A 46,171-nucleotide genomic window follows, 5' to 3' on the forward strand; every position below is an offset into this window, starting at 1 on the left:
CTACTTGACAGGGAATGTATCATTTGGGATGCTTTTTCTATTGGAAAAATATTAACTATTTAGATTTAATGTAGTTAACACCATCTGCAGCTGGAGCGACCGATTTACCAAGGAAGAGCACAAGTACAAGAATGGTAATAACATATGGCGCAATTTGCATATAAACCGTTGGAATTTTAGCAATTCCTGGTAATTGGTTACCAATGATACTTAAACTTTGGGCAAAACCAAAGAAAAGGGAAGAAAGCATTGCGCCAACGGGATTCCATTTACCAAAGATAACAGCAGCTAAAGCCATAAACCCTTGACCAACAATGGTGGAAATTGAAAAATTGCCAGAAATAGATTGAGCGAAGACCGCACCACCTAAACCAGCCATCAAGCCGGAGGTTAGAACACCAATGTAGCGCATTTTGTAAACATTGATGCCAAGAGTATCTGCAGCTTGAGGATTTTCACCAGTTGAACGTAAGCGTAAACCTAATTTAGTCTTGTAAAGGACGAACCAAAGAATGACAGTTAAGATGATGGCTAACCAAGCTGGTGCAGAAGTATTAGTGAAGAAAATCTTACCAATAACTGGAATTTGAGCAAGGACTGGAATATCCGCATAACCAAAATTAGCAGTAATGTTAGGGGTTTGACCTTTTTCGTAAATTGCTTTGATTAAAAAGACGCCTAAAGGAGGAGCTAATAGATTTAGTACGGTACCACTAATGATGTGATCGGCATGAAGATTAATCGTGGCAAAAGCATGCAGAATAGAAAAGATTAAGCCAAAGATTGCTCCAACTAAGGCACCCAGCCATGGAGTTGCAGAGCCAAATGTTTTGGCAAAGGCCAGATTAAAGATGATTGAGGTAAAAGCTCCAACAGTCATAATACCTTCAAGTCCGATGTTGACGATACCAGAGTTTTCACTGTAGACACCACCTAAGGATGCCAAAATTAGAGGAGCTGAATAGACTAAAGTTGAAGAAACGATTAATGCTAGAAGTGAGGTGAGGTTCATAGAGTACTTCCTTCTTTTGATAATTTGATATTTGGTCCGTCAACGCCATTATTAGGACCAATTTCTTGCCCTCTCTTGAGAGGGTGCTTATATGTAGCAGATTTTTTAACTTTGAAGAGCAGGTCAAAGACGTATTTGATGGCGATAAAGAAGATGATGGCGGCGATAACGATGGAGACAATTTCGTAAGGAACGCCTGCAACAGTCTGCATCCCTAAACCACCAATTTTAAGAATGGAGAATAAAAAGGCAGCAATTAAAATTCCGAAAGCTGTACTGTTGCCTAATAATGCGACTGATAATCCATCCCAACCGATATCAATACTGCTAGTTTGAGTAAAGTAGTTTTGGTAGGTTCCTAGGCCTTGAACTACGCCACCAATTCCCGCAAAAGCACCGGAAAGCAACATTGAAAGAATGATATTCTTTTTAGCAGACATTCCTGCGTAACGACTAGCAAACGGATTGAGACCTACAGCTTTGATTTCAAAACCAACAGTTGTCTTTTTCATCAAGAACCAGTAAACAATAATGGCAATAATCCCTAGAAAGATTCCTGCATTTATTCGAGAATCACCGAACATTTTACTTAGCCATTCTAAATGAAGACTGCCGTTGCTAGGAATATTCTTCGTTGTATCTGTTCCATTGCGTAAGTTTTCCGGCATGATTTGCTGCATCAGATATTGACAAACATAAAGCACGATGTAATTTAGCATGATAGTCGTGATAACTTCATTGGTTCCGAAGTATGCGCGTAAAAATCCGGCAATACCAGCAACGATTGCTCCGGCAAGTGCACCGGTAATGATTGCTAATGGTAAGAGGATGTACTTGGGCATATTAGGATTGGCTAAAACAACCCAAACGGAAGTTAACCAACCAGCTTGAGCTTGTCCAGGTAAACCAATATTAAAGAAACCTGCTTTTGAAGCAATAGCAAATCCAACTGCGGTAAAAAGAAGGGGAGTGGCTTCACGAATTGTTTCTCCCAAGCCATTCATATTACCTAAAGCACTAGAAAACATAGATGCATAAGCAGTTATTGGATTATAGCTCCAAATAAGCATAATTATTGCACCGACTAAGAAACCGGCAATTACAGAGATGAGCGGTACCAGATACCGTTTTTCTTTAGCTGAAACTTTGATCAAGATCTTTTCCTTCTTTCTTCACGCCAGTCATTAAAAGACCTAATTCGGTTTTGGTGGTTTGTTCTGGTTGAACGATCCCAGATTTTTGACCATGATGTAAAACCAGAATTCTGTCAGATAACTGCATGATTTCGTTTAATTCATAAGAAACAAGTAAAATAGCTTTACCCACGTCTCGTTCTTTTAATAATTGTTTGTGAATATATTCAATTGCACCTACATCTAGGCCACGGGTGGGCTGGAAAGCGATGATTAAGTCGCTGTTTCTTTCAAGTTCCCGGGCAATAATTACTTTTTGCTGATTACCACCGGAAAGTTCACCAGCTGGAAGATCACTGCTGGTGGTTCTAATATCAAACTTTTTAATAGCTTTTTGAGCATGTTCTTTGATTGCTGCAAAGTTGATAATGCCATGTCTAGAAAATGGTTGCTGATAGTAGCTTTGCAAAGCGAGATTATCCGCAATGGATATTTGTAAAATCAGACCATATTTTTGTCGATCGGCGGGGATGTTAGCTACGCCTTGTTCTGTAATCTTTCTAGTAGATTTATTGGTCATATCTTGATCTTTAATAATTATGTGACCGTTGTCTACTCGGCGCAGTCCTGTAATCGCCTCAACCAATTCGTCTTGTCCATTGCCGTCGATACCAGCAATTCCTAGGATTTCACCTGCACGAATAGAGAAGGAAAGATCTTTAACTGCTAAACTGCCACGACTTTCTTTAACTTGGAGATTTTTAACTTTAAGAATTTCCTTACCAAGCTTTTCTGCTTTTTTAGTCAGTTTCATTTCTACAGAGTGACCAACCATTAACTCTGCCATTTGTTGGTCGCTAATCTCCTTAACTGAATAAGTTCCAACGTCTTGTCCTGTTCGAATGATAGTTACTTGATCAGCAACCTGTTTGATTTCCTCTAGTTTATGAGTGATCAAAATAATCGATTTGCCTTCATGAGCTAGTCCTTTAAGAATAGTCATAAATTCAGTAATTTCTTGAGGCGTTAAAACTGCGGTAGGTTCATCAAAGATAAGAATATTAGCACCACGGTAGAGAACTTTAAGAATTTCTACTCTTTGTTGTTGGGCAACGGTGATATTAGCTACTTTTTCATCAGGATCAATGGCTAGGTGATAACGTTCTGAAAGGGCTAAGACTTTTTCGCGTGCTTTTTTAATGTCTAAGAAAGGACCATTAGTCGTTTCGTGACCTAAAATGATGTTTTCTAAAACGGTAAAAGAATGAGCGAGCATAAAGTGTTGATGCACCATTCCAATACCTAGTTTTTTAGCAGCTGTTGGGTTATCAATAGTAACTTTTTTACCGTTGACTATAATTTCACCAGAAGTTGGTTCAAGTAGGCCGGAGAGGATACTCATTAAAGTTGATTTACCCGCACCGTTTTCTCCAAGTAGCGCTAGAATTTCACCTTGATGTAATTTTAGATTAATATCGTTATTGGCTTTAAATCCGTTAAAGTCTTTAACAATATGCTTCATTTCAATAACTGTATTTTGTTTTTCCATAATTTTTCGTTTTCTATTAAAAAACTCTCCGCCAAGACGAAGAGTTTTTGACTGTTAAGATTTATTTACTTGGCTTGGTTGCAACCTTAATCTTGCCATCGAGAATTTGAGTACGAGCCTTTTGAACAGCTTGCCATGCTTTGTCGCTTAATTGACCTTTAGTGATAGAAACACCGTTGTCCTTTAAGCCGTAAACCAAATGCTTGCCACCTGGAAAATTGTCGTTGTAAGCATCATCGGCAATACTCTTAGTGGCAACGTTCAAGCCCTTTAAGACAGAAGTTAAAGTAAAGTTGGCTTTCTTACCGTTCTTAGCAGTGTAGTTACCTAATCCGGATTGATCAACATCAACCCCAATTACCCAAACTTTCTTGTCGGCTGGTAATGTTTGGTTGTAATCCTTAGCTTCTTGGAAGACACCATTACCAGCGTTACCTGCTGCTTGGTAAATAATGTCGGCCTTGTTTGCGTACATTGATTGAGCAATTGACTTAGCTTTATCAGTAGCAGTGAAGTTACCGATGTATTGAGTTTGAACGGTGATCTTCTTGTGAAGGGCCTTAGCACCATCGGCTACACCTTGCTTAAAGCCAGCTTCGAACAAGTCAATAATGGCTGATTTAGCACCACCGATAAAGCCAATTTTGTTGGTCTTAGTTGTGTAAGCTGCAGCTAAACCGCCGAGATAGGAAGCCTCATTACTCTTGAAGGTGACAGAAGCAACATTCTTTTGACCATTAACTACACTGTCGACGATTACGAAGTTCTTCTTAGGATTCTTCTTGGCAGCTTGGCTAACTGCTTGTTGTAGTTCGAAGCCGACACCGAAGATGGTTTGATAACCAGCCTTAGAAGCTTGGTCGAAGTTGGGAACGAAATCGGAAGGACCACTTGATTGGAAGTATTGATAACCGCCCTTGCCTTGCTTTAAGCCATGTTCTTTCCCGTAAGCTTTAAATCCAGCCCACGCAGCTTGGTTAAAGGAATGGTCATCAACACCGTTTTGGTCGGTGATTAAGGCAATACCGTGTTTGGTATCCTTGTTAGTTGAAGCGCCTTGCTTCTTGCCGGAACAAGCGGTTAAGGCTAAACCTGCCGCAAATACAATCGCACCAACTGATAAAATCTTTTTGAACTTTGAGTTCATTTCTACCTCCAGAATTGATATTATTTTGAGAATGATTTGCTTAAGATGTTAAATTATTGTTCATGTTTTGTCAATATAAATGCAAAATATAGATAAAAATATTTTTATATAGTTATAATCACGAACAGTATGTGATATACTTCTTTTAAAATTAATATTCTGAGAGGAAAACTAAATGCAAAAGAAAGTCGCAACCGGTAAGATTTATTTAGGTGGATCATTTAATCGAGAAGCAGATCATCAGCGAGTGGGGAGAGCAAAGGAGATATTAGCCAAGAATCCCACTATTGCTAAAGTGCATTTTCCATTCGATTATGATTTTGTCGATCCTGAAGAAAAGAATCCGGAAATTGGTGGTCAGAGAAGCATGACTTGGCGAGTTGGTACTTTTCAAAATGATCTTAATGGGATAAACAGTGCCACTTGTGGCGTATTTTTATATGACATGGATATTCTAGATGATGGCTGTGCGTTTGAAATAGGTTTTATGCGTGCCAATCATAAGCCGGTTGTGCTGGTACCGTTTACTGAACATCCAGAAAAGCCGAAGAGGATGAACTTGATGATTGCGCAAGGCGTTACTGCGATTATTGATGGTAATACGGAGTTAGAAAAACTAGCTGAGTATGACTTCAATTGGACGCCTTATATTCCTGTGACAGGTTATGGCATTTATTAGAGAAAGTTAAAAGCATCCCGATGGGGATGCTTTTTTGTATTAGATAAAAATTAAATTCATGATTTACTCCTGCAATATTGCAGATATGCCTGTTTTTGAGTCTTGAGATATTAAAATATAAAAGAAAAAATCTTTTAGTAATAAGGAGTTAGAAAATGAATTTAAAAAAGACTTTGTTTACTAGCATGGCCGCAATTACCTTGCTATCAGTTGGTACAACTGCAATTGCTGCTAATAGAAATGCAGAGGTGGTTGAAGCAAAAACTGTTTCTAGAAAGTTGAAGCGTAATGCCGCTATTTACACTAGCCATGGTAAACGTACTCACAAGAAGCATTTGAAGAAGGGTAAGAAAATCAAGATTTACGGTTATAAGACCATCAAGGGTAAGAAATATGCGCGTATTGGCAAGAACAAGTACATTTTAGTTTCTAACCTGGCTTCGGCAAAGAAAAAGGCTGTGAAGAAGACTAATCAAAGTACTTCTAACAATTCTTCAGATACTACTGATGACGATATTACACCAGTAGATCCAGCTAAACTTGCTGTATACAAGGGCTGGTTGAAGAATAGAAAGAATGGTAACTTGGTGGCTTTGAGAGAAACTAAAGCAGAATATAATGGCTCTGACGATGATGATGCACCTGAAATAATTCGCAAAGGTCAAGCTATCAAAATCCCTGATGATGACGATAATTGGGGAACTGACATTATTAATACCAAAACTGGTTTTAACCTTGAAATCAGTGGTACCATTGGTGGTTATGTTTATAATTTAGCTGACTTTGATTTTAAGACTTATGATGGTAGTTACAAGAGTAAGCTCAAGAATATTGAGAAATACACTAATGATGATGGTGATGCTGCCAAAATCTCATTTGTACCAACAGCAAGTGTTGTTTCTCTTCCAGCTGAAGAAGGAACCCAAACTTTAACTGCAGGTAAGAGAGTAACACTTTATAATCCAGACTTATTGATTAACGGTGACAGCGAATACGTGGTTGAAGCTAATAATAGTAAGGGTTATACATTCCAAGTTCCATATAACCAAATTACTGGTTGGAAGAGACCTTAATTTAGAATAGATATGGAAAAGGCTCCGCGTAAAGCGGAGCTTTTTTATGTTATAGATTAATTTCTAGGACTCTATGTCAAAATCCAAAAGGAAAAGACTTGGCTTGGATTTTTTGTTTAGGCTGCGTTTAAATATGCGCTAAAATTAATATGTTAAATAATGAATAATAAGATTTAGGAGAATTAGATGATTAACGGAGAAATTAAAAACAAGGTTGATTCTTTGTGGGATGATTTTGCTGCAGGTGGTTTAACTAATCCGCTGGAAGTTATTGAACAGATTACTTATTTGATGTTCATTCATGATCTAGATAGTGCAGATAATGTGCATCGTCAAGAAAGTGAAATGCTCGGTCTACCTTATAAGAGTATTTTTGATGGTGAAAAAAATATTGGTGGTCAAACAATTGATGGAAATGATTTAAAATGGTCGGTCTTTCATGATTTCCCTCCACAGAAGATGTTTGATCTAATGAATCATTTTGTCTTTCCTTTTATTAAGAATCTGCATGGTGATGAAAATAGCGCATATTCCAGATATATGGGGGATGCGATCTTTAAATTGCCAACTCCAGAATTTCTAGCCAAAGTTGTTGATGAACTTGATGACATTTATGCGACTATGGATAAAATTCGTAAGAATGAAATTCAATCCACTGGTAAAAATGAAAGATTTGATAAATCAGATGTGCAGGGAGATCTTTATGAATATCTTTTAAGTAAATTATCAACTGCAGGAAGAAATGGTCAATTCCGTACACCACGTCATATTATTAAAATGATGGTTGAGTTAATGAATCCTACTCCAGATGATAAAATTGCTGATCCAGCTTGTGGTACTTCTGGCTTTTTGGTAACTGCTGCTGAATATTTAAAAAATGATCGTGAAAAAGAAAAAGCTATTTTCTACAGCAAGGAAAAGAAAGCATATTACAAGAGCTCAATGTTCACCGGTTATGACATGGACAGGACCATGCTTAGAATTGGTGCTATGAACATGATGACGCATGGTATCACTGATCCTAATATTCAATATAAGGACAGTCTATCTGATCAAAACATTGATGCAGATGAATATTCTTTAGTTCTTGCAAACCCTCCATTTAAGGGCAGTCTTGATTATGATACGGTTTCAGATAGTTTGTTGAAAGTCTGCAAAACTAAGAAGACCGAGCTTCTATTTCTGACTCTATTCTTAAGAATGCTAAAAATTGGTGGACGTTGTGCTTGTATCGTTCCAGATGGTGTTCTTTTTGGTTCATCCAGAGCTCATAAGACTATCAGAAAACAATTGGTTGAGGGAAACAGACTAGAAGCAGTAATTTCAATGCCTTCAGGTGTATTTAAACCTTATGCTGGTGTTTCAACAGCCGTTTTAATCTTCACAAAAACAAATCATGGTGGTACCGATAAAGTTTGGTTCTATGACATGACTGCTGATGGCTATTCTTTGGATGATAAACGTACCAAAGTTGATGAGGATGATATTCCAGACATTATTAATCGTTTTAAGAATCTTGACAAAGAAAAAGATCGAAAGAGAACAGATAAGTCATTCTTTGTTGATAAGAAAGAAATTGTAGATAATAACTACGATTTATCTATTAATCGTTATAAAGAAATTAAATATGTTCCAGTAAAATATCCACCAACAAAGGATATACTTGCTGAAATTATGAAATTGGACGAGGAAGCTAATAAAGATCTTCAAGAATTGAAAAATATGCTTGAAAAGTAAGGAAAGGAAAAACAAATTCAGATTTGTAGTGATGATATGCAATATTTAACTCTTGATACAGTATGTGATGTTTTAAACGGATATGCTTTCAAAAGCAAAAAGTATGTCTCGACAGGAATACGTATCATAAGAATTAATAACGTTCAAGATGGTTATATTGAAGATAAAACTCCCGTTTTTTATCCAAAAGAGGATGAACATGTTTCAAAGTATAGATTGCTAGCTGACGACGTGTTAGTTTCTTTAACTGGAAATGTTGGCAGAGTAGCAATTATTAACGATGAATATTTGCCAGCGGCATTAAACCAGAGAGTGGCATGTCTTCGAGTAAAAAATTCTAAAGTTTTAAAAAAATATCTTTTTTATTTTTTGAACAGTAAGAAATTTAGATCAGATTGTATTTCTTCTGCAAATGGAATCGCCCAAAAGAATATTAGTACTAAATGGTTAAAGAAATACAAAATATCAATCCCTAGTATTGAAGAACAACGGAAAAAAGTAGCAATTTTGTCTAAACTAGAGAGTGCAATAAAAAAGAAAAATGAACAGATTAATAAGATAAATCTCCTAGCCAAAGCCCGATTTGTCGAGATGTTTGCGCAGGAACAACATGTTTCTAAGATGTCGCAGGCTTGTTTTATTATTACGGATGGAACACATCAGTCACCTGAATTTGTTACAAAAGGAATACCGTTTGTTTTTGTTTCAAATCTAATTAATAATCAATTGATATACGATACTCAAAAATTTATTGACGAAAATACTTATAATAAATTAATTAAACGAACCCCGATTGAAAAGGGTGATCTTCTTTTATCAATTGTTGGTTCCTATGGACATGTAGCTGTGGTAAAAAGTAATAAGAAGTTCTTATTTCAAAGGCACATTGCTTACATTAAAGTAAATCCTAATCTAGTTGATAGTGAATACTTGCAAAGCGAGCTTTTGGATTCATATGTACAAAATCAAATAAGAATGGAAGTTCATGGTGTTGCCCAAAAGACTCTTAATTTATCAGCAGTAAAAAATTTAACTATTAAGCTTCCACCATTAGCAAGTCAAAAAAAGTTTGCTTTTTTTAAACGACATGTCGACAAATCAAAAGTTGTTAACGCATCTATAATGAAATATATTATTAGTATAAGGTTTTATCAGTATTTTGATAAAAATGAAGGAGGTGCCAGGTGAATGACCAACTTTGATTATCTGAAAAAGGAGAAAAAGTTCAGCGACTTTGTAGATATAGCTATTACTGCTGAAAAATTAATTAATGTAGATGCTGCTAGTTGTATTCTTGATTGTCGTCGAGCTATGGAGAATTGCAATTAAATGGATGTATTCAGTTGATACAGCTTTAAGACGACCGTATCAAGATAAGTTAATTAGTTTAATGAGTTCTGATGATTTTCATGGAATTGTTGATTATGACCTATGGAGACAATTAGACTTAATTAGAAGATTGGGTAATATTGCTGCCCATTCAGCTAGAAGAATTGAACGTGATCAAGCTGTCTTGTGTTTAAAGAATCTTCATGCTTTCTTTGACTTTATTAATTATTGTTATGGTGATCATTACGAGCAAGTTCCGTTTGATGAGAAATTATTAGGTCAAACGCTACCTGCTATTGTTACTCCTGAGCCAGCTAAAATTCAAATTAGCTTAGATAGTTTAGTTAAGAAAAATAAAGATATTCAAAAGAAACTTTCACATCGTAGTGAAAAGAATCGTCAAGAAAAAGAGGAAAAATTTACTCCAGAAAATCCTCTTGATTTATCTGAATTCAAGACGAGAAAGATCTATATTGATACTCTCTTAATGGATGCAGGATGGACAGAAGACAAGGACTGGATTGATGAATTTGAACTAGAAGGAATGCCTAATAGTTCGAAAAGTGGACGGGCGGACTATGTGCTTTTAGATAATACTGGCATTCCTCAAGCAGTAATCGAAGCAAAAAAAACATGTGTGGATGTTTCTAGAGGTCGGCAACAGGCCAAACTTTATGCGGATTTAATTGAAAAGAAATATCATAGGAGACCATATGTCTTCCTGACTAATGGCTTTGAAACAAGATTTATCGATAATGAACATCCCGAACGTAAAGTATCTGGCTTTTACTCTAAACGTGATTTAGAGAAACTGCGTAATCTACAAAATATGAAGCAGAAGCATCTTGATAATATTCAAGTGGATGAAAATATTGCTGGAAGATATTATCAAAAGGCTGCTATTAAAGCTGTTTGTGAAAGTTTCGATAAAAAGAAAAAACGCAAAGCATTGTTAGTTATGGCTACAGGTTCAGGTAAAACCAGAGTTGCTATTGGTCTTAGTAAAGTTTTAATTAATGCTGGTTGGGTTAAAAATATTCTTTTCTTGGCAGATAGAACTGCGTTGGTCACTCAAGCTAAGAGAAGTTTTGTTAATTTGTTGCCTGACTTAACTTGTACTGATTTAACCAAGAAAAAACGTAATTTAAATGCTAGATGTGTTTTTTCAACGTATCAAACTATGATGGGATGCATTGATTCTCTTAAGGATGATCAAGGTAAATTATTTACTGTAGGTCATTTTGATCTAATTATCATAGATGAAGCTCACCGTTCAATTTATAACAAATATCGTGATATCTTTAATTACTTTGATGCTCCAATGGTGGGATTAACAGCTACTCCTAAGGATGAGATTGATAAAAATACTTATTCTGTATTTGAATTAGAAGATGGTGTCCCAACTTATGGATATGAATTAGCTAATGCTGTTAAAGATGGCTATTTGGTAGACTATGTTTCTATTGAAACTAAAATGAAGTTTATGGCTCAGGGGATTAAATATGATGAACTATCTGAAGCGGATAAGGAATCGTATGAAGATACTTTTGAAGATGAAAATGGTGAACTTCCGGCATCAATTAATCCCTCTGCTCTTAATAATTGGATTTTCAATGAAGATACAATAAAGAAAGTTTTGAACATTGTAATGACTCAGGCTTTAAGAGTCAATTATGGTGAAGAACTAGGTAAAACAATAATTTTTGCTCAAAACCATAAACATGCTGAAGAAATTTTGCGTATTTTTAACAAAGAATATCCAGATTTGGCTAAGGGAAAAGATGGAAGACCTTATGCACAAGTAATTGATAATTATATTAATTATGCTCAATCTGCCATTGATGAATTCTCAGAAGGCGATAAGATGCCCCGAATAGCTATTTCTGTTGATATGCTTGATACAGGAATAGATGTGCCAGAATGCTTGAATTTAGTCTTTTTTAAGAAAGTTTATAGTAAATCAAAGTTCTGGCAAATGATTGGTCGAGGTACTCGACTTTGCCCTAATTTAATTGATGGAAAAGATAAGTCCAAGTTTTATATATTTGATTTTTGTAGTAACTTCGAATTCTTCAGAATGGGCAAAGGTCGTGAACCTAAGGCTACTTTACCATTACAAGGAGCACTGTTTAATCTAAAGTTTCAATTGGTTTACAAGCTGCAAGATATTAACTATCAAACAAATCCGATGATTAGTTATCGAAATGCACTAATTGACAACTTAATTAAAAAGGTAAAACAATTAAATCGTGACAACTTTGCTGTAAGGCAGCATATTAAAGATGTTGATGAATATGCGAATAAGGTAAACTATGAAGAACTTACGTACAGTGATTGCTTAGAAGTAAGAGAAGAAGTATCACCTTTGATTTTGCCAGATGAAGGGGATGCAGCTGCTTTTCGATTTGATGCATTAATTTTTGAATTAGAACTTGCCAATATTTCAGATAAACCGGCTGGTAGATATAAGACGGATATCATAAAGAAAATAACTGCAGTTTCTAAAGTTGCTAACATTCCTGAAATTGCTAATCAGAAGGATTTAATTAAAAAAGTTATTGAAACAGATTATCTTAATAGAGCAGGTATTGAAGATCTAGAACATATTAGAAAAACTTTACGTAATTTAATTAAATATATTCCTAAGAATTCGATGACCTTTGATACAGATTTTAATGACAAAATATTGGATACTTCTGTTAATGAAGCTGAGTATAATACAGATACTTTAAAGAACTACAGGGCTAAAGTGGAATATTACATTAATCAGCATCAGAAAGATAATCAGGTTATTGCTAAGTTGAAGAGCAATCAGCCGTTAACAGATGCTGACCTAAAGAATTTAGAGAAAATATTCTGGAAAGATATTGGTACTAAAGAAGATTACACTAAAGAATATGGTGATCAGCCATTAGGTGAATTTATTCGTAGTATTGTGGGATTGGATATGAATTCAGCTAAAGAAGCATTTGCTGAGTATCTGAATGATAAGTCTCTAAATTCAAGGCAGATTTATTTCTTAAATCAAGTAATTGAATACATTGTTAAGAATGGTATGATGAAAGACTTATCAGTATTGCAAGATTCACCATTTATTGATCAAGGTAATATAATTGAGTTATTTGGCGACAATAAGACATTATGGTTAGGAATAAAAGAAGTTATTAATAATATCAATCATAACGCGGATGTTGTAGCTTAATGGGATTTAAATAATGCTAAATTACAAAAATTTAAAACATAGTGAGAATGAAATGCCAACTTGGGATGGGTTCTTAGGTCCAACTTTACAAGTAGCTTCAATGAAGGAACATTGGCAAATCCGTGAACTAGAACATGCAGTTATTAAAGCAGTAAATTTACCGGAAAACTTAGTTAACTTACGATATGCTTCTAAATATCATGATCTGATTGCACAAAATAGAGTCAACTTTGCAATAAGCGATCTAAAAATTTCTGGATTATTAAATTGTCCCAAGCGCGGTCATTATGAGATCAGTGATTTAGGTAAGCAGACACTGGATAAGTTGGGTACTGATATTACAGCTAAATATGTTCACTCTTTACCAATGTACATTGACTATCAGAATATGCGTAGGCAGAATAAATCTGATGATAAAGCGGATAATGATATTCAGTCTCTTGAGTTGACGAAGATACAAATTCATAACTGGTTTGATAAACAAAAGGAGAATTTATCTGATGCACTTTTAACTAAGTTAAGAGAAACAGATCCTTTTGTTTTTGAATATATGATGATTGAACTTATGACTAAAATGGACTATAAAGGTGCTGATGGTAAAGCTTTTGTTACTCAAAAATCTAATGATGGTGGAATTGACGGAATCCTAAATCAAGATGCGCTAGGACTGAGAAAGATTTATGTTCAAGTGAAACGATATGCAGAAGATAATACTGTCGGTCGACAAACAATTAGTCAATTTCATGGTGATTTGGATTTACAAGGTGCTGGCTCTGGTGTATTTATTACAACATCTTCATTTACTAGAAGTGCAGAAGAAGCTGGTAAGAAATTTAATATTAAATTGATCGACGGTGAGACTTTAACTAAGTTGATGATTGAATATAAAGTGGGCGTTCAAGTTCAAGATACTTTTGAATTACTTGAAATTGACGATGACTTCTTTAAGTAAGAAAATTAAGCTAAAAAATGGTATCCCGTAATTTAATGTGGATACCATTTTTTAGTCTTATTTCTTATCTTTAAAGTCAATTACCTTAGAAGGATCAATTTTAGTTCTGCGTTTGTCCTTTTTTGCTATCTCAGAATCAATTTTAGGAAAGAGAGCATTCCAGAATTCCGTAACAGCATCATTTTCGTATTTTTCTTTGAGATCTTCCTTCGTATGACCGTTCTCATCAACAGCTTGTGGACCTTTGTACTTATCTTGTTCAGCTTTAGCCAACATTGCCGTCGCAAAACTATTAACCTTAATCTGTTTTCTCGGTTTATTCTTGGGTCGTTTATTTTTATCAGGTAAGTCTGTTACTTTTTTCATGAGTTCTCCTTAAAATATAATATAATCTTGCATCATTTGATGGATGGTGTCAACCTGTCATTTTAGTAAAAATATGTATAATAAGAGGCACCGCATTTAAGTGGTGCCTTTTTGTTTAAGCAAATTGTCTAGGGTTTACATCATGAGCATATTCTTTTAATTCCACCATGCTGTATTTCCTTCCGAAGATAGTATGTTTATCAGGAACCAAACGAGAGGAATTCTTTAATCTTTTCATAAATTTGTTGGTAAATAATTTTTTCTTTTGCCCATAAAGCGTATGTTGATTCAGCCATTGTTCTGCTTGATTTCTTGATAGATATTTCATGAAATCTTCCTTTCTGTTATTCAGAGTGCGAGTGCTTTGGCTGTACCTCTATACACCACTATTGTAGTTCTTTGAGTATTGAATGTATAAAAATTTGTAGAGGGCATAAAGATAGACTATATTCATAAGAAAAACTAAAATAAAAATTAAAGGTATATATTTTACGAGGTAAAATTATGAAACTCAATAAAAAAATCGTCTTAGTTTCAGCTGTAGCTCTAATGGCATTAAGTCCAGCTGTCGCTTTGACTCAAAATAATGAACCTGTTTTTGCAGCTAGCAAGAAAGCTGTAAAAAATACAATTAAAACTAGTGCAAATGGCATCACACTTTATAACAGTAAGGGTAATTTTTATACTGGCAAGCTAAAAGTTAAGAGTGATAGCACTGTTAAGACCTATGGCAACCCAGTTTGGATTACTAGTCGTATTTCACTTTTATCAACCGATAGTTTTCCAGTAATCAGAATTAACAATGGTCAAAATTATGTTTGGCTTGGTGACAAAGGTTATATTAAGTCTAATTGCTTAGGCAGTATAAATAAAAAGGGCGTAATTAACATTGCTCGTAATGGATATGTTTATGATAAAAATGGCAAGCGTTTGAAATCATACCGTGGTGGTAAGGCAACTGTAACTCGTAATCAAAAGATTAAATATGCTGGCAAATTGACGGAAACTTCACGTGAACTTTACTATTACGTTGGCAGCGGTGCTTATGTTAAGGCAAAAGATATAAGCCAAGTTGCCGGTAAAAATGTAATGTTCTTGAAAACCAACACTTATGTCTACAATAAGAAGGGTCAACGTATCAAGAAACAAGGTACTTTAAGAAAAGGTACTTTAGTGACATACAGTGGTAGTGCCAAAGCTGCTAGTTCATCAGATGATTTCTTCTTCTACCCAAGCGAATCTTCTAATAAAGATCCACAAGCTTTGAAGCAATACAAGATTAAAGGGGAAGTTTACTACGCTTTAGGTGGCGGTCGCTACGTTAAGGCTGTGAATGTAAGTAAAATTAATGGTCAATATGTCTTCACGAAGCAACCAACTTATGTAATTCCACGTGCTGATATGTACGTTTTGAATAAAGATTTAAAGGAAACTTCTAAAGTTGTTCGTGCTGGTAGCAAAGTTAAGATTGATCAGGTTTTGATCGATACTGACTACACTGACCCACAATTGTATGTCAGAATAGCTGGCACCAAGGACCAATTCTTGTACTGGACTGATGCAGGTGATTATCCAGATGAAGATGAGGGTAATTTTAGCTTTAGATTCTTCATGGATGATAATCATAATTTTGCGGAATCAACTCAATCGTTGGTTACTTTTAAACAAGGCCTAGAAAAGACTACACCACTTTACAATGCTCAAGGTCAGCTAGTTGATTTAGGTGGTAAATATTTGGAAAAGGCAGCTCGTGGCAACTTTTTACCTGAGAACAATTATCAGGTTGATTATGCTCGGTACATTTGGTTACCTAGTGAAAAGAAAGCAGAACTTTTCTATCACTTAATTGGTACTACTTTTTCAATGCGTGATCCACATAGTAAATATGAATACACTTGGGTTAAGCAAAATGTCGGTAGTGTCTATGTAAAGGCTAGTGATGTTACTTTCAAAGGCTTGAAAGTTAAGACTCAAAATACTGCAGAAGAGGCTACCAAGCTAGCTGAAAAGTAAAAGAATATTGAAGCGCTGTCGTTTGGCGGTGCTTTTTTATGTAAATAAAAAATTCTAAAATATTTATTGACAATAGCTAAAAGAAAGATTAATTTAACATTAAATTCATTTAAGAAAGGAGTCACATATCATGTTAGAATCACAAAGCGCATTAACAGTAGAATTACGACGCCGCCACCAAAATGATGGTTTATTTGTGATCCTAAATTATGGTGTGCGGCGATCCTAATCTCAGATAATTGATTTACTAATTATTCTATGAAGGTTCACATTCCTTAATTGGGATGTGGGCCTTTTTTTATTTTTTAGAAAAGAGAAATGACTATGAAAGCTATTAAATTTATCAGTACTACCGGTTTACTTATTGGTGCAGCTTTAAGTTTAGCTGCATGTGGTCAAAACACTAAGAATGCAGCCAAGACTGCGAAGAAGTTCCCTGAACAAACCCCACAAAAGACAGCAAAACAGGGTGGGACTTTAACCTATGCTATTGAAACTGATACTCCTTTTAAAGGAATTTTTGATAGTCAGTTATCAGTTGATCAAGTGGATTCAGACGTAATGCAATTTGGTAATGAGGCTTTGTTCGATACTGATAATCAATATAAGATCACTAATAAAGGTCCAGCTACTTTTAAATTAGACAAGAAAGCCAAGACAGTAACAATTACTGTTAAGAAAGGAGTTAAGTGGTCTGATGGCAAGCAAGTGGTTGCTAAGGATTTGGAATATCCATATGAAATGACTGCCAATAAAGCTACCAACAGTCTACGGTACTCAGATTCTCTAGCTAATATCGTGGGAATGAAAGCCTATCACGATGGTAAAGCGAAAACTATTTCAGGCATAACCTATCCTGATGGTGAAAATGGCAGAACTATCGTCATTCACTTTTTAGCAATGAAACCAGGGATGTTGCAATCTGGTAATGACTATTTCATTGAAACAGCAGCTCCATATCATCATTTAAAGGATGTACCTTTCAGTAAATTAGTTTCATCAGATCAAATCAGAAAAGATCCATTATTCTTTGGACCATATAAAGTTAGCAAAGTTGTCAGAGGTCAGTCAGTAACTTGGGTTCCCAATAAATATTATTGGAGAGGTAAACCAAAGTTGAATAAGATTGTGGCGCAAGTTGTTTCAACTAAGACAGCTAGTCAAGCGATTAAGAGTCATAAGTTTGATATTGCAGATGTAGTTAACTCTGATTGGCAAGCTGTAAAAAACGCTAAAAATACTAACTTTATTGCTAAGATCCCTCTTGCATATAGTTACTTAGGTTTCAAAGTTGGTAAATGGGAAAATGGCAAGAATGCCATGGATAAGAATTCCAAGATGAATAATAAATCTTTGCGGCAAGCAATCGCTTATGCGATGAATATTAATCAAGTTGAAAAGAGATATACGCAGGGATTAACTTTCAGAGTACCAACTTTGATTCCTGCTCAATTTGGCGATTACTTTGATAAAAATGCCAAAGGCTTTCCATATAATTTGAAGAAAGCAAATCAATTATTAGATCAAGCTGGCTATAAAAAGGAAGGTAAATGGCGGGTTCAACCAAATGGTAAGCCTTTAAACATTCATCTGGCTGCAATGAGTGGTTCTGCAGTACAAGAACCAATTATTCAAAACTATATTCAACAATGGCACAAGATTGGCTTACATGTTAGTTTAACTGGTGGTAGATTGATTGAATTTAATTCTTTCTATGACAAATTGGATCACGATGACAAGAATATTGATATGTTTATGGCTGCCTGGTCATTATCAACTGAACCTTCACCAAGAGGGATGTATAGTGAAACTAATCCGATGAATGATTCTAGATTTGCTACTAAGGAAAACAATAAATTATTAAATGAGATTGATTCAACTAAGGCATTCAATCATCAATACAGAGTTGAAGCTTTCCATAAGTGGCAACAATATATGAATGATGAGGCTTATATTGTACCAATGACTAATTCTTATGCGATTCAAGCTGTTAATAATAAGATTGTAAACTACTCATTAAAACCGGCAGCTGCAAATAGTGTTTGGTACAAGGTTGGCTATGCTAAATAAATTGTGAATAGAAAAAGATTGCTTTAATTACTAGATCTATACGTATGTTCGCATTATAATTTAACTTGTAATGACTTTTAAGGGTAGGTTTAGTGATTATGAAGAAAGAAACAATTGATGTTGAAAATAAAGATTTTAGAAAGAAATTACGTAGAAAGTATTTAGTGAGCCTTTTTGGGGATGCGTTGGGTTTAATTAGTGTTATCTTCTTAGCCCATGCACGAGCTCAAAATAATCTTTCACTCATGATTTGGACGTGTATTTTAAATACAGTAGCTTTAATTTTCATAATTACAGGCAACTTCTTCATAGCTTCAAAAGAGTATAAACAAATTAGACGTCTATCGGCACAAGAACTTAAAGAAATAAGTGAAGAATTAGATAAATTCCCTGATCCTTTTGATAGTCGGGGATTAACAATTGTTTCGACTTTATTTTTTATTAGCTTGGCTGGTGTGCTGTTGTTTGGTTTAGTTAAGTTATCGCAGTATGGCATGATTGAATTTGTTTGCTTTATTTATGCAATTTGTTTTGTGGTCGATCTAAGAAGCGTTGTTAAGTATTCAATTTAAATTATCTTAATCATTGGGCATTATCTCTGAGATAATGCCTTTTTTGTCGCTTCTATTAATATTGTTTAGGTGTAAACTAAAACTATAAATATATATTTTTTGTGTGAATGAGAGGCTATTTTATGAAAAAAGAAAGAAGATTACTAGTCCTAATTAGCGCAATTCTGATGGTGCTAGGTGAAGTGGCGGTTATTCCTTCCACTTTTAATAATTGCGATATTGTTTTAGCTACAGTTCATAGAGCTAAACGTCATTCTAGAAGACATGTCAAAAAGTATAAACATAGTAAAGCAAAGATTTGGACTGGTGACTATCGGATTGTAGGTAATAAAAAGAGTAAGATCTTTCATGTAATAAGAGGTCATAGTTACCGTATGAACCGTGAAAATGCAGTATTTTTTAAGAGTAAGGCTGCAGCGCGAGCAGCGGGTTATCGTGAATCGAAGAGATAAGTATGAATGCCTTAGAAAAAATCGGAAAAGTAATTCTCTGGATTTTGTTCTGGTATTACCTTATTCCGTATTATTTATTAAAAAAGTATGTTTTTAAACATAGTAAGCGAGATCGATTATGGTCGAGTCTGAGTTCAGTTGTCATTGTTTTCGTACTGTTTTGTTGCTGGGTAAATAGTTTGCCCGATGATGATTCTTCAACCAGTACTACAGAACCTAAAGTTCATTATATAGTTAAGAAAGTTGGACAAAAAGAATTAATTAAAGCACAGATTAAAGAAAAAGTTTTAGATAAAGAAGAGAAAAAAGAAGAAGCAGAATATGAAAAGTTAGTAGCTGCTTTGGCTGCTGCAAAAAATAAAGCTAAAAAAGAAAAATTAGCTGAAGAAAAAGCTGAGAAAGAAGCTAAAGAAGAAGCGGCTAAAGAGGTAAAGCGTGATAATTATTCAGCTAATTCATCTCAATCAACTAAAACTGAACATCATCATAATTCAGGAGCACCCGCTGGCAATCATGGGGATATGAATACTGCAGATTCAGGTAAAATTGTTGGTAATCGTAACTCTAAAATTTACCATGTTCCAGGGCAAGCGGGATATCGAATGAATTCCGCAAATGCAGTTTACTTTGATTCTGAAGCGGAAGCTAAAGCTGCTGGCTATAGAAAGGCATTGAGATAATGAATAAACGTAAATTTGTTACGATTTTTTCTAGCTTTTTGATGCTTTTGACACTTTCAGGTTGCTCGAATGCTCAAAGTAGTCAAGGAACTGTTTTAGCAAAAACACCTAAAACGGTAGTTAAATATAATCGAACTGCTAAAATAAAAGCTACTAAAATTGAAGCTAAGAATCGTAAAACTGAACAAAAAATTAAAACATTAGATAAAAAGATTGCTAAATTAAGAAGGCAACTTAAGAAATATTCGAGTGCACATGCAGTTGAATCAGTAAGTGCTGCTAAGCTTGCTACTCTCACTTATACAGGGAAAGATATTATTACCGTTAATAATAATGATCCTAGTTTCTCCAAAGCAGATTTGAGTACAGCAAACGGTGCATGGCAACGTTATGGCAATCTTGATGGCTTAAATCGAGTTACTACTGCTAATGCATTACTCAATAAGTCATTGATGCCTAGTAGTCCACGTGAACCGCTCCATGTTGATCCAACAGGTTGGCATAATAAGAGAATTGCTGGTGGCTGGCTTTATAATCGTTGTCATCTAATTGGGTTTCAATTAACTGGACAAAACAATAATTTAAAGAACCTGATGACAGGAACTAGACAGCTTAATGATCCGGATATGCTACGTTATGAAGATGAAGTAGCAGAATATCTCAAGGAATCGGGTAACAATTACGTTCGTTATCGAGTAACACCTGTTTTCCGTGGTGATGAATTATTAGCTCGAGGAGTAGAGATGGAAGGGCAGTCAGTTAGTTCAAATACGGTTCATTTCAACGTTTATATCTTTAATGTTGAAAATGGCGTTCGTTTGAATTACGCAACAGGTACTAGTCGAATAGGATAAAAAATAAAATGATCCATTACCAGTTAAGGTAATGGATCATTTTTTAACTTGCAATTAAAATCTTCCATAGTGTGTTGCTAGTATACCAATTCTGGGGTTGAATAGCTGCTAAACTAGCAACAATGATGAAAATTCCACCAAGAGAAATGGATAAGGCAAAAAGGTAATTAACTATAACGAACGGAGAACCTCCATTATTAGACTGACGCAAAATATGAATAGCAAATGCTACTAAAATCATCCCTACTAAAATGCCAATTTGATAATAAATATACATCCGTCTACTCCTTGCCTCTTTTTTAAATCTGTTAAATATTATATTCTTTTTTGAAATAATAAACAAAGATTAAAAAAATATTTGACTTGTATTAATAAGGCTATTATTATTCACATTACAGTAAGATGTTTTAATGAATGAGAGGTATGTAAATGGACTGGACCATTATACAGCAGGCATTGCCAGCATATGGGCATAGCTTCGTTCTTACCGTTTGGCTCTCATTGGTTGGGATTATTGGCTCAATCATTGTTGGAGTCATTGCAAGTTTGCTGCAATACTTTAAGACCCCGATCTTAAGTCAGATTGCAACGGCTTATGTCGAATTGGCACGCAATACACCGCTTTTAATTCAACTTTTCTTTTTGTATTATGCATTTCCAGTAATTGGTTGGCGAATGTCATCAATTACTGCTGGTATTATTGGTTTGATCTTCCTGGGTGGAGGCTACATGGCAGAAGGTTTTACCGGTGGTTTTCAAGGTGTAACGGATAGTCAAATCAATTCTGGTGAAGCTTTAGGGATGAATCGCTTTCAATTAGCAAGATACGTTGTATTTCCTCAAGGTTTTGCCTTAAGTATGCCGGCTTTGGCAGCCAATGTGATTTTTCTAATTAAGGAAACATCTATTTTTACAGTGATTGCGATTCCTGAATTGACCAATACGGCATTGGATTTGATCGGGATGTATTACCGGTCTAATGAATATTTATTAATGTTGGTTATCGGTTATGCAATTATTATGATTCCAGTAATTTTACTTTTAAACTGGCTAGAAAGGAAAGTTCGTTATGGCGCATTCGGGGATTAATGTCTTATTTAGCGGCAGCAACTTTGACCGGCTACTAGTTGGTTTATGGACATCTATTTGGATTGCTGCTTTGTCAATTGTTATTGGATTGCTTATTGGTACTGTCTTTGGCGTTCTTCGTACAATGCCAAATAAGATCATTCGTTGCATTTTAAGAGTCTACATGGAAATCTTTAGAATTTTGCCTAGTGTAGTTCTACTTTATTTGGTTTATTACATTTTGCCTCGGAGCTTGCATATTAATTGGCCAGGCACTTGGATGGCAGTTTTAGCATTTTCGCTTTGGGTAGCAGCGGAGTTCAGTGATATTGTTCGTGGGGCTTTGCAATCCGTACCATTAGCGCAAAAGGAAAGTGGTCTCGCTTTAGGATTGAACAAGACGCAACTTTTCTTATATGTTTTGTTACCGCAAGCATTCAAATTGGAATTGCCAGCTACAATTAACTTGGCAACAAGAGTAATTAAAACTACTTCTATTTTAATGTTGATCAGTGTAATGGATGTCATCAATGTTGGGCAACAGATTATCGAAGCAAATAATCAAAAATTCCCAACAGGTGTTTTCTGGGTTTATGGTTTGATTTTCTTCTTTTACTTTATCCTGGATTATCCTTTATCAGTATGGGCAAAGAGTTTAATGGCAAAGCAAAAATAGGTGAGAAAAATGACTGAAGAAATTTTAAAGGTAGAACATCTAAACAAGTTTTATGGTGACTGGCAAGCACTTCACGATATTAGTTTTAATTTAAAAAAAGGTGAAGTTTTAGCGATTCTGGGCCCTTCAGGCTCAGGTAAATCAACTCTTTTAAGAACTCTAAATGGTTTGGAAGATTATAAAAATGGTGAAATTGTTTTTCATGGGAAAAAGGTCCAGTCCTCTCCTAAAGAATGGCAAGCAATTCGCCAAAAAATCGGCATGGTTTTTCAATCATATGATCTTTTTCCAAACCTTACGGTAATACAAAATATCCTTTTAGCTCCCACGAAGGTCCAAAAGCGGGATCGAGCAGAAGTAGAAGAGGAAGCGCATCATTTGCTAAAACGAGTAAATATGGATCAATATGCTGACACGTATCCTAGAGAATTATCTGGTGGTCAACAACAAAGAGTGGCAATTGTCCGNGGCAATTGTCCGTACCTTAGCTATGAAACCAGAAATTATTCTGCTTGATGAAATTACTGCATCTCTTGACCCTGAAATGGTTCGTGGTATTGAAGATATTGTTAAAAAGCTTTCAGAAAATGATCATATGACGATGGTCTTAGTTACTCACCAAATGAACTTTGCTAAACGTGTCGCTGATCAAGTCCTCTTTTTGGAAAAAGGCAAGATTATTGAGAAAACTCCTTGTGAACAGTTCTTTACTGAACCACAATCTGAAAGAGCTCAGCAATTCCTCACTGATATGGACTTCTAGGGGGATGAAACTATGAGTGGACGAAAGATATTCAACACTATTATTAGTGTAATTGCCGCTGTCGTAGTGTTAGCTTCAGCTTATATGGGTTTAACTAAACCATATCTAGCTCGTTCTGCTGGTGGTGGCGGTTGGAGCAACAATAATAGTGTGACCCAAATTAAGCGTCGAGGTTATATTCGAATTGGTGTTTATGGCGACTTACCACCGTATGGTTGGGTTAACTCTCAGGGTAAACGAGTTGGTTTTGATTTGCGACTTGCACGAGAATTAGCTAAAGAATTAGGTGTGAAACCACGATTTACCCAACTTAACGGAAATAATCGGGTTGACGCATTGAATTCTAATAAAGTAGATATGGTCTTAGCCAACTTTACCAAGACTCCAGAAAGAGCAGAAGTAGTAGATTTTGCCCATCCTTACATGAAAGTATCAACTGGTGTCGTTTCACCTAAGAGTCACCCGATTACCAGTGAAAAGCAATTGCGAGGGAAACAATTGATTCTTTTGAAAGGATCAACGGGTGAAAACTACTTTGCCAACCGTCCTGGAATAAAGCTTTTACGTTTTGATTCAGAAACCCAGCAATTCAATGCAATGAAAAATAAGCGAGGAGCTGCATTAGCTGATGATAACTCCTACTTATATGCCTGGATTAAAAAGAATCCGCAATATGTAGTCGGAATTAGGTCAATTGGTCCTCACCAATTTATTGCACCTGCTGTTAAGAAGGGTAACAAATCTTTATTGAAGTGGACTAATAAACAAATCGATCGTTTGACTGCTGAAGGTTTCTTCAAGAAAGATTATCAAATTGAACTTAAACCATACTTTGGTAAAGGAATTGTGCCTAGTGACATTTTGCTAAAGTAAATCAAAAATGAAAAGAGAAGTAATTCAAACTTGGAATTACTTCTCTTTATTCTATGCCAAAATATTTTTTAGCTGCGTCGTTCATCTTATTTGGTGACCAAACAGGGTACCAGACGAATTCGACGTCTACATTTTTAACTTCCTCGACCTGTTCTACTTCTGCTTTGATTTTATCAATTAAAAACTGGGTAAGTGGACAAGCTGGGGTAGTTAAAGTCATATTGATCAGACAAATGCCATCTTCATCTAAATCGATACCATAAATTAAGCCTAAGTTGACTATATCGATATTTAATTCAGGATCGATTACCTTAGCTAGATGATTTATAATGTCATTTTTGATTGTTTCACTATCACGCATGTTTAAACATCCTTGCCAAAAATCTTAGCTTTAATTGCTTGACCAGTAGGTGTGCCGGCTAGGCCACCAATTCCGGTTTCACGAAGGGATGCTGGCATTTGATGGCCAACTTTTTTCATTGCATCAATGCATTCATCTGCAGGAATGACGCTGGTGCATCCCGCTAGTGCCATATCTGCTGCAATTAAAGCATTTCCAGCACCGATTGCATTTCTTTTTACGCAGGGAACTTCAACTAAGCCAGCGATTGGATCACAAACTAAACCTAGTAAATTAGACATAGCGATAGATAATGCCTGAGCGCTTTGCTCTGCAGTTCCACCAGCTGCTTCAACTGCTGCAGCAGCTCCCATAGCAGAAGCTGAACCAACTTCTGCTTGACAACCACCTGTGGCACCGGCAATTTCTGCATTATTGGCGATAACTAAACCAAAGCCACCAGCAGTAAAAAGAAAACGAATCATTTGCTCTTCGGTTAAGTTCAGTCTCTTTTTAAGCAGAAACAAAACTCCTGGTAAAGTACCTGAAGAACCAGCAGTGGGTGTAGCACAAATTACGCCCATGGCTGCGTTAACTTCGTTGGTAGCAATGGCATTTTGGACTGCGTACATCATAGTATCGCCTGAGAGAGTATGATGTTGTTCACGATATTTCTTAATTTTAACTGCCTCGCCACCGGTTAAACCAGTCTTAGAGAAAACGCCATTACCTTTTCGCCCTTTTTCGACTGCCTTTTGCATGGTTGTAAGATTGTATTTCATTTTATTCCAAATTTCTTCGCGAGGAAGGCCAGATAATTGGATTTCCTGTCTAATAATTAATTCAGAGATCGGTAAGTGAAGTTTTTCAGAATCTGCGACTATTTCTTTAATATGATTATACATTTTAGTCTCGCTTTATAGAATAATTATTGTTTTAAAAGTAGTTTTTAATTTACTGATTAGAGCTGGTTTTAAATAATTCTTGATGTCATATTCATAAATATTGCAATGTTCTGCTTTGAAAACCTGTTTTTTCCTGAAAGGTGCTTCTTTATTTAGCAACTCTGTCATCTTTTCCTCGTTTTGTAGGTTCTTAGTCCTATCAATAAATAGGATAATTGGTAAAGTTCCTGAAGGAATGATTTCTTCGCCATCCATGATAATTTGACGAATTTCAATTGCACCGCCACCGATTGAACACCCGGCTAACCTAATCTTTTTATGGTCATCAGACATGTCTAGGATCGCCGTATTAGGGTGGTTAATAGGACTTTCACTTTTTTCTTCTACGAATCTTAGATCCATACCTTGTTCTCGGGCAATTTCAACAGCTTGAGGCACCCGAAGATCATCAGTTTTCATTCCCAATAAACCAGCAGCGATGGCATAGTCGGTACCATGTCCTCTATGAGTTTGCGCAAAGGAATCATAATAGTGGACTGTAACTTTTGGAGGAACGCCACCAAAGATTTTATTTCCTGCTCGACCAATTGCCACTACACCGGCTGTATGAGAACTTGAGGGACCAACCATGACAGGTCCGATGATATCAAAAACACTCTTATAACGGTTAACCATTTTACCAACTCCTAAGGGTTACTTATTCTGTTTCTAATTATAACTATAATAGGAAAAGTTTACAGATGTTTTCGTGGTATACTTTTAAAATAATGAGGTGGAATAATGAATCAAGAAAAAGAACAATTTAAGAATAATTTGAAAAAAGTGGCGGCTGAACAGGGCTCACGCCAAGCGATTTCTTATGAAGACTTGTTTAATCCTCGCTTTATGCAAAAGAATACTTCGTTTGTAAGCATTGATGTTTTTGTGAAAGAATTAGGAGCTAAGAGTTTTCCAGATATTGATTATTTAGATAAAAAGATCGTTGATCAATTTGTTAAAAAAGAGACTAAGTTCAATAGCTGGGAAGAAATGCAACAGCGCGCAATAAACGAGTATATGACTAGTTTATTTTAGTTATACGGTTATATTTGTATATAAGAAGTTCTAATTTCCTGCTAGAATATGAGTAAAAATATGTAGATTATTTTGGGAGGAAAAAAGATGAATAAGAGATTTTTAATTTCAGCAATTGCATTATTATCGTTAGGTACAGTAACTAACCTTAGTAGTCAAAAAGTATCTGCTGCTAGTATCGTAGTTAGATCAAAAGCTTTTGTTTACAATAGTCGTGGTCATCGGACAAGCAAATATTATTTGAAAGGCTCATATATTGGTCATGCTTCATCTAAGCGTATCCATGGTAGAAACTATTATAAGGTTGGAGCTAACAAATATATCCGTAAAAGCAATGCTCGTTTGAAAAAATCTAGTGTTGCTTCAAAGGTAAACAATTCTAATAATTCATCTGTTTCAGCTACAGTTTCTAATCAAAAAAATGCTGCCAATTTTATGAGTTTTTTAGCTAGTCAAAAGTCATTGTCAGCTGCACAAAGAAGTGAAGCTCGAACTGCTGCTAAGTTGCTTAGAACGGGAAGTTTATCTAGTCAGAGTGCACCATCTTAGTTTAATAAGTATGTCAAATTGGGTGCAGTCAAGGATGCTACGAGTGCTGCTAATCTTAAAGCTTCAATTCAGGATTTGGAGAATGCTAATTCAGCTAGAGCTAAAGTTGGTTCAAGAAGACTAAAGGTATCACCAATCTTAACTGCTATTTCAATGATTGATGCCGATTATCAAAAGCAAGGTGGAGTACATCACCCACAATACTATAAGTATGAGGATAGTTTGGAAAATATCTCAGCTGGGAGTGAGCCAATTACTATTTGGATGACCGAGAAGAATAACTGGAAGGAAGATGTTAAAAAGAATTCTAGTTTGAAGTCACTTGAATTTCATCCAAACTGGGATGATCAAGCATACACTGATGCAGTAATGGGCGCTCATGGTTATAAAGTTGCAGGACACTACACTAATTTGGTTAACCGGAATCACCGTATTATGGGGATGGCTCATATGACTGATAATAATTATGGTTATGCCGACGTTTATAATGCTTCAAGTAAGAATGATAAAGGTTCTTTAACTTTAGGACAATACAAGAGTTTAGTTAATAAATGGTTGAATAGATAATTTCAATAGGTTTTAAAAGGTACTAAAAGTTATTTTCTTTTAGTACCTTTTCGTGTCTTTAGATCGAACTTATTTCTTAATAATGTTATGATTGAGCTAGAAAAAGATCAATAAAAATTAAAAATTTTAGAAAGGAAAAAGTTATGACGGACCAAGAAATTATTCAAGAAATTGAAAAGAGCGTTAAGAATTCAGATAGCTGGAGCGTATATCATCATTTAAAGGACAATTTGGGTTACCCAGCTTTAATGCTTCGTGAAACTAATACCAGTGTTGATACATTGGGTGTAAATCTTAACGTATTTAAGGGAAATGTTTATTTATTCTTAGATAACGGTACTCCTGCAGAACCTGGTAAACCATTTTCAATTCAAAACTTGGATAGTTTGAAGGCAATGGAAGAACTATTGGAAATCGTTAAGCCATACCTTAAAAAGAATTAATTTAAAAATAAAACTAGAAAATAAAGATGTCTCAAAAGTTAGAGGTATCTTTATTTTTTCGTACATAATTTTAACTTTTCTTAAAACACAAGTAATCAATTTTTCCTTATAATAAAAAAAGATAATTTTTAGAAAGTTGGAAAAGAAGTGACACAGAAGAAGACTTTATTTCCCTGGTGGATTTTTATTGTATGTTGTTTTATTTCAATGATTGGTTTTGGACTAATCGTGAATACGATCGGATTGTTCTTTGGACCGATTAGTAATGAATTTGGAGTAGGTCGAGCTCAAGTTGCGTTGATGACGACTTTTCAAAATGCGGCAGCCGCAATCGCTTTGCTTTTTGCAGGAAAAATTATGGCAAAAAGTAATCTACGTTGGTTATTAACGGCATGTTTTGCCTTAATTTCTATTAGTATGATGAGCTTGGCTGTTGCCAATAACTTGCTTCATTTTTATCTTGCTTGGATAATAATTGGTGTTTGTCAGCCAATTGCTATTACTTTATCAATTCCGGTTTTACTAAGTAAATGGTTCAACGAAAAATTGGGTACAGTAATGGGTATTTCTCTTGGACTATCGGCACTTGGTGGAACAATTTTTAATCCAATCATTGCGAAAATTATTAAGCAGTTTGGATGGCGAGGTGGCTTCGTTGGAGAAGCACTGCTTTTAGGATTAATCTTGGTACCACTAGCTATTTCAATTAAACCAGCACCTTCCAAAAGATTTCCAGCATATGGTAAGGAAACACAAATTAAGAGAAAGAACTTAAGTGGTCTTGATCTGAAACAAGCATTGAAAATGCCTGTGTTCTATGCATTAGCCTTTGCCATGTTAGCTCTGCAATTTGTATCTGGATCAGTTCAACACATATCTGGTCATATTACTAATATTGGTATTTCTCCAATTACTGCAGCAACTGTGGTATCAGGTGTGATGATTGGAGCAGCTATTGGGAAAATCTCCATTGGTTACTTTTTGGATCGCTTTAATGCAAAATTGGTTCTTTTGATTTACTCAATCTTTGGCGTAATTGGGTGGGCTGGTCAAGCGATGCTTAAAGAAAGTAATCTATTGATTCTTTCAGCTGTAATTTTAGGTTTAGGACAGGGTGTATGTCTTGTAGCTTTGCCTTACTTAATCAGACAAATTTTTGGTGAAAGAGATTACAGCAATATCCTTTCAATTATCAATATGATTGGTGCCTTTGCTATGTCAGCTTCAGTTTATTTGATTGGCTTATTCTTTGATCAGACTGGCTCTTATAGTCTAGGTTGGTTGGTCAATGTGATTGCTTTTGCTCTTAGTTTCGTAGTAATGATGGTCACTTTTAGAGTAAAAGAGAAGGTAAATGAAGAAGTAGAAATGAGTAATTAGTAATAGTAGTTTCACACTGGTGTGAAGCTGCTTTTTAAATATTAAAAATTTATAAATCTTATGGAAAATGAAGAAAAAGTTCTCTTTTTTTGCGTAAAAAATATTGGTAGGTAAAATAGAAAGGAGAAAACTATGTTAGATTTTTTCATAAGAAAAGGTAAAAAAATGCTTTATCCATATATTGAATTTCCAAATGAATTGATAGTCACTCATTCAGAGATAAAGAAAGATAACTCAGTTTGGATAAATTTTGAACAGCCGTGTAAAAATGGCTTTAGGGAAGCACGTATTGCTTTGCCGCAGTATAAGTGGCTTTTCAATGAAGGATTTAGTGATAAAAAGATCAAGGAATTTGAACAATTCTCACATCAAAATGCAGCAATGGTTTATAAATATGCACGTTTAGGTGGAATTAATAATGCCTAATTTGTTTTCAGTTTCTGGTTACTTGATTTACTTTTGGTCAAATGAAAACAATGAACCAATACATGTGCATGTTTCTAAAGGAAGACCTACTAAACATGCAACTAAATTCTGGTTAACAAGTGATCATGGTTGTATTCTGGCTACTAATGGAAGTAAAATTAGTAATCACGACATCAATAAGTTAAGTGATGTTATATCTGCTCAGTATGAGTATATTTGCGAAAAATGGAAGCTTTATTTTGATACTGAAAAAATAAAGTTTTATCTTTAGTATTAAAAAATGGTTGTCATTTTGACAACCATTTTTGTTATCTCTTGTGATAAATTCTTTTTACTGCTTCAATATCACATTTTTGAATAGTATAGGCATTTTCATCTGATACAGCTGGATTCATAACAGATGGTTCAGTGTCATTATGATTTAAGCCAATTGCATGACCTAATTCATGTTCAGCCACTGCTAGTTGAATATGAGAACTGAGTTGATTGAGATAGTAATCATTAAGGTAAATGATTGAACCATAAAGATATCCACGAGGAACATTTGCCATTTGAGTCATTCATGCCCAAGTTGTCTCACCATAATTGCCGCTAGTGATTAAAATATTAGTTTTTTTAAGATTCTTAACTTGTCTAAAGCGAAAAGCTTTGGTTTTATTCCATGCTTTCATTGCTTTTTGAACTAATTCATAATCGGGATTGTGAGAGTTTAAGTAGATTAAAACATTCGCAGTTGGAATACGATTTTTCTTAGATTTGCTCTTTTTCTGCTTGATTTTCCTGGTTTTCCTGCCAGAATAAATTTTAATCTTAGTAACTTTTCTTCTGTTTCTTATTTTTTTATGTGCGGTTGCTTGTACGTTGGTAGGCGGACAGAATATTTCCACTGAACCAACTGCGCCTAATAACATAGTTAAAACAATTATTTTCTTTAAAAATTTAAAGTGTCGCATAATCACATCTACTTTCTATATAAGTTCAATGTTAGAGCAAAAGAAAATGCGCGACAAGAGTCGTGCATAGCTTCTTTAATTCAATTTATGATAATTCATTTGTAAGCGTAGAGCTTCATAGATTGGTTTACCGCCCAATAGATCGAGGACGTAGTAAGCAAAGAAAACTGTGATAATCATTGGTAGAACTTGTTGGATCGTACCTACCATTTCTGTTAGTAGCATAATTGCAGTGAATGGGGCTTTTTCGATTGCTCCGAAGTAGGCAGCCATAGAAATAACCAAAATGTGTGGGTAGTACATTGGTGTGATGATTTCTGCTTTAATCAATAAGTTAGCGCAAATAATGCCTAAAAGAGCACCAAGTACCAGGATTGGCATAAAAATACATCCGGGAACTGATGAACCATATGAGAGCATTGAGAAAATAAAGCGAATCATAAAGAGCAAAATAGGAATTGTGATAAAGCTCCAAGAATTGATTTGGTGTAAGCCAAGATTATTATTGAATAAATCATCAATTAGTACATGGGAACCACCTAATAAACGAGCGTTCCAAAGTCCAACGGGGATAATTAAGACAAATGGAATAATGCTGTGGTATGCGGCTGGCAGTTTCTTTATTTTGCTAAACCACGGTTTTAAACTTAACAAGACATATTGGTAGAGATAAGCTAGTAAGCCTAATGCAATACCAATTAATGGTAATGACCAGTATATTTTTACTGGTAAATATCCGTTTACTGGCAAGTATAGGCAGGGTTTGTTACCGAAGAAAAGGATAGTCATGAAATCAGCGGAAAAAGTGGCCGCCAAAATAGAAATAACTTTTCTAGGTTTGAAACTGAAAGAAATCTCTTCGACTAAGAAAAGTGCTCCAGCAATGGGTGCACTAAAAGCAGCAGCTAATCCTGCAGCCACACCGCATTCTTGCATTTCTTTAAGTCCTTCTGCGTCGGTTTTGAAAGTTTTTTCTGCTAGTCCTTGGCCAACCATAGCTCCCATTTCAATACAGGGACCCTCCCGACCTAACATTAAACCTGGGCAAATTGCTAAAAGTCCGCCAATAAATTTACGCCAGAGAATTGACCACCATGGCATTTGGTTTTCATTAAGAAAAATAGCCTCAATTTGTGGAACGCCAGAGCCAATAACTTGATCAAGGTAAGGTGCGGTGATTTTCCCTAGTATAAAACTAATAACTATCATTAATAGAATATAGGGAAGAATCAAAACTTGATGAGCTGCCATTTGTGGGTAAAGCTGATAAAGCAGTTGCATTGTTTGATCAATAATCCAACGGAAGATACTAACGATCAGCCCAGTAACTAGACCAACTGCAATTGCACGTATGAGACGAGCGGTTATATTAGTAGTAAATGGTCTTCGCAATATTTGTTTCGCATTTTTTATCATTGTTTGTTATATCCTCATTACATTTAAATACATCTCTATCCTAACAAAAAAATACCCAAGAAAAAAACGGTTCTGCGAAAAAACAGAACCGTTTCTAATTATCTTCTTTGTTCACTGATTACTTTCATAATTTGAATCAAAATGGTTGGAGCTAAGGCTGAGCCGATGATCCAAAGTAGTTGGTTGTCAGTTAATGGTGTAACTGCAAATAGGCTGTGCAAAGCTGGAATAAAAAGAATTAATGCTAAAAGCAAAGTTCCTACAGCAAAGGCGGCTAAACTGTACCAGTTGTTCTTAAAGCCAAGTTTAAAAATACTGTGCTGTGAACGGCAATTGAAACCGTGGAGCAATCTGGCAAAAGTCAAAGTAGAGAAAGCCATGGTGCAGGCAACAGCAGGGCTAGTTTGTCGACCAATCATAAAGGCACAAATGACGCCAACAGAAATCAGTGCTCCTTGGGCAGCAACTTGGGTAACCAAGCTTTTGTCTAAAATGCCAACCTTAGGATCACGTGGTTTTCTGCTCAACACATCTGGTGCACCTGGTTCCATTCCAATTGCTAAAGCTGGCAAAGAGTCAGTCACCAGGTTGATGAAAAGCAGTTGAACTGCAATGAACGGTACAGAGAAGCCACCAATTGAGGCAAAAAGAACAGTGATAATTGCGGACAAGTTACCAGAAAGGAGATACATGATTGCGTTTTTAATATTTTCAAAAACTGTCCGTCCGTTGGCTACAGCCTTAATGATCGTAGCAAAGTTGTCATCAGCTAAGATCATGCTGGCGGCATCTTTAGAGACTTCGGTACCAGTAATTCCCATGGCTACGCCGATATCCGCTTTCTTCAAAGCAGGTGCATCGTTAACTCCATCGCCAGTCATAGAAACAATGTGATCTTTCTTTTGCCAGGCATTGACGATACGGATCTTGTTTTCTGGTGAAACCCGAGCATAAACAGCGATCTTTTCAATCTTTTGTTCCAATTCCTCATCGTTCATTTTGTCTAATTCCAGACCAGTCACAGCAATATCGTCATCGGTGAAAATTCCAATCTTTTTGGCAATAGCGACTGCAGTTACCTTGTGGTCACCAGTGATCATGACTGTACGGATGCCGGCTTTTTTAGCCCGAGCAACTGCAGCGATACTTTCTTTACGTGGTGGATCCATTTCAGAAACTAAGCCAAGGAAGGTAAAATCTTTTTCGTTGTCAATGGTTAAGTCTTCATTGCTTTCTTTGTAGGCAAAGGTCAAAACCCGTAAACCATTTTCTGAAAAGCGATTATTTTGAACTAAAATATCTCTTTTATCTTGCTCAGTGATTGGGCGAACTTCATCTTCGAACCGAATATTGTCACAACGGTCGAGCAACACATCGATTGCACCCTTGACAAAAATAGTTGGTACCGTATGAATTAGATGCTTGGTACTCATCAACTTACGATCAGAGTCAAATGGAATTTCTTGCTTTCTGTCGAGCAAACCACGCAGGTCGCTTTCGGACAATCCCAGTTGCTTGTTGCCAAGATTGATACCGGGGACTTGACGATACATTTCTAATAAAGCTGATTCAGTTGGGTCACCGATGCTCTTCCCGTTTTTTAATGAAGAGTCATTATTTAGCACTGCATCGTAGAGCAGGTAGCGGTGGAGTTGGTTATCCAAATTCAATTGGTTAGGCTTAAGCACCTCGCCACCGATATAAATGTCTTCAACAGTCATCTTGTTTTGGGTTAAAGTACCGGTTTTGTCAGAACAAATTACAGATACGGACCCAAGAGATTCAACGGCCGCCAGGTTTTTAATGATAGCATTTTCTTTTGCCATCTTTTGTGTACCCATGGCCTGTACGATAGTCACGATTGAACTCAAGGCTTCCGGAATTGCGGCTACGGCTAAAGCAACAGCAAAGAGTAAGGCGTCCATAATTGGCTGCCCCCGCCAAATCTGCAAACCGAGCACGACAGCACAGATGATTAGAATAGCAGTTGCCAATTTGGAAGAAAATTTGTCAAGTGAAACCTGTAATGGAGTGTGACGTTCTTTAGTTTCGTTCATGAGGGATGCAATTTTACCAATTTCGGTATTCATCCCAGTATTGGTAACCAAAACATTGGCCCGACCGTAGGTGACTAGCGAACTGGAATAAACCATATTAAGTCGATCGCCTAAAGGAATCTCATGATCGAAATCTATGTCAGCCTTATCGATGTTGGTCGACTCCCCAGTCAAGGAACTTTCATTGACTTGCAAAGAAAAATTGTCCAGAATGCGACCGTCGGCAGTTACCATGTCGCCGGCTTCTAGAAGCATGATGTCGCCAGGAACAACATTTTTGGAATCGATCTCAATCTTTTCACCGTTACGTAAGACTTTAGCACTAGGCGAGGAGAGAGATTTAAGTGACTCCAGCGATTTTTCGGCTTTGATATGTTGAACCGTTCCTAAAACTGCGTTCAAGATTAAAACTGCAATAATGACCAACGTACTTTCTAAATCACCAGTGAATGCGGAAATAACGGCAGCGATGATTAGGATGATGACCATTAAGTCTTTGAATTGTTCGAAAAAGACTTGCAGGGCAGTTTTCTTTTTGCCTTCGATTAGGGCGTTTTCACCATACTTTGCCAGATTCTCCTTGGCCTGGCTAGAGGTTAAACCATCGTTAGAAGTTTTGAATTCTTGCAAAACTTCAGCTTTGGATTGTAGATAATACTGTTTCATAAAAAGTCCTCCAGAATCTAGGCTAGTTACGGATAAAAAAAGAGACTATGCCAAACTTGAAAAGTTTGTACATAGTCTCACCATTTAAATTCACAGCGGAAATTGCTTTCGTGATATGACGCCATGAATACAATTATTTGTCGGTTACTCCCTATATGTATATTAATTTTATATCATATGGGCTTGATTTTGACAACTGTTTAGATGAAATTGTTTGATTAATTAAATTGTTAATTTCTGTCAGCTTTTTATTTTTCAAATTTTTTGCCCCATGCCCATGGGTCTTCATGCCAGGTCTTTAATACATCATATTGATCACTAGAAATGTGACCTGATTCATTTTCTTTTTTTAGAAGTTCTGGGTAAGAAAGAAGGGGAGCATATTTAATGTTTGCTTTTTTGAAGTTCTCCTTTGCATCTGGCAAGTAGTAGGTGAAAATTGATGATACGCCGATTACGTGACCACCATCTTTTTCAGTTGCTTTGACAGCATTAAGTACTGAACCACCAGTGGTGATTAAGTCATCGATTAAAACAATCTTGTCGTCTTTAGTGAAACGTCCTTCAATTTGACGACCCTTGCCGTGATCTTTTGGCTTCGGACGAACGTAGATCATTGGCAAGTGGAGTTTATCAGCAACCCAGGCAGCATGAGGGATACCTGCTGTAGCAACTCCACCAATGATTGTAGCTTCTGGGAATTCTTTAGCAATCAAGTTAGCTAAGTCGCTAGCGATCATTTCACGCAGTTCAGGATAGGAAACGGTCAGACGCAAATCTGTATAGATAGGTGAAAGCATCCCGCTGGCATAAGTGAAAGGCTTGTCAGGTGAAATAGTAATAATTTTTTCTTTAATAAGTTGACTGATAATTTGATCTTTATGCATTTTAGTTAAACTCCTTCTTAATTGCTTGGTATGCGGCAGCTGGGTCAGAAGCTAAAGTAATCGGTCTACCCACTACGATAGCACTTGAACCCCATTCTTTTGCTTTTGCTGGTGTAGCAACTCTTCTTTGATCATCTTTGGCATTGCCGTCTGGTCGAATGCCTGGAGTAACGTACAGGAAGTCGTCTCCGATTTTTTCGTGTAGTTCTTTTACTTCTAATGGTGAACAAATTACACCATCTGCACCAGCTTTTTTAGCAGTTTTTGCTAAGCTTAGAACTTGTTCTTTCATAGATAAAGAACAGTTTTGTTCATGAGCTAAGATTTCATCAGATATAGAAGTTAACTCAGTAACGGCGAGTAGCTTGGGTACGGTTTTACCAACAGGCGTGCCTGCAATTAAGCCATCTTTGGCAGCTTTAATCATTTGACTGCCACCTAGGGCATGAATGGTGGTGAAAGTAATTCCTAATCTAGCTAAGGCTTTAGCACCGTTGTAAACAGTATTAGGGATATCTTGCATCTTAAGGTCTAAGAAAATTTGGTAACCTTTGTCGGCTAATTCTTTAACAACCTTAGGACCTTCATTGTAAAAAAGTTCCATTCCAACTTTGATGAAGACATCTTTAGGTTCACCCAGTTTACTTAAAATTTTATTCAATTGTTCTTCGTTATCTAAATCTAACGCGACAATGACTGGTCTACTCATTTTTCCTCCACAAAAAAAGTCTATTCTAAGCGCAGAGAGACACTTGGAATAGACCTTTCCTAAGATAAATTAAGTCAATATTTTGCACTTGCGGTCTCTCTGTACCGTTTAAAGTTTAATCAAGTTGAAGTTTAACACCTTAACTTTAAAAAAACAATATAAATTTTTTACTTTGAAAAATAAAAAAATGCGTGTACAATCGTCTCTAAAAATAAGCGAATGTCTGTGAGCATTCATTTTGGAGGGAAAATATGACAAATACATGCGTAAAATTACCAGGCTTAGACTTAAAAAATCCAGTAATGCCAGCTAGTGGGACATTTGGTTTTGGCGATGTGCCTGTTGCCAATAAGTTTGATTTGAATGATTTAGGGGCAATGGTAATTAAAACCACTACACCACATGCCACAACTGGGAACCCACAACCGCAGATTGCAGTGTTAAAAGATGGTGTTTTAAACTCAGTCGGTTTAACTAATCCTGGTGTTGACGCTGTAATTAGTGATAAGTTGACTAAATTACGTGGTAAGTATCCTAATTTGCCTATTATGGCCAGTGTTGGTGGAGATAGCGAAGACGATTATGTTGAAGTAGCTAAAAAACTTTCGAATTCAAAGTTAGTGAATGCATTGGAAATTAATGTTTCTTGTCCTAATGTCGCTCGCGGAGGAATGAGCTTCGGTGTTCACCCCGATGTCGTTGAAGAATTGACTAGAAATATCAAAAAAGTGGTCAATATTCCAATTTATGTCAAGTTGACGCCCAATGTGACCGATATTACTGTGATTGCTCGTGCCGCTGAAAAAGGTGGAGCAGATGGGATCTCAATGATTAATACGGTTCTAGGAATGGAAATAGATGTGAAAACTAGAAAACCAATTCTAGGTCACAATATGGGTGGTCTATCTGGTGAAGCAATTAAACCAATTGCTATTAGAATGATCAGTCAAGTTCGCCAAGCAACAGATTTACCTATTATTGGTATGGGTGGTATTGAATCTGCTCAAGATGTAGTTGAATTTATGTTGGCAGGTGCAAATGCGGTTGCTGTGGGTACAGCGCATTTTCACGATGAACTTGCTTCTAAACATATTGCTGAAGAATTGCCTCAAGAACTAGAGAAATTGGGCATTAAAGATATTAATGATGTAGTTGGTCAAGTAAATTTTAATTAAGTCTTGACAAACGTAGTTAATTACAGTAACTTTAAATCAATGAATGTCCTTTAAAATTAGTCCCGTGAGGCTAGCAAGGCAGGCTTAAATTAAGTTTCGACTTTACTGAAAGCTCCTAGTCTCAATAGGCTAGGAGCTTTTTTCATGGGCAGAATTAGGAGGCTATATTAATGGCAAAAGAGATATGGGATGCACTGGCAATGAAGCGTGCGTTGACCCGAATAACTTATGAAATTATTGAGCAAAACAAAGGTACTGATAATTTAGTACTAGTGGGGATCAAGACACGTGGTGTTTATCTTGCAAATCGCATTCATGATCGTACTCAAAAGTTGGAAGGCGTTGATGTACCAGTCGGTGAGCTGGATATCACCCTTTACCGTGATGATCGTCATGATGCTTCGCTTAAACAAGATCCAGTAGTTAATTCCGATCAAGTTGGCGTTAACATTGATGATAAGCGAGTAGTTCTAGTAGATGATGTGATCTACACCGGTAGAACCATTAGAGCTGCGATGGATGCTTTGATGCATGTTGGTCGTCCAAGTTCAATCAGAGTTGCAGTTCTAGTTGACCGTGGTCATCGTGAGTTGCCTATTCGTGCTGATTTTGTTGGTAAGAATGTGCCAACTTCCAATGATGAACAAGTTGCTGTTAATGTAGTTGAAAAGGACGGTAAAGATTCAGTTGAACTGAAAGCTTTGCCTAAATAAAATAGTAAAAAATAAATATCCAACCATTTAATTGACTCCAGAGAGGGCCAGAAGGGTTGCTTAATTTTTCGCATGCAAAAATACGGAAAAGGAAGCCTGGAGCAATTAAATGCTTCAGGCTTTTTTGTATAGAAAGAACAGAAAATGGAAAATATAAATCTTGTCAGTTTACCACATTTTGTAAGTGTTGAAAATTTACATGTTGATGAAGTAGAAGCTTTGATTAAACGAGCTGAATACTTTAAACGCGGTGGAGCTACTCCTCGTTTAACTAAGCCAGTTTATGTTACCAACATGTTCTTTGAGGATTCCAGTAGAACTCATACGAGTTTTGAAATGGCTGAAAGAAAGCTGGGTTTGACTGTCATACCTTTTGATCCAGCTCACTCATCCGTCAATAAAGGTGAAACTTTATATGATACTTCTTTAATCATGAATGCCTTAGGAGTTAATTTGGAAGTTATTCGTCATTCACAGAATGAATATTACAATGATTTGATCAATTTAAAAGAACATCAACATTTAAACATTGGGGTAATCAATGCGGGTGACGGCAGTGGTCAACATCCAAGTCAATGCATGCTTGATATGATGACTATTCATGAACACTTTGGTCACTTTAAAGGCTTGAAAGTAGCTATTGTTGGTGACATTACTAATTCAAGAGTAGCTAAGAGTGACATGGAGCTTTTAACCAGATTGGGTGCAGAAGTCTACTTCTCAGGTCCAAGTTACTGGTACTCAAAAGAATTTGATAAGTATGGCAAATATGAAGAATTGGATAAGTTAGTATCGAATATGGATGTCATGATGTTATTAAGAGTCCAACATGAACGTCATGCTGGGGATCCTAATGAAAAGAAATTTGATGCTAAAGCTTATCATGAAAAATATGGTATTAATCACAAACGTTACAACGAACTAAAACCAGATACGATTATCATGCACCCAGGTCCAATCAATCATGATGTTGAATTAAGTGGGGACTTGGTAGAAAGCGATAAATGCATGTTTGTTCGTCAAATGCAAAATGGTGTATTCATGAGAATGGCGATGATTGAAGCGGTTCTGCGTGGTAGAAAATTAGGAGGACTTGACTAATGAAGACAGTAATTAAGAATGGTACGGTTTACCAAAATGGCCGTTTAATCAAGGCTGATGTTTTAATTGAGGATCAACGAATTAAAGCAATTGGCACTAATCTGTCTGGTGATCAAGTAATTGATGCCCAAGATAAGTTGGTTTCACCAGGGTTGGTTGATGTCCACGTTCACTATCGTGATCCAGGTCAAACTTATAAGGAAGATATAAAAACTGGAAGTGAAGCAGCTGCCGCGGGAGGTTTTACTACTGTTGGTGCAATGCCTAATGTCACTCCTGTACCTGATACGCCAGAGTTAATGAGAAAAATGGTGGCAGAAAACAAGCAAAAGGGTATTGTTCATATTTTTCAGTATGGTCCAATTACCAAGGAAGAAACCACTGATGAAATTCCTGATTATGCCGGTTTGAAAAAGGCTGGTGCTTTTGCCGTAAGTAATGATGGACATGGCGTGCAAACTGCTCAAACTATGTATTTAGCTATGCAGAAGGCAAAGGAAAATAACTTGATTGTTGCTACGCATGCGCAAGATGATTCCCTTTTCAACCATGGTGTAGTTAACGAAGGAGTTTCAGACAGATTGAACTTGCCACCTGTTACTGAATTAGCTGAAACGACACAAATTGCCAGGGACTTGCTTTTAGCACAAAAGACTGGCGTTCACTATCACATTTGTCATGTCTCAACTAAAACTAGCGTAGAGCTAGTTCGGATGGCTAAAGCACGCGGCATTAACGTTACTTGTGAAGTAGCACCACACCATATTTTGTTAACGCAGGATGATATTCCAAAGGATAATGGCTATTACAAGATGAACCCACCTTTGAGAAGCAAAGAGGATCAAGCAGCATTGTTGGTTGGTTTGCTTGATGGAACGGTCGATTTGATTGCTACTGATCATGCACCTCATGCTAAGAACGAAAAGCAAGGTGGAATGAAAGGGGCTGCCTTTGGAATTACGGGGAGTGAGACTGCTTTTAGCACTCTGTATACTAAGTTTGTAAAGAACGAAAAAGTCCTCACACTGGAACAACTTTTAAGCTTGATGAGTGATAAGCCAGCTAAAGTCTTCGGTCTTAAAAATGCTGGAGTACTTGAACCAGGCAAACCAGCTGATATTGCCATATTTGATTTAGATCATGAAAGCAAGATTAAGGAAGAAGACTTTAAGTCAAAAGGCGTCAACACTCCATTTACTGGTCATAAAGTGTATGGTGCCACTGTATTGACTATGGTTGATGGTCAGATTGTCTACAGAAGGGATGCAAAATGATGCGCTATTTAATTTTAGAAGACGGTAGTGTTTATGCAGGTGAGGGCTTTGGTGCTGACTGCGAAACTACTGGAGAGGTTGTTTTTACTACAGGGATGACCGGTTATCAGGAAGCAATCACTGACCAAAGTTACGCGGATCAAATCTTGGTATTCACTAATCCTTTAATTGGTAATTATGGAATTACTTTGGCCGACTATGAGTCGCTAGAACCTAAGATTAAAGGCGTAATCTGTCACCAAGTGGCCCGTCATCCAGATAACTGGAGAATGCAAACTACTTTGCCAAAGTTCTTGGAACATCTGAATATTCCAGGGATTCAGGGAATTGATACTCGTGAATTAGTTAAAAAATTACGTGTTCATGGTACTTTGCGGGGTAGAATTGCTGATTCTAAGGAAGATGCAGAAAAAATTGCTAAAATTTTGCAAACCGAAAACGTTACTAAAGGCGTGATTAGTCGCGTATCTACTAAAAGTTCATATCCAGTTCCTGGCTCTAAACGCAATATTGTGGTAATTGATTTTGGTATCAAGCACAGTATCTTGCGTGAATTGGCAGAACGGGACTGCAACTGTATTGTTTTGCCATACACTGCAAGTGCAGAAGAAGTGCTTAATTTGCATCCAGATGGTGTACTTTTATCAAATGGCCCTGGTGATCCTGAAGAAATGATTGGTGCAACTAAGATGGTCCGTGAGGTTGAAAAACATGTACCATTATTTGGAATTTGTATGGGTCATCAAGTGTTTGCCTTAGCTAATGGTGCCAAAACTTACAAGATGAAATTTGGTCACCGTGGGTTCAACCACCCTGTCCGTGAAATTGCCACAGGCAATATCGGTTTTACGTCACAAAACCATGGTTATGCTGTTGCGGCTGACTCCGTTGATAAAGACAATTTGATGATTACCCATGTGGAAGTAAACGATGGCACGGTTGAGGGATTGCGTCATAAGAAATATCCAGCATTTTCAGTGCAGTTCCACCCAGATGCTACGCCAGGTCCACACGATGAAGTTTCATTATTTGATGATTTTATGTCCATGATTGATCAAAGAAAGGAAGAAGAGCGTCATGCCTAAAAGAACAGATATTCATAAAATTATGGTGATTGGTTCTGGACCTATTATTATTGGTCAAGCTGCAGAATTTGATTATTCTGGTACACAGGCTTGTTTAGCTCTTCGAGAAGAAGGTTATGAAGTTGTCCTAGTTAACTCTAACCCAGCTACCATCATGACTGATACGACTATTGCCGATAAGGTCTACATCGAGCCGCTGACAGTTGAATCAATTTCAAGAATTATTCGTCAAGAATATCCAGATGCTATTTTACCAACTTTAGGTGGTCAAGTTGGTTTGAACATGGCCATGGAATTAGCCAAAACCGGTATTTTAGATGAACTGCATATTGAGTTGCTCGGTACTAAGTTAGATTCAATTGAACAAGCTGAAGACAGAGAGAAATTTAAAGAATTATGTAAAAAATTGGGCGAACCTGTACCACCTTCTAAGACTGTTAATACAGTTGAAGATGCTTTAGCTTTTGGTGATGAAATTGGGTATCCAATCATTGTTCGTCCAGCATTTACGATGGGGGGTACCGGTGGCGGTATCTGTAACAATCGTGAAGAATTAGCTGAAATTGCTAAAAATGGTTTGGAATTATCTCCTGTAACTGAATGTTTGATTGAAAAGTCAATTGCTGGTTATAAGGAAATTGAATTTGAAGTAATGCGTGATCATGATGACAATGCAATGATTGTCTGCTGTATGGAAAACTTTGATCCAGTAGGTATTCACACGGGTGATTCAATCGTATTCTCTCCAAGTCAAACTTTGTCTGATAAGGAATATCAAATGCTTAGAGATTGCTCTCTTCGTTTGATTAGAGCGTTGAAAATCGAAGGGGGATGCAACGTTCAATTAGCCTTAGATCCAAACAGTTTCAATTACGATGTCATTGAAGTAAACCCAAGAGTTTCTAGATCAAGTGCTTTAGCATCTAAGGCTACAGGTTATCCAATTGCTAAGATGGCAGCTAAGATTGCTGTTGGGATGACTTTGGATGAAATTAAGAACCCTGTGACTGGTACAACTTATGCCGAATTTGAACCAGCTTTAGACTACGTAGTTTGCAAGATCCCACGTTGGCCATTTGATAAATTCCCTAAGGCTGACAGAGTTTTAGGGACTCAAATGAAGGCCACCGGTGAAGTTATGGCTATTGGTAGAACTGCAGAAGAAGCCATGCAAAAAGCAGTTAGATCTTTGGAAATTGACGAAAAAGACCTTTATTCAAAAGAGGCTCATCAAGCAAGTGATGATAAACTTGAGCAAAAATTAGTTAAGGCACAAGATGATCGTCTCTTTTATCTGGCAGAAGCATTTAGACGTGGCTACAGTTTGGAAGATGTACACGAATTAACCAAGATTAATTTCTATTTCTTAGATATCGTTAAGCACATGGTTGAAATGGAAAATACCCTTGAAGAAAATAAAGATGATGTCGATACCTTGCGCTTAGCCAAGAAATATGGCTTCAGTGATCCAACCATTGCCAATCTTTGGCATGAAGATACAGATCAAGTCAGAGACTTTAGAAAGAAAAATGGTATTATTCCAGTTTATAAAATGGTTGATACTTGTGCTGCAGAATTTGAATCAAAGACGCCATACTTCTATTCAACTTATGATTCAGAAAATGAATCTCATAAATCTGGCAAGAAGTCTGTCATTGTAATTGGTTCTGGCCCAATTCGAATTGGTCAGGGTGTAGAATTTGACTATGCAACTGTTCACTGTGTTAAAGCTTTGCAGAAGATGGGTTATGAAGCTATTGTTATCAATTCAAATCCTGAAACAGTTTCTACCGACTTCTCAATTTCAGATAAGCTTTACTTCGAGCCATTGACTTTAGAAGATGTATTAAATGTTTGTGACTTAGAAAAGCCAGAAGGCGTTATTGTTCAATTTGGTGGTCAAACTTCAATCAATTTGGCAGCTGGATTAGAAAAACATGGTATTAAGATTTTAGGTACCAAGGTTAAAGACGTTAACCGCGCTGAAGACCGTGAGCTGTTTGATGAAATTATCAAGAAGTTGCACTTGAATCAACCACAAGGTTTGACTGCTACTACCCATGAGGGTGTTCTTGAAGCTGCAGACAAGTTGGGTTACCCAGTATTAGTTCGGCCAAGCTATGTTTTAGGTGGTAAGGCAATGGAAATTGTCTACAACAAGAGTGAACTTGAAGAATACTTGCATGATCATGTAGACATTGCAGCTGATCACCCAATTTTAGTTGATGATTACTTAGATGGTCGTGAATGTGATGTTGATGCTATTTGTGATGGCAAAGACGTCTTGCTTCCAGGTATCATGGAACACATTGAACATGCTGGGGTTCACTCAGGTGACTCGATGGCTGTTTACCCACCACAGACTTTCTCTGACGAGGTTAAGGAAAAGATCACTGACGTAACTAGAAAATTAGCTTTAACTTTAAACTGTATTGGTATTATGAATATTCAATTTATTGTTAGAAACGGCGAGGTCTACGTCATTGAAGTAAACCCACGTGCAAGTAGAACGGTGCCATTTTTGAGTAAGATTACCGATATTGAAATGGCGCAAGTTGCAACTCGTGTAATTATGGGTGAGAGTTTGGCTGAGCAAGGTTATAGCGATGGCTTGGCTCCAGAACCAGATATGATCAGTGTTAAGGCACCAGTGTTCAGCTTCAGTAAGCTGGCTGATGTTGACTCCTACTTAGGACCTGAAATGAAATCAACTGGCGAAGTAATGGGTAGTGATCATACTTTTGCTAAGGCTTTGTACAAAGCATTTGCTGGTGCTAAGATGCAATTGCCAGAAAATGGTAACGTATTGTTAACTATTGAAGATCGTGATAAGGAAAAGATTTTGCCAATTGCTAAGAGATTTGCAAGAATTGGCTATCGTATTTTTGCTACGAAAGGTACTGCCGACTTCCTTAGAAATAACGGCTTGCATGTAGATCTGGTTACTAAAGTTCATGAGGATGAACAAGCAGATGATAATATCTTGAGTGAATTGCGGGATGACAAGATCGACTTGGTTATCAATACGATGGGTCACGATATTGAGAAGAATTCAGATGGCTTCATTATTAGACAGATGGCAATTCAACAGAATGTACCATTACTTACGGCATTAGATACAGCAGACGCCTTATTGACCTCATTGGAGAATAGATCATTTGCAACTGATGCATTGAAATAAATACAATACATTAAGAATGAAAAGATAGAGCTTTCATTAAAAAGCTCTATTTTTTTGTTAGATTGAAAGCACTTTAAATTTCGCTTATTTTTCGTTTGCTATGTAAGAGTTTTCATTGATAGAATGCTTCTTGTAACTTTTTACATAGGGGAGAAAAATATGGCTTATTTATTTCTGTTTATTCCAGCAATTGGCTGGGGATTGATGCCAATGTTTGTGGCTGGGGTTAAAAAGAGTAACATTTATCATCAGATTGTCGGCTCTGTTCTAGGTGCCTTTATATTTGGTGCTGTTGTTACTCTTATCAAGCAACCTGCTTTTAACACTACTACATTCTTACTAGCAATGATGGCTGGAGCTGCTTGGGTAATTGGTCAAGTTGGTCAGTACTACAGTTACTCAAAAGTGGGTGTTTCTGAAACCATGCCAATTTCTACTGGTTTGCAACTGATTGGAGTACCACTTGTTGGTGTACTTGTATTTGGTGAATGGGCCAGTACTCAGGCTAAGTTATTCGGGTTTATTGGTATTTTAGCTTTAATTATTGGTGTAGCTTTTACTTCAACTGATAAAGGAACGGCAGAGGGCAATAAGAAAAATCAAACTACTACAATGATTGTTTTAGTTTTAACCACTTTAGGTTACATTACTTCAAGTTCAATCCCTAAGGCATTGAAGGGTGACGGAGTAATGATCTTCTTGGGTGAGACTATTGGTATGATGATTGCTACTTTAATTTATTTAATTTGTACCAAACAAGTTAAAGTCCTTAAAGAAAAGCAAAGCTATCAAGTTATTCCAGCAGGTGTGATCTATGCGGTAGCTGCACTTTCATATATCATTTCTGTTCAATTGAATGGTGTTAACTTGGCTTTTGTTATGTCACAATTATGTGTAGTTATTTCAACTCTTGGTGGTAGCATTTTCTTGCATGAACAGAAAACTAAGAAGGGCTACATTTATACCGCAATTGGTTTGATCTTAATTGTTGCAGGAGCTGTTTTAACTTCGGTATTTTAGAATTGAAAATAAAACGTCAAATGTAATTTGATACATTCCCTGTCAAGTAG

Annotated in this window: 47 protein-coding genes and 1 pseudogene; 32 read left to right on the forward strand and 16 right to left on the reverse strand. The window is 36.4% G+C overall.

All coding sequences use genetic code 11. The features are described from left to right. Positions 1 to 55: 55 nt before the first annotated feature. The 4 genes from FC57_RS05335 to FC57_RS05350 all read right to left on the reverse strand — a co-directional run bounded on the left by FC57_RS05335 (position 56) and on the right by FC57_RS05350 (position 4,841). Positions 56 to 1,012 carry an ABC transporter permease gene (locus FC57_RS05335; RefSeq protein WP_007126442.1) on the reverse strand — a complete coding sequence of 319 codons (957 nt, stop codon included), beginning with the start codon at positions 1,010 to 1,012 and terminating at the stop codon, positions 56 to 58. Next, positions 1,009 to 2,166 (reverse strand): ABC transporter permease, encoded by a 1,158-nt coding sequence (locus FC57_RS05340; RefSeq protein ID WP_007126441.1) that lies wholly within the window; start codon positions 2,164 to 2,166, stop codon positions 1,009 to 1,011. The genes FC57_RS05335 and FC57_RS05340 overlap by 4 nt, the downstream gene beginning before the upstream one ends. Further along, positions 2,147 to 3,694 (reverse strand): ABC transporter ATP-binding protein, encoded by a 1,548-nt coding sequence (locus FC57_RS05345; protein WP_007126440.1) that lies wholly within the window; start codon positions 3,692 to 3,694, stop codon positions 2,147 to 2,149. Before FC57_RS05345 ends, FC57_RS05340 begins: the two co-directional genes overlap by 20 nt. Positions 3,695 to 3,755: 61 nt before the next feature. Next, positions 3,756 to 4,841: a BMP family lipoprotein gene (locus FC57_RS05350; protein ID WP_007126439.1), complete on the reverse strand. Its 1,086-nt coding sequence runs from the start codon at positions 4,839 to 4,841 to the stop codon at positions 3,756 to 3,758. 175 nt (positions 4,842 to 5,016) lie between these two features. On the opposite strand from FC57_RS05350, the gene FC57_RS05355 reads away from it, so the two are divergent. The 7 genes from FC57_RS05355 to FC57_RS05380 all read left to right on the forward strand — a co-directional run bounded on the left by FC57_RS05355 (position 5,017) and on the right by FC57_RS05380 (position 13,813). Continuing rightward, positions 5,017 to 5,520: a nucleoside 2-deoxyribosyltransferase gene (locus tag FC57_RS05355; RefSeq protein ID WP_007126438.1), complete on the forward strand. Its 504-nt coding sequence runs from the start codon at positions 5,017 to 5,019 to the stop codon at positions 5,518 to 5,520. A 155-nt stretch (positions 5,521 to 5,675) separates the two neighbouring features. Continuing rightward, positions 5,676 to 6,593: an SLAP domain-containing protein gene (locus FC57_RS05360; protein ID WP_007126437.1), complete on the forward strand. Its 918-nt coding sequence runs from the start codon at positions 5,676 to 5,678 to the stop codon at positions 6,591 to 6,593. A gap of 186 nt (positions 6,594 to 6,779) precedes the next feature. Then, positions 6,780 to 8,330 carry a class I SAM-dependent DNA methyltransferase gene (locus tag FC57_RS05365; protein ID WP_007126436.1) on the forward strand — a complete coding sequence of 517 codons (1,551 nt, stop codon included), beginning with the start codon at positions 6,780 to 6,782 and terminating at the stop codon, positions 8,328 to 8,330. A gap of 36 nt (positions 8,331 to 8,366) precedes the next feature. Next, entirely contained in the window at positions 8,367 to 9,518 is a 1,152-nt protein-coding gene (locus tag FC57_RS10655) for a restriction endonuclease subunit S (RefSeq protein ID WP_007126435.1), read from the forward strand. Beyond that, positions 9,519 to 9,659 (forward strand): hypothetical protein, encoded by a 141-nt coding sequence (locus tag FC57_RS11500; protein WP_201247721.1) that lies wholly within the window; start codon positions 9,519 to 9,521, stop codon positions 9,657 to 9,659. Between the two features lie 4 nt (positions 9,660 to 9,663). Next, positions 9,664 to 12,861: a DEAD/DEAH box helicase family protein gene (locus FC57_RS05375; RefSeq protein ID WP_392391150.1), complete on the forward strand. Its 3,198-nt coding sequence runs from the start codon at positions 9,664 to 9,666 to the stop codon at positions 12,859 to 12,861. Positions 12,862 to 12,874: 13 nt separating this feature from the next. After that, on the forward strand, positions 12,875 to 13,813 hold the full coding sequence (locus FC57_RS05380; protein WP_007126433.1) for a restriction endonuclease: 939 nt from the start codon (positions 12,875 to 12,877) through the stop codon (positions 13,811 to 13,813). A gap of 57 nt (positions 13,814 to 13,870) precedes the next feature. On the opposite strand, the gene FC57_RS05385 is transcribed toward FC57_RS05380, so the two are convergent. Together FC57_RS05385 and FC57_RS05390 are read right to left on the reverse strand one after the other, a co-directional pair. Beyond that, entirely contained in the window at positions 13,871 to 14,179 is a 309-nt protein-coding gene (locus tag FC57_RS05385; protein ID WP_007126432.1) for a hypothetical protein, read from the reverse strand. 115 nt (positions 14,180 to 14,294) lie between these two features. Next, the gene (locus tag FC57_RS05390) at positions 14,295 to 14,507 is read right to left on the reverse strand and encodes a hypothetical protein (protein ID WP_007126431.1); all 213 of its coding nucleotides are present in this window, start codon (positions 14,505 to 14,507) and stop codon (positions 14,295 to 14,297) included. Between the two features lie 176 nt (positions 14,508 to 14,683). On the opposite strand from FC57_RS05390, the gene FC57_RS11235 reads away from it, so the two are divergent. The 6 genes from FC57_RS11235 to FC57_RS05425 all read left to right on the forward strand — a co-directional run bounded on the left by FC57_RS11235 (position 14,684) and on the right by FC57_RS05425 (position 20,820). Continuing rightward, a complete protein-coding gene (locus FC57_RS11235; RefSeq protein WP_007126430.1) occupies positions 14,684 to 16,192 on the forward strand; it encodes an SLAP domain-containing protein in 1,509 nt (502 codons plus the stop codon). A 324-nt stretch (positions 16,193 to 16,516) separates the two neighbouring features. Next, positions 16,517 to 18,262, forward strand: coding sequence for an oligopeptide ABC transporter substrate-binding protein (locus FC57_RS05405; RefSeq protein WP_148449499.1), 1,746 nt, complete (start codon positions 16,517 to 16,519; stop codon positions 18,260 to 18,262). A gap of 98 nt (positions 18,263 to 18,360) precedes the next feature. Then, positions 18,361 to 18,834, forward strand: a complete 474-nt coding sequence (locus FC57_RS05410; protein WP_007126428.1) for a hypothetical protein — start codon at positions 18,361 to 18,363, stop codon at positions 18,832 to 18,834. Between the two features lie 122 nt (positions 18,835 to 18,956). Further along, positions 18,957 to 19,286: a sunset domain-containing protein gene (locus FC57_RS05415; protein ID WP_040529761.1), complete on the forward strand. Its 330-nt coding sequence runs from the start codon at positions 18,957 to 18,959 to the stop codon at positions 19,284 to 19,286. Positions 19,287 to 19,288: 2 nt separating this feature from the next. Beyond that, positions 19,289 to 19,966: a sunset domain-containing protein gene (locus FC57_RS05420; protein WP_007126426.1), complete on the forward strand. Its 678-nt coding sequence runs from the start codon at positions 19,289 to 19,291 to the stop codon at positions 19,964 to 19,966. Then, complete coding sequence (locus tag FC57_RS05425) at positions 19,966 to 20,820, forward strand: DNA/RNA non-specific endonuclease (RefSeq protein WP_007126425.1); 855 nt, start codon at positions 19,966 to 19,968, stop codon at positions 20,818 to 20,820. Before FC57_RS05420 ends, FC57_RS05425 begins: the two co-directional genes overlap by 1 nt. Before the next feature lie 43 nt (positions 20,821 to 20,863). Here FC57_RS05425 and FC57_RS05430 read toward each other — a convergent pair whose 3' ends face one another. After that, positions 20,864 to 21,097: a hypothetical protein gene (locus FC57_RS05430; protein ID WP_040529759.1), complete on the reverse strand. Its 234-nt coding sequence runs from the start codon at positions 21,095 to 21,097 to the stop codon at positions 20,864 to 20,866. Between the two features lie 152 nt (positions 21,098 to 21,249). On the opposite strand from FC57_RS05430, the gene FC57_RS05435 reads away from it, so the two are divergent. From FC57_RS05435 to FC57_RS05450, 5 genes and pseudogenes are all read left to right on the forward strand, one after another. Further along, positions 21,250 to 21,909 carry an amino acid ABC transporter permease gene (locus FC57_RS05435; protein ID WP_007126423.1) on the forward strand — a complete coding sequence of 220 codons (660 nt, stop codon included), beginning with the start codon at positions 21,250 to 21,252 and terminating at the stop codon, positions 21,907 to 21,909. Beyond that, positions 21,890 to 22,564 carry an amino acid ABC transporter permease gene (locus tag FC57_RS05440; RefSeq protein WP_007126422.1) on the forward strand — a complete coding sequence of 225 codons (675 nt, stop codon included), beginning with the start codon at positions 21,890 to 21,892 and terminating at the stop codon, positions 22,562 to 22,564. Before FC57_RS05435 ends, FC57_RS05440 begins: the two co-directional genes overlap by 20 nt. Positions 22,565 to 22,573: 9 nt before the next feature. Next, on the forward strand, positions 22,574 to 23,031 hold a 458-nt coding region (locus FC57_RS11240; RefSeq protein WP_236695708.1), incomplete at its 3' end, for an amino acid ABC transporter ATP-binding protein. 1 nt (position 23,032) lies between these two features. Beyond that, a pseudogene (locus tag FC57_RS11245) lies at positions 23,033 to 23,327 on the forward strand (ATP-binding cassette domain-containing protein); the annotation flags it as partial. Positions 23,328 to 23,339: 12 nt separating this feature from the next. Further along, on the forward strand, positions 23,340 to 24,200 hold the full coding sequence (locus FC57_RS05450) for a transporter substrate-binding domain-containing protein (RefSeq protein ID WP_007126420.1): 861 nt from the start codon (positions 23,340 to 23,342) through the stop codon (positions 24,198 to 24,200). A gap of 46 nt (positions 24,201 to 24,246) precedes the next feature. On the opposite strand, the gene FC57_RS05455 is transcribed toward FC57_RS05450, so the two are convergent. From FC57_RS05455 to FC57_RS05465, 3 genes are read right to left on the reverse strand one after another with little or no spacing between them, the layout of a single operon-like run. Then, complete coding sequence (locus tag FC57_RS05455; RefSeq protein WP_007126419.1) at positions 24,247 to 24,561, reverse strand: metal-sulfur cluster assembly factor; 315 nt, start codon at positions 24,559 to 24,561, stop codon at positions 24,247 to 24,249. 2 nt (positions 24,562 to 24,563) lie between these two features. After that, on the reverse strand, positions 24,564 to 25,445 hold the full coding sequence (gene sdaAA / locus FC57_RS05460) for an L-serine ammonia-lyase, iron-sulfur-dependent, subunit alpha (RefSeq protein WP_007126418.1): 882 nt from the start codon (positions 25,443 to 25,445) through the stop codon (positions 24,564 to 24,566). Between the two features lie 12 nt (positions 25,446 to 25,457). After that, positions 25,458 to 26,120 (reverse strand): serine dehydratase beta chain, encoded by a 663-nt coding sequence (locus FC57_RS05465; RefSeq protein WP_007126417.1) that lies wholly within the window; start codon positions 26,118 to 26,120, stop codon positions 25,458 to 25,460. A 105-nt stretch (positions 26,121 to 26,225) separates the two neighbouring features. Here FC57_RS05465 and FC57_RS05470 point away from each other — a divergent pair, with 105 nt between their 5' ends. From FC57_RS05470 to FC57_RS05500, 7 genes are all read left to right on the forward strand, one after another. Beyond that, positions 26,226 to 26,519 carry a hypothetical protein gene (locus FC57_RS05470; RefSeq protein WP_007126416.1) on the forward strand — a complete coding sequence of 98 codons (294 nt, stop codon included), beginning with the start codon at positions 26,226 to 26,228 and terminating at the stop codon, positions 26,517 to 26,519. Between the two features lie 87 nt (positions 26,520 to 26,606). Continuing rightward, a complete protein-coding gene (locus FC57_RS11250; protein ID WP_007126415.1) occupies positions 26,607 to 27,068 on the forward strand; it encodes an SLAP domain-containing protein in 462 nt (153 codons plus the stop codon). Positions 27,069 to 27,086: 18 nt separating this feature from the next. Then, the gene (locus FC57_RS11255; RefSeq protein ID WP_007126414.1) at positions 27,087 to 27,635 is read left to right on the forward strand and encodes a CAP domain-containing protein; all 549 of its coding nucleotides are present in this window, start codon (positions 27,087 to 27,089) and stop codon (positions 27,633 to 27,635) included. Positions 27,636 to 27,778: 143 nt separating this feature from the next. Further along, positions 27,779 to 28,078: a hypothetical protein gene (locus FC57_RS05485; protein WP_007126413.1), complete on the forward strand. Its 300-nt coding sequence runs from the start codon at positions 27,779 to 27,781 to the stop codon at positions 28,076 to 28,078. 147 nt (positions 28,079 to 28,225) lie between these two features. Then, entirely contained in the window at positions 28,226 to 29,458 is a 1,233-nt protein-coding gene (locus FC57_RS05490) for an MFS transporter (RefSeq protein WP_040529754.1), read from the forward strand. Between the two features lie 132 nt (positions 29,459 to 29,590). Then, on the forward strand, positions 29,591 to 29,884 hold the full coding sequence (locus tag FC57_RS05495; RefSeq protein WP_007126411.1) for a hypothetical protein: 294 nt from the start codon (positions 29,591 to 29,593) through the stop codon (positions 29,882 to 29,884). Beyond that, complete coding sequence (locus FC57_RS05500; protein ID WP_007126410.1) at positions 29,877 to 30,155, forward strand: DUF4160 domain-containing protein; 279 nt, start codon at positions 29,877 to 29,879, stop codon at positions 30,153 to 30,155. Before FC57_RS05495 ends, FC57_RS05500 begins: the two co-directional genes overlap by 8 nt. A 37-nt stretch (positions 30,156 to 30,192) precedes the next feature. Here FC57_RS05500 and FC57_RS11260 read toward each other — a convergent pair whose 3' ends face one another. The 6 genes from FC57_RS11260 to pyrF form a co-directional block, all read right to left on the reverse strand. Beyond that, the gene (locus FC57_RS11260; protein ID WP_236695709.1) at positions 30,193 to 30,435 is read right to left on the reverse strand and encodes a matrixin family metalloprotease; all 243 of its coding nucleotides are present in this window, start codon (positions 30,433 to 30,435) and stop codon (positions 30,193 to 30,195) included. A 9-nt stretch (positions 30,436 to 30,444) separates the two neighbouring features. After that, positions 30,445 to 30,837 carry a zinc metalloprotease gene (locus FC57_RS11265; protein WP_007126408.1) on the reverse strand — a complete coding sequence of 131 codons (393 nt, stop codon included), beginning with the start codon at positions 30,835 to 30,837 and terminating at the stop codon, positions 30,445 to 30,447. 75 nt (positions 30,838 to 30,912) lie between these two features. Beyond that, on the reverse strand, positions 30,913 to 32,253 hold the full coding sequence (locus tag FC57_RS05510; RefSeq protein ID WP_007126407.1) for a ClC family H(+)/Cl(-) exchange transporter: 1,341 nt from the start codon (positions 32,251 to 32,253) through the stop codon (positions 30,913 to 30,915). A 98-nt stretch (positions 32,254 to 32,351) separates the two neighbouring features. Continuing rightward, positions 32,352 to 34,976 (reverse strand): cation-translocating P-type ATPase, encoded by a 2,625-nt coding sequence (locus tag FC57_RS05515; protein ID WP_007126406.1) that lies wholly within the window; start codon positions 34,974 to 34,976, stop codon positions 32,352 to 32,354. Positions 34,977 to 35,224: 248 nt separating this feature from the next. Then, a complete protein-coding gene (gene pyrE / locus FC57_RS05520; RefSeq protein WP_007126405.1) occupies positions 35,225 to 35,863 on the reverse strand; it encodes an orotate phosphoribosyltransferase in 639 nt (212 codons plus the stop codon). 1 nt (position 35,864) lies between these two features. Then, positions 35,865 to 36,572, reverse strand: coding sequence for an orotidine-5'-phosphate decarboxylase (gene pyrF / locus FC57_RS05525; RefSeq protein ID WP_007126404.1), 708 nt, complete (start codon positions 36,570 to 36,572; stop codon positions 35,865 to 35,867). A 251-nt stretch (positions 36,573 to 36,823) separates the two neighbouring features. On the opposite strand from pyrF, the gene FC57_RS05530 reads away from it, so the two are divergent. The 7 genes from FC57_RS05530 (at position 36,824) to FC57_RS05560 (ending at position 46,121) form a co-directional block, all read left to right on the forward strand. Next, positions 36,824 to 37,747 carry a dihydroorotate dehydrogenase gene (locus FC57_RS05530; RefSeq protein WP_007126403.1) on the forward strand — a complete coding sequence of 308 codons (924 nt, stop codon included), beginning with the start codon at positions 36,824 to 36,826 and terminating at the stop codon, positions 37,745 to 37,747. 170 nt (positions 37,748 to 37,917) lie between these two features. After that, entirely contained in the window at positions 37,918 to 38,460 is a 543-nt protein-coding gene (gene pyrR, locus FC57_RS05535) for a bifunctional pyr operon transcriptional regulator/uracil phosphoribosyltransferase PyrR (protein WP_007126402.1), read from the forward strand. Positions 38,461 to 38,604: 144 nt separating this feature from the next. Further along, positions 38,605 to 39,561, forward strand: a complete 957-nt coding sequence (locus FC57_RS05540) for an aspartate carbamoyltransferase catalytic subunit (protein ID WP_007126401.1) — start codon at positions 38,605 to 38,607, stop codon at positions 39,559 to 39,561. Beyond that, positions 39,561 to 40,835, forward strand: a complete 1,275-nt coding sequence (locus FC57_RS05545) for a dihydroorotase (RefSeq protein WP_007126400.1) — start codon at positions 39,561 to 39,563, stop codon at positions 40,833 to 40,835. Before FC57_RS05540 ends, FC57_RS05545 begins: the two co-directional genes overlap by 1 nt. After that, positions 40,835 to 41,920: a glutamine-hydrolyzing carbamoyl-phosphate synthase small subunit gene (carA, locus tag FC57_RS05550; RefSeq protein ID WP_040529874.1), complete on the forward strand. Its 1,086-nt coding sequence runs from the start codon at positions 40,835 to 40,837 to the stop codon at positions 41,918 to 41,920. Before FC57_RS05545 ends, carA begins: the two co-directional genes overlap by 1 nt. After that, positions 41,913 to 45,101, forward strand: a complete 3,189-nt coding sequence (gene carB, locus FC57_RS05555) for a carbamoyl-phosphate synthase large subunit (RefSeq protein ID WP_007126398.1) — start codon at positions 41,913 to 41,915, stop codon at positions 45,099 to 45,101. The genes carA and carB overlap by 8 nt, the downstream gene beginning before the upstream one ends. Before the next feature lie 159 nt (positions 45,102 to 45,260). Beyond that, complete coding sequence (locus FC57_RS05560; RefSeq protein ID WP_040529751.1) at positions 45,261 to 46,121, forward strand: GRP family sugar transporter; 861 nt, start codon at positions 45,261 to 45,263, stop codon at positions 46,119 to 46,121. The last annotated feature ends 50 nt before the right edge of the window (positions 46,122 to 46,171 follow it).

This window comes from Lactobacillus ultunensis DSM 16047 (assembly GCF_001436305.1).
GTDB lineage: Bacteria > Bacillota > Bacilli > Lactobacillales > Lactobacillaceae > Lactobacillus > Lactobacillus ultunensis.

What these genes read in the sequence shown, in the direction of transcription:
- FC57_RS05455 (WP_007126419.1), bottom strand. Translation starts at nt 24,561, where the DNA reads ATGCGTGATAGTGAAACAATCAAAAATGACATTATAAATCATCTAGCT.
- FC57_RS05385 (WP_007126432.1), bottom strand. Translation starts at nt 14,179, where the DNA reads ATGAAAAAAGTAACAGACTTACCTGATAAAAATAAACGACCCAAGAAT.
- FC57_RS05485 (WP_007126413.1), top strand. Translation starts at nt 27,779, where the DNA reads ATGACGGACCAAGAAATTATTCAAGAAATTGAAAAGAGCGTTAAGAAT.
- FC57_RS05545 (WP_007126400.1), top strand. Translation starts at nt 39,561, where the DNA reads ATGAAGACAGTAATTAAGAATGGTACGGTTTACCAAAATGGCCGTTTA.
- FC57_RS05495 (WP_007126411.1), top strand. Translation starts at nt 29,591, where the DNA reads ATGTTAGATTTTTTCATAAGAAAAGGTAAAAAAATGCTTTATCCATAT.
- FC57_RS05380 (WP_007126433.1), top strand. Translation starts at nt 12,875, where the DNA reads ATGCTAAATTACAAAAATTTAAAACATAGTGAGAATGAAATGCCAACT.
- FC57_RS05560 (WP_040529751.1), top strand. Translation starts at nt 45,261, where the DNA reads ATGGCTTATTTATTTCTGTTTATTCCAGCAATTGGCTGGGGATTGATG.
- carB (WP_007126398.1), top strand. Translation starts at nt 41,913, where the DNA reads ATGCCTAAAAGAACAGATATTCATAAAATTATGGTGATTGGTTCTGGA.
- FC57_RS05335 (WP_007126442.1), bottom strand. Translation starts at nt 1,012, where the DNA reads ATGAACCTCACCTCACTTCTAGCATTAATCGTTTCTTCAACTTTAGTC.
- FC57_RS11260 (WP_236695709.1), bottom strand. Translation starts at nt 30,435, where the DNA reads ATGGCAAATGTTCCTCGTGGATATCTTTATGGTTCAATCATTTACCTT.
- FC57_RS05435 (WP_007126423.1), top strand. Translation starts at nt 21,250, where the DNA reads ATGGACTGGACCATTATACAGCAGGCATTGCCAGCATATGGGCATAGC.
- FC57_RS11250 (WP_007126415.1), top strand. Translation starts at nt 26,607, where the DNA reads ATGAATAAGAGATTTTTAATTTCAGCAATTGCATTATTATCGTTAGGT.
- pyrF (WP_007126404.1), bottom strand. Translation starts at nt 36,572, where the DNA reads ATGAGTAGACCAGTCATTGTCGCGTTAGATTTAGATAACGAAGAACAA.
- pyrE (WP_007126405.1), bottom strand. Translation starts at nt 35,863, where the DNA reads ATGCATAAAGATCAAATTATCAGTCAACTTATTAAAGAAAAAATTATT.
- FC57_RS11235 (WP_007126430.1), top strand. Translation starts at nt 14,684, where the DNA reads ATGAAACTCAATAAAAAAATCGTCTTAGTTTCAGCTGTAGCTCTAATG.
- FC57_RS11500 (WP_201247721.1), top strand. Translation starts at nt 9,519, where the DNA reads ATGACCAACTTTGATTATCTGAAAAAGGAGAAAAAGTTCAGCGACTTT.
- FC57_RS05350 (WP_007126439.1), bottom strand. Translation starts at nt 4,841, where the DNA reads ATGAACTCAAAGTTCAAAAAGATTTTATCAGTTGGTGCGATTGTATTT.
- FC57_RS05430 (WP_040529759.1), bottom strand. Translation starts at nt 21,097, where the DNA reads ATGTATATTTATTATCAAATTGGCATTTTAGTAGGGATGATTTTAGTA.
- FC57_RS05440 (WP_007126422.1), top strand. Translation starts at nt 21,890, where the DNA reads ATGGCGCATTCGGGGATTAATGTCTTATTTAGCGGCAGCAACTTTGAC.
- FC57_RS05390 (WP_007126431.1), bottom strand. Translation starts at nt 14,507, where the DNA reads ATGAAATATCTATCAAGAAATCAAGCAGAACAATGGCTGAATCAACAT.
- FC57_RS05515 (WP_007126406.1), bottom strand. Translation starts at nt 34,976, where the DNA reads ATGAAACAGTATTATCTACAATCCAAAGCTGAAGTTTTGCAAGAATTC.
- FC57_RS05465 (WP_007126417.1), bottom strand. Translation starts at nt 26,120, where the DNA reads ATGGTTAACCGTTATAAGAGTGTTTTTGATATCATCGGACCTGTCATG.
- FC57_RS05450 (WP_007126420.1), top strand. Translation starts at nt 23,340, where the DNA reads ATGAGTGGACGAAAGATATTCAACACTATTATTAGTGTAATTGCCGCT.
- FC57_RS05500 (WP_007126410.1), top strand. Translation starts at nt 29,877, where the DNA reads ATGCCTAATTTGTTTTCAGTTTCTGGTTACTTGATTTACTTTTGGTCA.
- FC57_RS05420 (WP_007126426.1), top strand. Translation starts at nt 19,289, where the DNA reads ATGAATGCCTTAGAAAAAATCGGAAAAGTAATTCTCTGGATTTTGTTC.
- FC57_RS05355 (WP_007126438.1), top strand. Translation starts at nt 5,017, where the DNA reads ATGCAAAAGAAAGTCGCAACCGGTAAGATTTATTTAGGTGGATCATTT.
- FC57_RS05510 (WP_007126407.1), bottom strand. Translation starts at nt 32,253, where the DNA reads ATGATAAAAAATGCGAAACAAATATTGCGAAGACCATTTACTACTAAT.
- FC57_RS05540 (WP_007126401.1), top strand. Translation starts at nt 38,605, where the DNA reads ATGGAAAATATAAATCTTGTCAGTTTACCACATTTTGTAAGTGTTGAA.
- FC57_RS05405 (WP_148449499.1), top strand. Translation starts at nt 16,517, where the DNA reads ATGAAAGCTATTAAATTTATCAGTACTACCGGTTTACTTATTGGTGCA.
- carA (WP_040529874.1), top strand. Translation starts at nt 40,835, where the DNA reads ATGCGCTATTTAATTTTAGAAGACGGTAGTGTTTATGCAGGTGAGGGC.
- sdaAA (WP_007126418.1), bottom strand. Translation starts at nt 25,445, where the DNA reads ATGTATAATCATATTAAAGAAATAGTCGCAGATTCTGAAAAACTTCAC.
- FC57_RS10655 (WP_007126435.1), top strand. Translation starts at nt 8,367, where the DNA reads ATGCAATATTTAACTCTTGATACAGTATGTGATGTTTTAAACGGATAT.
- pyrR (WP_007126402.1), top strand. Translation starts at nt 37,918, where the DNA reads ATGGCAAAAGAGATATGGGATGCACTGGCAATGAAGCGTGCGTTGACC.
- FC57_RS05360 (WP_007126437.1), top strand. Translation starts at nt 5,676, where the DNA reads ATGAATTTAAAAAAGACTTTGTTTACTAGCATGGCCGCAATTACCTTG.
- FC57_RS05365 (WP_007126436.1), top strand. Translation starts at nt 6,780, where the DNA reads ATGATTAACGGAGAAATTAAAAACAAGGTTGATTCTTTGTGGGATGAT.
- FC57_RS05375 (WP_392391150.1), top strand. Translation starts at nt 9,664, where the DNA reads ATGTATTCAGTTGATACAGCTTTAAGACGACCGTATCAAGATAAGTTA.
- FC57_RS05415 (WP_040529761.1), top strand. Translation starts at nt 18,957, where the DNA reads ATGAAAAAAGAAAGAAGATTACTAGTCCTAATTAGCGCAATTCTGATG.
- FC57_RS05470 (WP_007126416.1), top strand. Translation starts at nt 26,226, where the DNA reads ATGAATCAAGAAAAAGAACAATTTAAGAATAATTTGAAAAAAGTGGCG.
- FC57_RS05425 (WP_007126425.1), top strand. Translation starts at nt 19,966, where the DNA reads ATGAATAAACGTAAATTTGTTACGATTTTTTCTAGCTTTTTGATGCTT.
- FC57_RS11265 (WP_007126408.1), bottom strand. Translation starts at nt 30,837, where the DNA reads ATGCGACACTTTAAATTTTTAAAGAAAATAATTGTTTTAACTATGTTA.
- FC57_RS05410 (WP_007126428.1), top strand. Translation starts at nt 18,361, where the DNA reads ATGAAGAAAGAAACAATTGATGTTGAAAATAAAGATTTTAGAAAGAAA.
- FC57_RS05345 (WP_007126440.1), bottom strand. Translation starts at nt 3,694, where the DNA reads ATGGAAAAACAAAATACAGTTATTGAAATGAAGCATATTGTTAAAGAC.
- FC57_RS05530 (WP_007126403.1), top strand. Translation starts at nt 36,824, where the DNA reads ATGACAAATACATGCGTAAAATTACCAGGCTTAGACTTAAAAAATCCA.